We start from the raw sequence: 55,296 nt of genomic DNA, 5'->3' as shown, positions 1-55,296 counted from the left end.
CGGCTGGCCGGCAGCGTGGCTTCCGGGCGCCACGGCAGGTGCACGCGGAAGACGCAGCCCAGGCCCAGTCCGTCACTCTCCACCTCGACGCGCCCCTGGTGCATCTCGGTGATCTTCTGTACCAGGGTCAGGCCGATGCCCAGGCCACCGTGCGAGCGCTCGACCGTGGTGTCGACCTGGCGGAACACCTCGAAGATGTCCTCCAGCTGGTCGCTCTCCAGTCCGATGCCGGTGTCGCGGATGCTCACGGCCACCTCGCCGCGCGCCTCGTCCAGCGCGGCCTCGAGCTCGATGCGGCTGCCGGGGTCGGAGTACTTGGCGGCGTTGTTGAGCAGGTTGGCGAAGACCTGCGCCAGGCGCGCGTGGTCGGCCTGCAGGACCACGTCCTGTCCCGGCAGCTGCATCGCAAAGCGATGGCCGCCGGCATCGAGCCAGGGCCGGGCGATCTCGACCGCGCCGGAGAGCACGTCGGCGAGCGCGACAGGGTCCGGTCGAAGCGCGAGCTTGCCCTGGCTGACGCGGGCGATGTCCAGCAGGTCGTCGATCAGCCGGACCAGGAGATCCAGCTGCCGCTCCATGGTGTCCTGCAGCGCATCGGCCGCGCCGCCGCCCTGCAGGCGGCGGATGCCGAGCGCGTTCTGCAGCGGCGCCAGCGGGTTGCGCAGTTCGTGCGCGAGGGTGGCGAGGAACACGTTCTTGCGCTGGTCCACGCCGCGCAGGCGCTCCTCGGCGCGTGCGCGCTCGGCGACTTCCTTCTGCAGCTCCGAGTTGCGGCTGGCCAGCGCCTCGTTCGCCAGGCGCAGCGATTCGTTGAGGGCCTCGAGCTCGCGTGCCTTCTCTCGTTGCAGCTCCTGGTTGCGCGCGGCCAGGCTGGCGTTGAGCGCCTCGAGCTCTTGCCGCTTGCGGTAGAGCTCGACCAGCACCTCGACCTTGCTGCGCAGGATCTCGGGGATCACCGGCACCATGACGTAGTCGACCGCGCCCAGCTGGTAGCCCTGCAGCCGGTCCATCTCCGACAGGTTGACCGCGGTGACGAAGATGATCGGCGTCTTCTCGTAGCGCGGGTGCTGGTGCACCAGGGCCGCGGTCTCGAAGCCGTCCATGTCGGGCATGTTCACGTCGAGCAGGATCAGCGCGTAGTCGTCCTCCATCAGCCGCTTCAGTGCTTCGCGCCCTGACCTGGCCTGCACCAGGCATTCACCCAGCGGTTCGAGGATCGCCGTGTAGGTGAGCAGCCGCGCGGGCTGGTCGTCGACCAGCAGGATGCGCACCGGCTCGATCGCCGGGGCGGGCAGGCCGGTGCGCGCGGCGGCGACGTGGGCGTCGCGGCTCAACGACGCAGCCATTGCCGCAGCACCCCCAGGAGTTCGTCGGTGATCACCGGCTTGGCCAGGTAGCCGGATGCGCCGGCCTCCAGGCACTTCTCGCGGTCGCCCTTCATCGCCTTGGCGGTGATCGCGATGATCGGCAGCGTGCGCAGCGCCGGCACCTGGCGGATCGCGCGCATCGTTTCGTAGCCGTCCATGCCGGGCATCATGATGTCCATCAGCACCAGGTCGACCTCGGCGCCATTGGACACCCGGGCGATGGCGTCCTGGCCGTTTCCGGCGGTGACCACCTGCATGCCGTGGCGTTCGAGCACGCTGGACATGGCGAAGATGTTGCGCACGTCGTCGTCGACCACGAGCACGCGCCGGTCGACCAGGGTGTCGTCCAGCGGCGCGGCTTCGCCCCGCTGGGCGGCGCCCCGCTCGCGGTCGGCAGGCGCCAGCAGCGGCGGCTCGACGGCCGGGCGCTCGCGCCCGGGTGTCCGCGGCGCGCGCAGCGCCACGAGCTGGCCGCCCGCGGCGTAATGCAGCGGCAGGTAGAGCGTGAAGGTGCTGCCGCGGCCGGCCTCGCTGCGCAGCTGCAGTTCGCCGCCGAGCAGGCCGGCGATCTCGCGGCTGATCGCGAGCCCGAGCCCGGTGCCGCCGTATTGCCGCGAGGTGCCCGCGTCGGCCTGCTGGAAGGCTTCGAAGACGATCCGCTGCTTGTCCCCCGAGATGCCGATGCCGGTGTCGCTGACCTCGATGGCGACCACGGTGCCGGCCTCGCGCAGGGTGGCGTTGTCCGGCGACCACCCCGACGCCGCCTTGAACGCGCGCATCCGCACGCTGCCCTGCGGCGTGAACTTGAGCGCGTTCGACAGCAGGTTCTTCAGGATCTGCTGCAGGCGCTTGGGGTCGGTGCTCAGCGCCGGGCCAAGCTCGGGGTCGAGTTCGATGCTGAAGTCGAGCTCGCGGCGCTCGGCCTCGTGGCCGAAGGCGCGCAGGAGGTTGTCGCGCAGATGGGCGAACTGGACGGTCTCGCTTTCGACGGTCACCGTTCCCGACTCGATCTTGGACAGGTCGAGGATGTCGCTGATCAGGTTCAGCAGGTCGGTGCCGGCGGCGTGGATGGTCTTGGCGAACTCGACCTGGCGCCCGCTGAGGTTGTCGCCAGGATTTTCCGCCAGCTGCTGCCCCAGGATCAGGATCGAATTGAGCGGCGTGCGCAGCTCGTGCGACATGTTGGCCAGGAATTCGGACTTGTAGCGCGAGGTCAGCGCAAGCTCCGCGGCCTTTTCCTCCAGCTCGCGGCGCGCGTGCTCGATCTGGCGGTTCTTGGTCTCCACCTCGGCCTTCTGCTCGGCCAGCATGTGCGCCTTGAGCGCGATCTCCTCGTTGGTCTGCTGCAGCTCGTCCTGCTGCGCCTGCAGCTCGCCCGCGAGCTGCTGCGACTGCGAGAGCAGGCGCTCGGTGCGCATCGTCGACTCGATGGTGTTGAGCACGATGCCGATGCTGCCCGACAGCTGCTCGAGGAAGATCCGCTGCGACGGGGTGAAGCCGGCCAGCGTCGCCAGTTCCAGCACCGCCTTGACCTGGCGCTCGAACAGCACCGGCAGCACGATCACGTTGCGCGGCACGGCGTTGAGCAGCCCGGACTCGATCTGCACCGAGCCCGGCGGCACGTCGTCGATCAGGATCAGCCGGCCTTCGGCCGCGCACTGCCCGACCAGGCCTTCGCCGAACGCGAGGGTCCCCGGCTGCGGCGCGCCCGGCGCATCGGCATAGCGCGCCAGCTGGCGCAGCCGCGGCTGGCTGGCGTCGTCGGATTCGACGACGTAGATCAGCCCCTGCTGCGCGCCGACCAGGACCGCGAGCTCGGACAGCAGCATCTGGCCCAGGGTCTGCAGGTCGCGCTGGCCCTGCATCATGCCGCTGAACTTGGCCAGGTTGGTCTTCAGCCAGTCCTGCTCGCTGTTCGACTCGGTGGTCGCGCGCAGGGTGCCGATCATCAGGTTCATGTTGTCCTTGAGATCGGCGAGTTCGCCGCGGACATCGACCGTGATCGAGCGGGTGAGGTCGCCCTGGGTCACCGCGGTGGCGACCTCGGCGATCGCGCGCACCTGGGTGGTGAGGTTGGCCGCGAGCTGGTTGACGTTGGCGGTGAGGTCCTTCCAGATGCCGGCGGTGCCGGGCACCTTGGCCTGGCCGCCCAGCCGGCCTTCGACGCCGACCTCGCGCGCGACCGTCGTGACCTGGTCGGCGAAGATCGCCAGCGTGTCGGTCATGCCGTTGATGGTGTCGGCCAGCTCGGCAATCTCGCCCTTGGCTTCCACGGTCAGCTTCTGCTGCAGGTCGCCGGTGGCGACCGCGGTGACGACCTTGGCGATGCCGCGCACCTGCGCGGTGAGGTTGGTCGCCATCGAGTTGACGTTGTCGGTCAGGTCCTTCCAGGTGCCGGCCACGCCCGGCACCTGCGCCTGGCCACCGAGCTTGCCCTCGGTGCCGACCTCGCGCGCGACGCGGGTGACTTCGGCGGCGAAGCCGTTGAGCTGGTCCACCATCGTGTTGAGCGTGTCCTTCAGCTGCAGGATCTCGCCCTGCGCGTCGACCGCGATCTTGCGCGACAGGTCGCCGCGTGCAACCGACGTTGCCACTTCCGCGATGTTGCGCACCTGGGTGGTCAGGTTGGTCGCCATCGAGTTGACGTTGTCGGTGAGGTCCTTCCAGGTGCCGGCCACGCCCGGCACCTGCGCCTGGCCGCCGAGCTTGCCTTCGGTGCCGACCTCGCGCGCCACGCGCGTGACCTCGGCGGCGAAGCCGTTGAGCTGGTCGACCATCGTGTTGATGGTGTCCTTGAGCTGCAGGATCTCGCCCTGCGCATCGACCGCGATCTTGCGCGACAGGTCGCCGCGCGCCACCGCCGTGGTCACCTCGGCGATGTTGCGCACCTGGGTGGTCAGGTTGGTGGCCATCGAGTTGACGTTGTCGGTGAGGTCCTTCCAGGTGCCGGCGACGCCCGGAACCTGGGCCTGGCCGCCGAGTTCGCCCTCGGTGCCGACCTCGCGCGCCACGCGGGTCACCTCGGCGGCGAAGCCGTTGAGCTGGTCGACCATCGTGTTGATGGTCTCCTTGAGCTGCAGGATCTCGCCCTGCGCGTCGACCGCGATCTTGCGCGACAGGTCGCCCTTCGCCACCGCCGTGGTCACCTCGGCGATGTTGCGCACCTGGCTGGTGAGGTTGGACGCCATGGCGTTGACCGAGTCGGTCAGGTCGGCCCAGGTGCCGTCGACGCCGGGGACCTGCGCCTGGCCACCGAGCTTGCCTTCCGTGCCAACCTCGCGCGCCACGCGGGTGACCTCGGCGGCGAAGCTGTTGAGCTGGTCGACCATCGTGTTGATGGTGTCCTTCAGCTCGGCGATCTCGCCGCGCACGTCGACGGTGATCTTGCGCGACAGGTCGCCCTTGGCCACCGCGGTGGTGACCTCGGCGATGTTGCGCACCTGGCTGGTCAGGTTGGACGCCATCGAGTTGACGTGGTCGGTCAGGTCCTTCCAGGTACCGGCGACGTCGGGCACCTGGGCCTGGCCGCCGAGCTTGCCCTCGGTGCCGACCTCGCGCGCCACGCGGGTGACTTCCGCCGCGAAGCCGTTGAGCTGGTCGACCATCGTGTTGATGGTCTCCTTGAGCTGGGCGATCTCGCCGCGCACGTCGACGGTGATCTTGCGCGACAGGTCGCCGCGCGCCACCGCGGTGGTGACCTCGGCGATGTTGCGCACCTGGCTGGTCAGGTTCGACGCCATCGCGTTGACCGAATCGGTGAGGTCCTTCCAGGTGCCGGCGACGCCGGGCACGATCGCCTGGCCGCCGAGCTTGCCTTCGGTGCCGACCTCGCGCGCCACGCGCGTCACTTCCGAGGCGAAACCGCGCAGCTGGTCGACCATCGTGTTGATGGCTTCCTTCAGCTGCAGGATCTCGCCGCGCACGTCCACGGTGATCTTGCGCGAGAGGTCGCCGTTGGCGACCGCGATGGTCACCTCGGCGATGTTGCGCACCTGCGCGGTGAGGTTGGAGGCCATCTGGTTGACGGAGTCGGTGAGCTCCTTCCAGACGCCGGAGACGCCGGCCACCTTGGCCTGGCCGCCAAGCCGCCCGGCGGTTCCCACCTCGAGCGCGACGCGGGTGACCTCCGAGCTGAACTCGCCCATCTGCTCGATCATGCGGTTGACGATCGTCGCCGAGCGCATGAACTCGCCCTGCAGCGGGCGTCCGTCGGCCTCGAGCGGGACGCTGCGGGTCAGGTCGCCCTTGGCGACGCCGGCGATGGCCTCGGTGATCGTGGCCACCGGCCGCACCAGGTCGTCGACCAGCTCGTTGAACGAATCCTCCATGCCGCCCCAGGAGCCATGGCGGTTCGGCAGCCCGATGCGCTGCCGGGTCAGGCCTTCGCGGCCAACCTTCTCGCCGACGCGCGCCAGTTCGAGCGCGAGTCCGCGGTTGCTGCGCGCGACGGTGTTGAACGCGTCGGCGAGGCGCCCCTCGAGGCCCTCCCAGTGGCCCGGGAGCTCCACCGAGAAATCGCCCTGGGCCATCGCCTGCAGCGCCGAGAGCATCTGCTGCATGGCGCTGTCGGAGCCGCCCCGGGCGTCATCATGTTCCGGGGCGCTGCTGCGCTCCCGGGCCGTCGGTGTCCCCATCCTGTCTGCCCCCTGTGCGTGGATCGTCGATCCGACAGGGAACGATACGGGCGAGGCGTGAGCGCGCTGTTCACTCCGCCGTCACGGCGCCGCGGCGGGCGCCGGCCGCGCGGCCGCCTGCCAGCCACAGGTCTTGCCCTCGTTCTGCTCCACCAGCCACTCCTGCAGCGGCGCGAAGTATTCCAGCACCGCGGAGGCGTCCATCGTCTCGCCGCCGGTGAGCTCCTTCATCGTCTGCTGCCAGGGCTGGCTGTTGCCCTTGGACAGCATCGCCTGGAACTTCTCGCCCGCCGCCTTGTTGCCGGCGAAGCTGCACTCGTTCAGCGGACCGGCGTGGCCGGCGGAATCGCACAGCGCCTTGTAGAACTGGAACTGCAGCACGTGCGAGAGGAAGTAGCGCGTGTACGGCGTATTGCCCGGCACGTGGTATTTCGCGCCCGGATCGAAGAACTCCTCGCCGCGCGCGGTGACCGGCGCCACGCCCTGGTAGCGCGCCTTGAGGTCCCACCAGGCCTTGTTGTAGCTGTCCGGGGTGATCGAGCCGTCGAACACGCCCCAGCGCCAGCGGTCGATCATCAGGCCGAAGGGCAGGAAGGCCACCTTCGACAGCGCCATGCGCATCTGCGCGTTGATCAGCGCTTCCTGGCCGGGCGCGGCGCCTTCGACCAGTCCGATCGACTGCAGGTACTGCGGGGTCATCGACAGCACGATGGTGTCGCCGATCGCCTCGTGGAAGCCGTCGTGCGCGCCGTTCTGGAACAGCGGCGGCTGCTTGCCGTAGGCCAGGTAGTAATACACGTGGCCCAGCTCGTGGTAGATCGTGGTGAAGTCTTCCTCGTTGGGCTTGATGCACATCTTGGTGCGCACGTCGGTCGCGTCGGCGTTCATCTGCCAGGCGCTGGCGTGGCAGACCACGTCGCGGTCGCGCGGCTTGATGAACTGGGTCTTCCCCCAGTAGGACTCCGGCAGCGCCGGCATGCCGAGCGAGGTGTAGAAGCCCTCGGCCTGGCGCGTCATCGCCTTCGCGTGCTCGAGCTGCGCCCCGCGCGCGATCTCGACCCGGCCGTCGGTCGGCAGCAGCGCGTTCTCGCGGGTCATGCGTTCGTTGAGGCCGGCCTGGTACTGGCGCTCCAGCGCGCCGCTGACGTCGAGCTGGCCCGCGTCGGGGTAGGGCGCAAGCAGCGACCAGAGGTTGCTCCAGTCCTGCTGCCACATGTTGCCCATCAGGTGCGCGGGCAGCATGCCGTTGACCGAACCCTTGCCGGGATACTCGGCCTCGAGGCGGGTGCGGGTATAGCAGTGCAGCTGCTCGTACAGCGGCTCGACCTGGTTCCACAGGCGGTCGGTCTCGGTGGAAAGCTCGGCCGGGGTCATGTCGTAGCCGGCGCGCCACAGCTCGCCGGCATCGGCGAAGCCGAGGTCGCGCGCGCCCTCGTTGACCAGGGCGGCGAAGCGCACGTAGTCCTCGCGCATCGGCTGGGCGATCGTGTGCCAGCCCTGCCAGGCTTCGAGCTGGGCGTCGTAGTCGCGGTCGTTGCGCAGCACGTCCTCGAGCTGGCCGAGCTGGCGGCAGCGGCGCGCCTCGCCTTCGCCGGTGCAGTATTCGCCGCGGCCGTAGGTGCCCTCCATCCTGCTGGCCAGCGTGGTCAGCTCGGACAGCCTGGCCGGGTCGCGCGGCGGCGGCATCGCGGTGCCGAGCTTGAGCAGGGCGATCGCGCGCTCGGTGGCCGGCGACATCTCCTTGCCCTCGAAGCGGCGCGACTGCTCGACCCACTGCTGCGTGCGGGCCAGGTAGCGCTCGTTGCCCTTGGCGGCCACCAGTTCGCTGTCACCGTTGCTGTAGGTCGCGGCGATCCACTGCGAGGCCGTGTACTCCGGCATCAGCTGCGCCATCTCCTCGTTGACGCGGGCGACGAACTCGTCCGCGGTCTCCTTCTCCAGCTGGGCCTGCGAGGGACCGCCATCCGGACCGGGCGTGGTGGACGGGCCGCGGGAGCAGGCGGCGAGGACCAGGCCGACGGCGACGGCGAGGGCAAGGCGGGTGCGTGGCTTCACTGTGGATCTCCGGTGGCGCCTTTGGCGCGAAACCCACGCAGGCTAGTAGGCGGGTGGCGACCCCGCAAGTGACGCGGGCTCAGCCGGTGGGCAGGCCGCGCGCGGCGAGCCAGGCGCGCGCATCCTCCGCGTCGCGCTCGAACCAGGCGCGGGTGGAGCCCAGGCGGAAGCTGTAGCCCCAGGCATCCATGTCGGCCATCAGGCGCGGGCGGCCGACGCCCGGCAGCGCGTCGGCGAGCACGATCTGCAGGTAGCAGGTGGCGTCTTCCTCGGGCACCGAGTCGGTGGCGTCGGTGTGCACGAGCGCCCGGCGCTCGGGCGGCAGCACGATCAGGTGGCAGGCCTCGTGCAGCAGCGAATGCACCGGCGTGTCGCCGCGTGCGTACACGCGCGAGCCGATGATGCCGGCCTCGGGCGCACCCCAGTAGCTGCCGGGGATCGGCGCGCCGTCGTCGACGGCCACGAGCTCGAGGCCATGGGCCGCGAGCAGGGCGGCGGCATCGCGGAGCGCGATGTCGCCAAGCACGAGGACGCTCGCAGGATCGCTCAAGGCACGCCGCTCAGCCCGCGGCGCGCTCGTCGGTCAGGGCCACGGTGATGTCGAGCACGTCGTGCTCGCCGTCCTTGGTCAGGTCCACCTTCACCGCGTCGACGTCGACGCTGACGTACTTGCGGATCACTTCCAGCAGCTCGCGCTGCAGCAGCGGCAGGTAGTCCGGGGCCCCACGGTTGGAGCGCTCCTGCGCGACGATGATGCGCAGGCGCTCCTTGGCGATCGACGCGGTGTTTTTCTTCGCCTTGAGGAAATCGAACATGCCCATGACTCAACCCCCGAACAGCTTGCTGAAGAAACCCTTCTTCTCCAGCTGTGTGAACCGCATCGGGCGCTCTTCGCCGATGATGCGCGAGACGGCGTCGTCATAGGCCTGTCCGGCGTGCGACTCCATGTCCAGGATCACCGGCTCGCCCTTGTTGGACGCGTTGAGCACGTCGCCCGATTCCGGGATCACGCCGATGGTCTTCAGGCCCAGCACGTCCTCGACGTCGGTGATCGACAGCATCTCGCCGGTCTCGACGCGGGCCGGGTTGTAGCGGGTCAGCAACAGGTGCGACTTCACCGGCTCGCCGTTCTCGGCGCGGCGGGTCTTGGAGTCGAGCAGGCCGATGATGCGGTCGGAGTCGCGCACCGAGGACACCTCGGGGTTGACCACCACCACCGCCTGGTCGGCGAAATACATCGCCAGGAACGCGCCCTTCTCGATGCCGGCGGGGGAGTCGCAGACGATGTACTCGAAGCCCTCGTCGGCCAGCTCCTTGAGCACGCGCTCGACGCCTTCGCGGGTCAGCGCATCCTTGTCGCGGGTCTGCGACGCCGCGAGCACGAACAGGTTGTCGAAGCGCTTGTCCTTGATCATGGCCTGCTTGAGCGTGGCCTCGCCCTGGACGACGTTGACGAAGTCGTACACCACGCGGCGCTCGCAGCCCATGATCAGGTCGAGGTTGCGCAACCCGACATCGAAGTCGATGACGGCGATCTTCTTGCCGCGGCGCGCCAGCCCGCAGGCCAGGCTCGCGCTGGTGGTGGTCTTGCCGACGCCGCCCTTGCCGGACGTGACTACGATGATCTCGGCCAAAGTCTGTCTCCTGTATGCGCGCTTCAGTCGAGCGCTGCGATTTTCAGCTGGTCGCCATCCAGCCAGACCTGCACGGCCTTGCCGCGCAGGTCGGCGGGAATGTCTTCCAGCACCTTGTAGTGTCCCGCGATCGCCACGAGTTCGGCTTGGAACTCGCGGCAGAAGATGCGCGCCCTGGTGTTGCCCTGCGCGCCGGCGAGCGCGCGCCCGCGCAGCGTGCCGTAGATGTGGATCGAGCCGTCGGCGATCACCTCGGCGCCGGCGCCGACCGCGGCCAGCACGGTGAGGTCGCGGTTGTCGGCATAGACCTGCTGGCCGGAGCGCACCGCGCTGGCCTGCATCAGACCGGGCTCGCCGCCGCGGGCTGCCGGGACGTCCGCCACCGGCGCCTTCGCGGCCGCGCGCGCGCGCTCGGCGGCTGCAGGCGGTGGGGCCGGGTTCGCCTCCGGGGCCGGGCTGCCGCCCGCCGGCTCGTACTGGGCGCGGAACTTGGCCAGCAGCGGCAGGCCCAGTTCGACGGCCAGCTGTTCGTTCTCGCTGCTGCCCCAGGCCAGCGCGACGGGCAGGGCGCCGGCCTCGCGCAGGGCGTCGAGCAGCGCCCGCGCGGTGGCCACGTCGGGCAGCGCGGACAGGCCGCCGAAGTCGACGACAACCGCGCCGCGCGCGAACAGCTTGGGCGCGCGCTGGACCCGGTCGCGCATTTCCGCGGCCAGGCGTTCGATGTCGAGGGTGCGGATGCGCAGGTTGGCGATGCCGACCTGGCCGATGCGGAGTTCGCCCGCGGGTTCGAAGCTGGCGGCCGTCGCGCCCGGTGCCGTCGCCATCACCGGGTGCCCGTCGCCAGGCGCGCTTCGCCCAGCGGCCGCGGCTGGGCCAGCCAGGTGACGTCCGGCAGGTCCTCGCCCCAGGTGTCGTGCACCCAGGCGTAGCTGCACAGCTCCTTGGTCAGCATCGAGGCGCGGATGCCGGTGTCGGGCATGACGTGCTGGCCGACCTCGCGGAAGCCGAAGCTGCCGTGGAAGATGCGCGCGGTGTCGCTGTCGTGCTCGACGAAGACCTCGCAGGCCAGCACCGGATAGCGCAGTTCCGCATAGCTCTGGACGTCGGCGTACATGGTGCGGCCGACGCCGCCGCCGCGGCGGCGGCTGGCGACGACCACGCGGTCGATGTACATGAAGTCGGGGTGGCGCTCGGCGAACCAGCGGAAGTTGCTGCCGTCGTGGCCGCGGCGCGAGCCGAAGCCGACCAGGAAGCCGGCCAGGGTGCCGTCGCGCAGGGCGACGCGGAAATAGTCGGCGTGGTCGTAGAAGTGGCGCAGGCGGGCCGCGTCGAGCGGCAGGATCGAGGGACCGGCGGCGTTGTTCAGGGCAAGGACGGAATCCAGCTCGTGCTCAAGCACGTCGCGGACGACAATCGACATTCCAGACTCCGGGATGTGGCCAAAGACGCCAACGTCGCGCGCGGTGGGGCGGGGCCAGCCATCGCGCGGCGGTCGACGGCGGCGATTATCGCATGGGGGTCGACCGGGCGGGGACCGCGGCCATGACTTCCGGACCGTCGCCCGGGCCGCGCTTGCGCCTACCATGCGGCCATGCTCCAGCGTTTCGACCACAACCGGCTGCTGCGCTACGCGGGACTGTTCACCTGGGCGGTGATCGGCCTGCCCTTGCTGCTGGTCACCCTGCCGCAGGCGGACCGGGACGGCGCCGCGGCCGCGGGTGCGCCCGGTGCCCTGCAGGCCTGGATCGCCTGGGCGGTCTTCGGTGCCAGCTACGCCTGGCTGACCCGCGGCCTGGGGCGGCAGCGGGTCCGGACCGTGGACGGGGTGCTGCTGGCCGGACTGGCCGGCGGCGCGATCGCGATCAGCTACTACAGCCAGAGCGGGCTGGGCAGCATCCTGCTGATGGTGGTGGCCAGCGTGCTGCCCTGGCTGCTGCCGGTCTGGCAGGGCGTGGCGCTGCTGGTGCTGTGCGAGTTCGTGATCGTGCCGGTCTACGTGCGCGGCTACGACTTCTCCTGGATCGAGGCGGTGCTGCAGGCCAGCCTGTACGTCGGTTTCACCGGGTTCGCCTTCGTCACCGGGCTGGTCGCCCGCCAGCAGGCCCAGGCCCGCGACGAGCAGCGCCGCCTGAATGCGGAGCTGCGGGCCACCCGGGCCCTGCTCGCCGAAAGCGTGCGGGTCAACGAGCGCACGCGGATCTCGCGCGAGCTGCATGACCTGCTCGGCCACCACCTGACCGCGCTCAGCCTGAACCTGGAGGTGGCCAACCACCTGACCGAAGGCAAGGCCCAGGAGCATGTCGGCCAGGCCCACACCCTGGCGCGGCTGCTGCTGTCCGACGTGCGCGAGGCGGTCAGCCAGATCCGCGGCAACGAGACCATCGACATGGCCGCGACCCTGGAACCGCTGGCCGGCAACGTGCCGGGGCTGAAGGTCGACATGCGCCTGCCGCGGCCGTTCCCGATGGAAGACCCCGAGCGCGCGCACGTGCTGCTGCGCTGCACCCAGGAAATCATCACCAACGCCGTGCGCCACGCCCAGGCCAGCGTGCTCCAGCTGCAGTACGCGCTGGAGCGCGGCGCGGTGCGCCTGGTGGCGCGCGACGACGGCCGCGGCGCGGACGGCTTCACCGCCGGCAACGGCCTGCGCGGCATGCGCGAGCGGCTGGCGGCGTATGGTGGCGAGGTCGACGCGGACACGGCGCCGGGGCAGGGCTTCACCCTGCGCCTGCGGCTGCCGCTCGACGACGTCGCCGACATCGCGGTATCCACGGCGGAGCCAGCAGGCCCGCCGGCACCCACCAGGGAGACGACATGAGTACCGACGCACCCCGCGAGGCCGGCGCGCCGGCGATCCGCGTATGCCTGGTCGACGACCAGACCCTGGTGCGGCAGGGGATCCGCTCCCTGCTGGCGCTGGACGGCGGCATCGAGGTCGTCGCCGAGGCGGTCGACGGCCGGCAGGCGGTCGAGCTGATCCCGACGGTCGCGCCGGACGTGGTGCTGATGGACATGCGCATGCCGGCGATGTCCGGGCTCGAGGCCCTGCAGGCCCTGTCCGCGGCCGGCACCCTGCCGCCGACCATCATCCTCACCACGTTCGACGACGACCAGCTGGTGCTGGCCGGCCTCAAGGCCGGCGCCAAGGGCTACCTGCTCAAGGACGTGTCGCTGGAGCAGCTGGTCGGCGCGATCCGCACCGTCGCCGGCGGCGGATCGCTGGTGCAGCCGGCGGTCACCCAGCGCCTGCTGTCGGGCCTGGAGCACATGCGCAACGACTTCGTCAGTCTCGACCGCCCCGATCCGCTGACCGACCGCGAGACCGAGATCCTGCGCCTGATGGCCTCGGGCTTCTCCAACAAGGAGATCGCCAATTCGCTGGGCGTGGCCGAGGGCACGATCAAGAACCACGTCTCGAACATCCTGTCGAAGCTCGGGGTCCGCGACCGGACCCGCGCGGTCCTCAAGGCCTTCGAGCTGCAGCTGGTATGAAAAAGCGGCCGCCGAAGGTCGCGACGACGCAGGCAATCTTGCTAGGATTGCCGGTCTGCGCCCCGGCCTCGGCCGGTCCTGGTCCCGGAGAACCCTGAATGACCCGTTTGCTCGAGCTCCTGATTTCCATGGCGATCGTCGCCGTGCTGTTCCTGATCGTCGGCGTGGTGCTGCCGTCCAGCCGCTCCCTGAGCGAAAGCGTCGAGACCAACCGCCGCATGTCGATCGTCTTCGACACGGTGAACAGCTTCAAGCGCTTCGACGACTGGCATCCCTTCGCGCTGGGCCAGGTCAAGCTCAACCGTTCGGGTCCGGACGAGGGCGTCGGTGCCCGCATCGAGTACGACTCGGAAGTCTCGGGCGTGGGCAAGGGCAGCTGGGAGATCGTCGAGTCCGAGCAGGATTCGCGCGTGGTCTACCGCATCGACGACGAGAACCGCGGCTCGAACAAGCAGTCCACGATCACCCTGAAGCCGACCGGCCGCGGTGGCCGCAACGTCGAGATCACCCAGGACTACAGCATCGACTACGGCTGGGACCTGCTGGGCCGCTACGCCGGCCTGTACGTCAGCCGCAACGTGGGCGACACGATGAAGTTCGGCCTCGGCCGCCTGACCAACATGCTGGCCGCGGTGCCGAACTTCGACTACCGCGTCGACGGCTCCAACCTCGCCAACCTCGAGATCGCGCAGATCCCGGCCGAGAACCTGCTGGTGGTCAACGCCGGCGCGATCGAGCGCAACAACGAGGTCGTCAAGAAGGCGATGAAGGACAACGCCGAGTGGATCAAGCGCACGATGGACGAGAGCGGCCTCGAGCCGATCGGTCCGCTGCGCATCGTGACCACCGAGTTCGCGCGTGACACCTACACCTTCGACGTGGTCCAGGCCGTGCGCCGCAAGGGCGGTGCCGCTGCCCCCGCCGCGGATGCCCCGGCCGCCGACGCCGATGCCGACGAGAGCGCCGAAGCGCCTGCCGCGCGGCCGGCCTTCGCGGTCACCGAGTCCGAGCCGATGGACGCCGAGGGCGTGAAGCTGCTGGGCCCGGTCACCTTCGTGCGCAGCGAGCCGACCCGCGTCGCCCGCGCCGATTACACCGGCTACATGGCCGAGCTCGACGTGGCCCGCAACGCCACCCGCGCCTGGGCCCTGACCCAGGGTGAAGAGGCCATCGGCCGCCCGTACGAGTACTACGTCAACGGCATCGATGCGGCCTTCACCGCCGACGGCCAGTTCAAGGTCTTCTGGAACCTGAAGGGCTGATCGACCCGTTCGCCTGCAGTACCCTCGGAACGCCGCATCACACGATGCGGCGTTCCGCGTTTCAGGAGCACGTTCCCGCCATGACCGCCGCCATGTTCACCGCGCCGGGCGCCGCTGCGCGCGCCGGCAAGGGCTTTGCCGCCGCGGGCGCGGTGCTGGCCGCGTTCGCCGTCGGGCTGGCCGCGTATGCCTCGCACGCCGCGGGGCCCGACGCCGGCGCCCGCCTGGGCCTGGCGGCGGCGTTCGCGTTCGGACATGGACTGGCGCTGGCGGCACTGGCCCCGCGCGCCGCCGGTCGCCTGGGCCTCGCGGCGATGGCCGGCCTGCTGCTGGGCGTGCTGCTGTTTTCCGGATCCCTGGCGGGGGCGCACTTCCTGGGCCTGCCGACGGCGCTGGCGCCGCTGGGTGGCGGACTGATGATGCTCGGCTGGCTGGGCCACGCCGCGGCGGTCCTGGGGCGCTGAGCCATGCCCCGCTACCGGCGCGGCTATGACACCGTCGAGGCCGACGCCTGGCTGGCCCGCCGCGACCGCCGGCTAGGCGCCTGGATCCGTCGCCTGGGTCCGATCGGGTCGGATCCGCGCTGGCGCCGGAGCTTCGACCCGGTCGACGCGCTCGCGCGCGCGATCCTGTTCCAGCAGCTGAGTGGCAAGGCCGCCTCCACGATCGTCGGCCGGGTGGAGACCGCCATCGGCGGCACCCGCCTGCACGCGGACACGCTGGGCCGCATCGACGACGCCGCGCTGCGCGCCTGCGGGGTCTCGGGCAACAAGGCGCTCGCGCTGCGCGATCTTTCCGCCCGCGAGGCACGCGAGGAGATTCCCGACCTGCGGCGGATGTCGGTGATGGACGCGGACGCGATCGTGGCTGCGCTGGTGCCGATCCGCGGCATCGGCCGCTGGACCGTGGAGATGATGCTGATGTTCCGCCTCGGCCGTCCGGACGTGCTGCCGGTCGACGACCTCGGCGTGCGCAAGGGCGCGCAACTGCTGGACTCGGCGGAGGCGATGCCGACGCCGCGCGAACTGGCCACCCGCGGAGAAGCCTGGGGCCCGTTCCGGACCCACGCCGCCCTGTACCTGTGGCGCATCGCCGACTCCGTCACCGCGGCCTCTCCAACCAATCGTTCGCAGGAGTGAAGCGAAGAGCTTTGCCGCGGATTTGCGCGGACGGGAGCGGATTTGCACGGATAGAGCAAAAAGCTTTTGATAGCCGCGCAGGTCACCGTCCAGGGGCGAGCAGGGCCAGCAGCCCGCGCGCGGCCTGCAGGCGCTCGAGCGGGGTCGGCAGCTCCAGCGTCAGGCGCAGGGTGTCGGGCCCGTCCATGCGGTACTGCTTCGGCTGGCCCTGCACCAGGCGGATGATGGCCATCGGATCGACCGAGGGCTTCTCGACGAACCTGACCCGCCCGCCGCCGGTGCCGATGTCGATCTTGGCGATGCCCAGCGCGCTGGCCTGCAGCTTGAGCTCGGCGGTGGCGAACAGCAGCTTGGCCGGGTCCGGCAGCAGGCCGAAGCGGTCGATCATCTCCACCTGCAGCTCGCGCAGGGCCTCGGCATCGCGCGCGGAGCTGATGCGCTTGTACAGCGTCAGGCGCGTGTGCACGTCGGGGAGGTAGTCCTCGGGAATCAGCGCCGGCGCGTGCAGCTCGACTTCGGCGCCGCGGGCGGCGGTGCCGTCGACGTCGGGCAGCTCGCCGCGCTTGATCGAACGCACCGCGCGCTCCAGCAGCTCGGTGTACAGGCTGAAGCCGACCTCCGCCATCTGTCCGCTCTGGTCTTCGCCCAGCAGCTCGCCGGCGCCGCGGATCTCGAGGTCGTGGGTGGCCAGGGTGAAGCCGGCACCCAGTTCGTCCATCGAGGCGATCACGTCCAGGCGCTTGCGCGCATCGGCGGTGATCGAGCGCTTGTCCGGGATCACCAGGTAGGCATAGGCGCGATGGTGCGAGCGGCCGACGCGGCCGCGCAGCTGGTGCAGCTGGGCCAGGCCGAACTTGTCGGCGCGGTTGATGATGATGGTGTTGGCGTTGGGAATGTCGATGCCGGATTCGATGATGGTCGAGGCCAGCAGCACGTTGAAGCGCTGCTTCTGGAAGTCGAGCATCACCCGTTCCAGCTCGCGCTCGGGCATCTGGCCGTGGGCCACGCCGATGCGCGCCTCGGGCACCAGCTCCTGCAGCTCGCGCTGCATGCGGCCGATCGACTCGACGTCGTTGTGCAGGAAGAACAGCTGGCCGCCGCGGGCAAGCTCGCGCTCGAAGGCCTCGCGCAGCTGGGCATCGTCCCAGGGCACGACGAAGGTCTGGACCGCGAGCCGGTTGGCCGGCGGGGTCGCGATCAGCGACAGGTCGCGCAGCCCGGCCATCGCCATGTTGAGCGTGCGCGGGATCGGCGTGGCGGTCAGCGTCAGCAGGTGGACGTTGGCGCGCAGCGCCTTCAGCGCCTCCTTCTGGCGCACGCCGAAGCGCTGCTCCTCGTCCACGATCACCAGGCCCAGGTCCTTGAAACGCACGTCCTTCTGCAGCAGGCGGTGGGTGCCGACGATGACGTCGATCGTGCCTTCCGCCACTTTCTCCAGCTCGGCCTTGATCTCCTTGGTCGACTTGAAGCGCGACAGCACCTCGACGCGGATCGGCCAGTCGGCGAAGCGGTCGCGGAAGTTGGCGTAGTGCTGCTCGGCCAGCAGCGTCGTCGGGACCAGCACCGCGACCTGCTTGCCGGCGGCCGCGGTGGCGAAGGCCGCGCGCACCGCGACCTCGGTCTTGCCGAAGCCGACGTCGCCGCAGACCACGCGGTCCATCGGCTGCGAGGACTGCAGGTCGCGCAGCACGGCCTCGATGGCCGAGTGCTGGTCCGGCGTCTCCTCGAACGGGAAGGTGGCGGCGAAGGGCTCGTACATGCCGCGGTCGACGTCGATCGCCAGCCCCGCGCGCGCCTGGCGCCGTGCCTGGATCTCGAGCAGCTCGGCGGCCACGTCGCGCACCTTCTCGGCGGCCTTGCGCCTGGCCCTGGTCCACTGCTCGCCGCCCAGCGAATGCAGCGGCGCGGTCTCGGGCGACGCGCCGGAATAGCGGTTGATCAGGTGCAGCTGCGCGACCGGCACGTACAGCCGGTCGCCCTTGGCGTACTCGATCTCGACGTATTCCGACGGCATGCCGCCGGCTTCCAGCGTCACCAGGCCGCGGTAGCGGCCGACGCCGTGGTCCTCGTGCACGATCGGCGAGCCGTCCGACAGCTCGCCGAGGTCGCGGATGATCGCCTCCGGCTCGCGGCCGGCGCGCTTGCGGCGGCGCGGGGCCGCGGCGCGCTCGGGGAACAGCTGGCGCTCGGTGAGCACCGCGATCGGCCCGGCGTCGGCGACGCCCGGGTCGAGCGCGAAGCCGTCCTCGAGCGGGGCGACCGAGATCGCGAAGCGCGCGTCGCCGGCGGCGAAGCTGCGGAAGTCGGCCAGCACCCGCGGCTGCAGGGAGGCGGCGTCCAGCACCTCCAGCAGCGCCTCGCGGCGGCCGGCCGTGTCGGCCGACACCAGCACGCGGCCCGGGTAGCTGGCGAGGAACTCCTTCAGCGGGACCGCGGCGGCGTCGTGGCGCGCGGCCACGGGCAGCGATGGCGCGGGCTGCTCGCCGAGCGTGGCGGCCTCGTCGCGGCGCGGATGGCCCTCGCCCGCGACTTCGATCCGTGGCACGTCGTTGAAGCGCGCGCGCAGCTCGTCAGGCGCCAGCCACAGCGCGCCCGGCGCGAGCACCGGATGCTCGACGTCGTGCCGGCGCTGCTCGTGGCGCTGCCCGGCCTGCATCCAGAAGTGGTCGGCGGCGGCGCCGACGCCGTCGTCGACCAGCGGCAGGGCACCCTTGCCCAGGTAGTCGAAGAGGGTCGCGGTGGCGGCGCGCTCGAAGAACAGCGGCAGGTAGTACTCGATGCCGGCGGGCGCCGCGCCGGCCTTGAGGTCCTGGAACAGCGCGCTGCGCCGGGTGTCGATGTCGAACTGCTCGCGCAGCGCGTCGAGCGCGCGGGTGCGCGAGGTCTCGTCGAGCGGGACTTCGCGGCCGGGCATCAGCTGCAGCGCCGAGACCCGGTCCAGCGAACGCTGGCTCTCCGGATCGAACACCCGGATGGTGTCGATCTCGTCGTCGAGGAGCTCGATGCGGAAGGGCGCGGCCTCGCCCATGGGATAGACGTCGAGCAGGGCGCCGCGCACGGCGAAATCACCCGGGTCGTACACCTGCGGCACGTTGCGGTAGCCGGCGGCCTGCAGGCGGCGCTTCTCGGCGTCGAGGTCCAGGCGCTGTCCGACGCGCAGGTCGAAGCTGTTGCCGACCACGTAGGACAGGGGCGGCAGGCGCTGCATCAGCGTCTGCACCGGCACCACCAGGATCCCGCGGGTCATCGTCGGCAGGCGGCGCAGCGTGGCCAGGCGCTGGGAGACGATCTCCGGATGGGGACTGAAGCGGTCGTAGGGCAGGGTCTCCCAGTCCGGGAACGCCAGCACCGGCAGGCCGCGCTCGTCGCCGACCAGGGTGTGCAGGTCGGCTTCGAGCTGGGTGGCGGCGTGGTTGTCGCGGGCGACGGCCAGCAGCACGCCGTCATGGGCACGCGCGGCCGCGGCCACGAACCAGGCCAGCGCCGAGCGCGAGGCCGGGGCGCGCCACCAGGCGCGCGGGCGTCCGGGGCCGGGAAGCGGGGGAATGGAGGCCGGGGCGGAAGAGGGGCGAAGCGGGGTCTGGTCGGTCATCGGCACGCAAATAGGGGCAGCGCAGGATGCGTGCGACGCAGCCTGCGCGGGACCGCACAGTCTAACGGGCGGGGCGGTGAAGCCGGCCTAGGGCGAGGTGGACGGGCCTTCGTCGCCGATGCCGGCCGACGGGGTGGCCTGCCCGAGCGGCAGGCGGATGCGCACGAAGCCGGGATCCGCGCCTTCGTCGCTCTGGCTGAAGCCCATCGACTGCGCCAGGTCGAGCAGGGGTCCATTCGCCTCGGGCACGTCGCCGGTCAGCGCATCCAGGCGCTTGCCGCGCGCCCAGCGCGCCAGGCGGCGCATCAGGTGCCGGCCCAGGCCCATGCCCTCGACGTTGCGGCCGACCAGGATGGTGAAGGTGGCTTCCCGCGTTCCCGCCAGGATGGCCGCACGCGCGAGACCCAGGATCATCGCGTCACCGGGCGCCAGCTGCTGCTCGGTGACGACGAGGGTGAACTCGCTGCGGGTGTCGGGCTGGGACAGCTGGCGCGAGCGTTCGACGCCGATCTCCGGGGCCCCGGACAGCAGGTGCCCGCGGATGTCGCCCGGCTCGAGCAGTTCGAAGCTGGCGCGCAGGACGGGGGCGTCCTCGGGGCGGATGGGGCGGATCAGCACATCGTGGCCGTTGCGGAGACGGAGCTCCTCGTGCCACGGCGGAAGGCGGTTTCTGGCGACCATGTGGGCGATGCTGGCACGACGCGGGTGAAGCCCGCCTCCACACCCGGCGTCACGCTCAGGCCGGTTTGCGCAGCCAGTGCGCGCGCGCATCGCCGCCGCGCTCGCCCAGTGCGCGGGCCAGCGACTTCAGCGCCGGCGCCAGCGCCACGTCGAGTTGCCAGGGCGGATTGACGATGAGCATGCCGCTGCCGTTCATGCGCAGCGGCGAGTCGTCGGGCCGCACCATGAGCTCGGCGAGCAGCACCGACTTGCCCGGCAGGTCCGCGGCGCGCCGCTGGAACGGCATCAGCGTGCGCCGCAGCTTGATCGGGTACCAGAGCGCGAACACCCCCTGCGGGAAGCGGCGCAATCCTTCGCGGATCGCACCCAGGGCATCGTCGAATTCCGCCAGCTGGGTTTCATAGGGGGGATCGATCAGCACCAGTCCACGGCCGATCCGCGTCTCGCCGTCGCGCGGCGGCAGGGTGGCGCGCACGGCGGCGTAGCCGTCGCCCTCGTGCACGCGCACGCGGCGGTCGCCGGCGAGGTGGCTGGCCAGGGCCTTCGCCTCTTCCGGCTGGGTCTCGCAGCAGACGATGCGGTCGGCCTCGCGCAGCGCATGCGCCAGCAACCATGGCGAGCCCGGGTAGGCGTCGGCGCCATGCGCCTTGCGGCAGGCGGCGACCGCGTCCAGGTAGCGGCGCAGCAGCGGATCGCGCGGCGTCTCGGCGATCAGCCGGGCGATCCCGTCGTCGGCCTCGCCGGTCGCCTGCGCGCTGGCACCCGACAGCCGGTAGAGCCCGCGGCCGGCATGGGTGTCGAGCGCGAACAGCGGTGCGGGCTTGGCCACCAGCGCATCGCACAGGGCGAGCACGACGACGTGCTTGAGGACGTCGGCGTGGTTGCCGGCATGGAACGCGTGGCGGTAGTTCATCGCTGCAGGATACCGGGCCGCCGGCCGCCGCGGCGCCCGGTATGCTGCGCGCCATGTCCGCCGACACCGCGCCCGCGCCGTCCACCGTGCTCCTGGTCGAGGACGATCCGGCGATCGCCGACACCGTGGCCTACGCCCTGCGCGCCGAGGGCTTCACCGTCGAACACCGGATGCTCGGCCGCGGCGTGGCCGAGCGCGTGCGTGCAGGCGGGATCGACCTGGTGCTGCTCGACGTCGGCCTGCCGGATATCGGCGGCTTCGAGGTCTGCCGCCAGCTGCGTGCCTTCAGCGCGCTGCCGCTGGTGTTCCTGACCGCGCGCAGCGACGAGGTGGACCGCGTGCTGGGCCTGGAGCTGGGCGCCGACGACTACGTGGCCAAGCCCTTCTCCCCGCGCGAGCTGGTGGCGCGGGTGCGCGCACGGCTGCGCCGGCACCACGCCGCGGGTGCCGGTGGCCCGCAGCGCGCGGGGCGCTTCGAGCACGATCCCGAGGCGCGCCGGATCCGCTTCGACGGCCATGCCCTCGACCTCACCCGGCACGAGTACGCGCTGCTGGCCGAACTGCTGCGCCGCCCCGGCGCGATCCTGGCCCGCGCGCAGCTGCTTGACCGCGCCTGGCCCGACGCGCCCGAAAGCGGCGAGCGGACCGTCGACACCCACGTCAAGACGCTGCGCGCCAAGCTGCGCGAGCGCGACGCCGGCGCCGACCCGATCCGCACCCACCGCGGCATCGGCTATTCGATCGACGCGGGCTGAGCATGCGCATCGGCCTGCGCATCCTGCTCGGCTACTTTGTGATCGTGGCGCTGGCCGCGCTGCTGCTGGGCCAGGTGTTCCTGCGCGAGGTCAAGCCGGGGGTGCGCCAGGCGATGGAGGACACGCTGGTGGATACCGCCAACGTGCTGGCCGAGCTGGCCACCGACGACTTCCTCGCGGGCCGGATCAACGAGGGCGCCTTCGCCAGCCGCGTGCGCGCGCTGGCCGGACGCGACATCGGTGCCGGCATCTGGGGCTTCGAGAAGCGCGAGTCGAGCTACCGCATCACCATCGCCGACGCGCGCGGCATCGTGGTCTTCGACTCCGCCGGACGCGAACTGGGCGCCGACCATTCGCGCTGGAACGACGTCCACCTGACCCTGCGCGGACGCTACGGCGCGCGTTCCACGCGCGGCGACCCGGACGACGACGCCAGCTCGGTCATGCACGTGGCGGCGCCGATCCGCGACGGCGCACGCATCGTCGGCGCGCTGACCGTGTCCAAGCCCAACCGCGCGATGGCGCCGTTCATCGCGCGCAGCGAGGGCGTGATCCTGCGCTGGGGCCTGGTGCTGCTCGGCACCGCGCTGCTGGTGGGGCTGTCGGCCGCGTGGTGGCTGTCGCGCCAGCTCGGCGCGCTGCGCCGCTACGCCGACGCGGTGACCGCCGGCGAACGCGCGTCGCCGCCCGACGCCGCCGGCGAGTTCGGCGACCTGGGCCGGGCACTGGAAACCATGCGCGAACGCCTCGAGGATCGGCGCTACGTCGAACGCTACGTGCACACGCTGACCCATGAGCTGAAGTCGCCGCTGGCGGCGATCCGCGGCTCGGCCGAGCTGCTCGAATCGCCGCTGCCCGAGGCCGACCGCCGACGTTTCGCCAGCCACATCGGCACGCAGAGCGAACGCATGGCGGGGATGATCGACAAGCTGCTGGCGCTGGCGGCGGTCGAGCACCGCCAGCGGCTGGAGCACGCCGCGCCGGTGGATCTCGCCGCGGTGGCGCGCGAGGTCGCGGACGCGGTGATGCCGCGACTGCGCGCCGCGGGCGTCGACCTGGCGCTGGACGCGGACGAACCGCTGCCCAGCCCTGATGGTGACGCCTTCCTGCTGCGCCAGGCGCTGGAGAACCTGGTGGACAACGCGATCGCCTTCTCGCCGCGCGGCGGCACCGTCGCGGTGGCGCTGCGGGTCGACGCCGCGGGCGTGCGCATCGAGGTGGCCGACGACGGCCCCGGGGTCCCGGACTTCGCGCTCGAGCAGGTCTTCGCCCGCTTCTACTCGCTGCCGCGCCCGGGCGAGGGCGGCCGCAGCAGCGGCATCGGCCTGACCTTCGTCGCCGAGGTGGCCCAGCTGCACGGGGGCCACGCGGCGCTGCACAACCGCGCGGGCGGTGGCGCGCTCGCCTCGCTGGTGCTGCCCGTCGGCTGATCGCGGCGCTTCACCCCCGCCTCACCGTCGCGCCGCGCTGCGCACATCCCGCAGCGGCAGCCTGTGCTTGGTTTCCAACGGGAGTGGGACATGCGCTTGTGGGTGAAGATCCTGATGGTGGCGGCGATGACGGTTGCGATCCTGGTGCCGCTGTCGATGGTGCGCGGCGTGGTCCAGGAGCGGCAGGCGCGGCGCGCGGAGGCGGTGACCGGCATCGCGGCCAGCCACGGCGGCCGCCAGGTGCTGTCCGGTCCGGTGCTGGTGGTCCCCTACAGCGAGGAGGTGCGCGAGCAGGTCGCCGATCCGGCCGGGGTCATGCGCACGACGCTGCGCCGGCGCACGCGGCACTGGACCTTCTTCCCGGAAGCCCTGGTCGTGGACGGTGCGCTGGCGCCGGAGGTCCGCCGGCGCGGGCTGCACGAGGTCCGGGTGTACCAGTGGCAGGGCACGCTGCAGGCACGCTTCGACGCCAGCATCCCCGACGACGCGCCCGAGGGCAGCGACCGCCGCATCGGCGAGCCCTGGCTGGCCTTCGGGATCGCCGACGTGCGTGGCCTGCGCGACCTGCCGCGGCTGCAGGTCGACGGGCGCCCGCTCGCCCTGGTCGAGGGCATCGGCCACGAGGACGGGCCCGGCGTGCATGCGCGGCTGGACACGCCGGTGCCCGGTGCGCGCCTCGCCTTCGGCAGCCGGCTCGAGCTCGAGGTGCGCGGCACCGAATCGTTCGCGATGCTGCCGCTGGCGCGCGACAACGACCTGCGGCTGCGCTCGAGCTGGCGGCACCCGCGCTTCGAGGGACTGTCGCCGGTGCACGACATCGGCCAGGCGGGCTTCGAGGCGCGCTGGAAGCTGGCCTCGCTCGCCACCGAAGCCCAGGCCCGCTACCGCCGCCATGCGTCGCTGGCGCACACCGCCGGCACCGGCGATCCGGACGCCGCCGGCGTGACCCTGGTCGATCCGGTGAACGCCTACCTGCAGGCGGAGCGCGCCACCAAGTACGGCCTGCTGTTCGTGCTGCTGACCTTCATCGCCTTCTTCATGTTCGAACTGATCCGGCAGCAGCCGATCCACCCGATCCAGTACGCCCTGGTCGGACTCGCGATCGCGGTGTTCTTCCTGCTGCTGGTCAGCCTGGGCGAACACATCGCCTTCGGCCTGGCCTACCTGGCGGCGGCGGTGGCCTGCATCGGCCTGATCGGGTTCTACCTGTCGGCGGTGCTGGGCGGCGCGGCGCGCGGCGCCGGTTTCGCCGCGATGCTGGCGACCCTGTACGCCGCGCTCTACGGCCTGCTGGTGTCCGAGGACAACGCCCTGGTGCTGGGCGCGGGGCTGCTGTTCGTGGTCCTGGCCGCGATCATGGTGGTGACCCGCAGGATCGACTGGTACCGCGTCGGCGCGGGCATGCCGGCGACGGCGCGCTGAGCCGTGGCGTGCTCAGTTGCCGACGGTCGTCGCCCGGCGCATGAACAGCAGCAGGAAGTGGAAGAATTCGGCGCGCGGTGCCAGCGCGTGTCCGACCACCTCCCAGCCCTCCTTCTTCGCCTCGCGCGCGTAGGCCGCCGCACCCGTGGCGGGCGTGATCCGGCGCTCGGTGGTCTGGTAGAAGTCCGCCCGTCGCGCCATCTGCTGCTCGAAGCTGGGCGTGGCGAAGCGCGGGTCGGCGTTCATCTGCTCGGGATCGGTGATGAAGTTCAGCGCCAGCACCACGTGCGGCGCCTCCGGGTCGAAGTAGCGGAAGACCGCGGGCATCGCGTCGAAGTGCTCGCAGTAGTCGTAGTAGACGCCGCCGAGGTTGTTGTCGAGCACGATCAGGTCGTAGACGCCGAGCCGCGGATCGCCCTCGTTGAGCATGCGGAAGCTGTCGCCGTGGATCGCGGTGACGTTGGGCGCGAGCTTGCCGGCGAGCTTGGCGTAGTCCTGGTCGATGTCGCACAGGTGCGCGGTCCCGGCCCGGTCGACGTAGCTGTGCGACATGTTGATGCCCGAGCCCGAGAACGGATCGAGGATGCGCGGCCGGTGCAGCGGGAAGCCGTGCGCGGCGCAGTGCCAGAACACGGTGTCCATGTGGAACTGGACCCGCGGGTAGTTGCGCATCGGCGGCAGCATGGTCTGGAGGGTGTTGATGCCGGCGATCGCGGCGCGCCGGGTCCAGAAGTGGAAGTCCTTCGAACTCAGTCCCATGGGGCTCCCCTGCGGTGGGCTGCGGCCGATGGGCATCGGCTGCTACCCGGTTCTACGCGGCGGGGCGCCGGGACCGGCCAGCGCGCCGCGGAGCTCAGCCCGGCAGCAGCGGCAGGCCGAGGCGCAGCGACAGGGCACCCAGGCCTCCGCCGATGAGGAGCGCCGCCAGCACGTCGCTGGGCCAGTGCAGGCCCAGCACCACGCGCGACAGCGCCACCAGGGCCGTGAACGGCAGCAGCAGCCAGGCCAGCTGCGGATAGTGGGCCAGGGCGACGATGCTGAAGGACACCGCATGCAGCGTGTGTCCCGAGGGAAAGCTGAACTCGTCCAGCGGCGCGATCCAGGCGCGGATCCGCACGTCGGCGGCGAACGGCCGCGGACGGCGCGTCCGGCGCTTGAGCGTCGTGTACAGCAGCAGGGCCAGCGCGCCGGTCGCGGCCATGTGTGCCGAGGCGCGCAGGCCGTCGACGCCGTCGGCCAGCACCATCGCCGCCATCAGCAGGTACCAGCCGATCCCGTCGCCCAGCCGGCTGACGGTGGCGAAGACCTGCAGCACGCCGGTCCGTGCGCACCAGGCGTTGGTGCGCAGGCACAGCAGGCGGTCGCCGGCGAGGCGGTCAGGCGAGGGCGGCGTGGGCATCGGCAGGGCTCCCGCGGCGGGCGATGCCGTGCAGCACCGCGTCGAAGTCCGCGGCGACCTGCGCCGGGCGCAGCGACTGCACGGCGGTGCGGGCCGCCGCGCCCATCGCGCGGCGCGACGCGTCCTCGAGCGACAGGCGGCAGGCGGCGGCGATGAAGCCGGCCTCGTCGTGCGGGTCGATGGCGGCGCCGTGCGCGCCATGGCGCAGGTGCTCGGCAGCGGCGCCGTAGCGGAAGGCCACCGTCGCCAGCCCGCTGGCCATGGCCTCGATGGTCACGTTGCCGAAGGTCTCCGAGAGGCTCGGGAACAGGAACAGGTCGGCGCTGGCGAAGTGGCGGGCCAGCGCTTCGCCGCGCTGCAGGCCGCAGTGGATGAAGTCGGGGTTGGCCTCGCGGATGGCGGCCATGCCGGGGCCGTCGCCGACCCAGACGAATCGCGCGTCCGGACGCAGGGCCTGCAGCGCGCGGAAGGCGCGGATCGCCAGCTCGAGGTTCTTTTCCGCGGCGATGCGGCCGACGTGGATCACGGCGAGGTCGTCGGGGCCCAGGCCCCAGCGTGCACGCAGCGCCTCGTCGCGGTGGGCGGGATCGAAGCGCCGGGTGTCGACGGCGCGCGCCAGGTGCACGACCCGGCTGAAGGCGAGCGTCTCCAGTTCGGTGCGCAGCTTCCGGGTCGGGACCAGGGTGGCCGCGGAGCGGTTGTGGAAGCGCCGCATCCACGCCAACGCCACCGGCTGCAGCAGGGGCAGGCCGTAGTCGCGCATGTAGTGGTCGAAGCGGGTGTGGAAGCCCGAGGAGACCGGGATGCCGAGGGCGCGTGCGGCGCGCATCGCCGACCAGCCCAGGGGGCCTTCGGTGGCGATGTAGACCGCGTCGGGGCGGTTCCGGCGCCAGCGCCGGCGCAGCCGCGCCGCCGCCGGCAGGCCGAACCGCAGGCCGGCGTACAGCGGCAGCCGCAGTCCGGCGGTCAGCAGCTGGCCATCGCCGCCCGGGTCCTGCCGGTGCTGGCGCGGGCGCACCAGCTCCACCTCGTGGCCGCGGCCGCGCAGGCCCCGCTCCAGCTCGCGCACGGTCAGGGCGACGCCGTTGACTTCGGGCGGATAGGTCTCGGTGACGATGGCGTAGCGCATGGAGGGCTCCGGTTTGACCGAAGCCTGGCGCGCCAGGGTGTCGTCCGTGTGGCGGTTTGACGACGCCCGTGTGACGCGATTACCAGTGCAGCTGGACGCGCGCCTCGAGGATCGACGGATCGTCGTCGATGCGGGCTCCGGTCGCCGGGTCGGTGCGCCGGCTGGCGACGTCGACGTAGTTCAGCATCAGCTTGGTGTTGTTGCGCCAGTACCAGTTGACGCCGACCGTCCAGGCTTCCATGCGGCCCCCGCGCACCGCGCCGTCGTCGAGGTCGAGCTGGTCGTAGCGCAGGCCGAACTGCCACAGGCCGGCGTCGGCGACGCTGGTGCGCGGCAGGCCGCCGCGGTAGCCCCAGGTGCCACCGCCGGGCGTCCACAGGGCGCTGGCGTAGCCGCCGCTGGCGTCATAGCCGGGATTGCCGATGCGGTCGGCGCTGGCCAGGAAGTACTCGCCCTGCAGCTTGAGCGGACCGCTGATCCACATCGCCTCCACGCCGGTGGTCGCCAGGCGGTCGACGTCGGCCAGGGCACCGCTGTCGACCATGCGCACGGCCGCCATGTCGGCGTTCGGGCGCGCGCGCAGGCGCAGCGCATCGGCCTCGGTGTCGCGGTCGACGTGGCTCAGGCCCAGGTGCAGCACGCGGCCGTCCTCACGCACCGGTGCCCACCAGCCGCGCGCGCCATAGCCGGCGCCGCCCGCGTCGTCGTCGAGGTTGCGGCCAAACCAGCTGACGGTGGCGCCGTGGTCCTCGGCGTCATAGCCCCACGAGGCGCCGAGGCGGCGGCCGGTGGCGAAGGTGCTGGTGGCCGCGGCCTTGGCGATGAAGTCGTTGTTGCGCGACGAGGACAGCTCCTCGAGGCTGTTGGGCTGCTTGGACTGGCCGAACAGCAGGGTGTGCTTCGGCGCACCGTCGCCGCCGAACGACCAGGTCAGGTTGTTGTCGAGGTAGGTCTCGTTGTAGACGTCGTAGCCGAGCACCCAGCCGAGGCCGCCGGGGCCGCTGCCCTTGAGCGCCAGCTCGAAACGGCGCACGCCGGTGGCGCGGTCACGGCCGTCCGGGCGCGCGTCGAGGTCAAGCACGTCGTTGTCGAACCAGTAGCCGTCGACCTGGAACATGCCCTCGAACGCCACGTCGGAGCCCGCGACCGTGCCCAGCGGCACCTCGGCGTGGGCGGGCACCAGGCAGGCGGCGGCAAGGAGGACGATGGGCGGCAACAGGAATTTCATGGGATCGTCGCGGGACTGTCATGCGGGGGACCGTGAAGTCTAGCGTGCGCGCCGGTGACGGCCCGGGGACGGTGCGTCCCATCGCGGGGCGCCTTGCAGCGCGTTCAGTGGGATCCGGGGGCCTCGATGAGCCGGCTGAGCCCGCCCGGCGCGTCCTGGAAGCCATGGGCCACCAGCGCTGCCCGCAGCACTGGATCGTCGCTCCGCGCCAGCGCCTGCAGCGAGCGGCGGCCGTCCGCCTCCACGGTCAGGGTGGCTTCGAGCCACAGCGGGCCGGCCGCGTCCTCGGGCAGGAGTGCGAGCCGGCCGACGGCGCCATCGCAGGCCGGCGTTCCCGCCAGCCGCAGCGGCGGCAGCACATCGCCCGGCACCGCCACGTCCACCCGCACCCGGCCGCCGGCCTCGCGGCAGCCGCCGGCGTCGAACAGCAGGCGCGCATCCTCCAGCGAGGCGCGCAGCCCAAGACCCGACACCGCGGGCAGCGGCAGCAGGCCGCTGGCGCCGGACATGCCGCGCACCGGGCCGGCATGCAGCGACAGCGACGCCTGCGGGGTCCGCAGCCGGATGCGCTGGCGCCCCGCCAGCAGCGGCAGCGGCGCCAGGCCTGCGCGCACGTCGCCCAGCGCGACGCCATGCCACCGCGCCTGGCGCAGGCGCCCCCGCCACACGCTCCCGTCGACGCCGGCAGCGGACAAGCCGGGCGGCAGCCCGAGCTGCGTCACCGCAAGCTGCAGCGGCGCAGCGAGCAGCATCGCGACGGAAAAGGCGCCGGCGAACCACAGGGCCAGGCCGCGCGCGCTCACCGCGCAGCCCCGCCGCCGAATCCGACCTCGGCGCGCAGCTGGCCGTCCGCGCGTTCCACGCGCAGCGTCGAAGGCGCCACACCCCGCGCCTCGACCAGCCCACCGAGCCAGCCGAACAGCGCCGGCGACGCCGCGCGGTCGAATTCGACGACGAAGGCGCCCTCGGCGTTGGTGCGCTGGCGGCCGGGCGCCAGGCCGGCGTCACGCGCGCTGTCGAGGACCAGGCGCTGCAGCGCTTCCCCGCCGGGGGCCGCGCTGCGCGCGCCGCCGTGCCCGCCAAGGGCCGCGACGTCCGCCTCGACGGCCTGCAGCGCCGCCGCGGCGTGGTCATGGCGTGCCTCGGCCGCGTCGTACAGGCTGCGCAGCGGCCACAGCAGGCCGTACCACCAGGCGAAGCAGGCCAGCAGCGCCGCCATGAGCGCGAGCATGGCGCGCTCGCGCGGTTCGCGGGCCTGCCACCAGCGGCGCAGGCGGACCACGGTGTCGTTCATGCCGCAGGCTCCAGGACCAGGCCGGTGTGCAGGCCGCCGGCGACGTCGACGCTGCCGCCTTCCACCAGCTCCCAGCCGTCGCCACGCAGGAAGCCGCGCAGGGCTTCGAGGTCCCTGGCATCGCGATGGAACAGCAGGGCACGCAGGCGGTCGCCGCGCGCGTACTCGAGCTCGACGAGGTGCGTGCCGGGGCGCGCCGCCACCGCCGCGAACAGCGCACCGGAGGCGGCGGCGAACGCACGCGGCTCGCGCAGGGCGCGCAGGCGCCCGGCCTGGCCGTCGGACGTGCCCGCCGTGGCCGCGCCGCCCTGGGCCGCCGGCAACGCGGCGTCCAGCACCGCGACGGCACGTGACTCCAGGGCGCGCGCGGCCAGCTCGAGCCGCAGCGCCTGGGCCGCGACCAGCAGCAGCGGCGAGGCGGCCAGGGCCACGGCCAGCCAGGCCAGCCGCCGCCCGGAGGGGCGGCGCCCGCCCGCCGCGGGTGCGAAGTCGCCCTGCAGCAGGTCCAACGGCGGCTGCAGGGCGCGGGCGGCGAGCCGTTCGAAGCCACCGTCGAAGCGCGACGGTTGGCGGTCGCCCAGCACCCGGCGGGCGAGCCCGGGCTCGGCGCTGAAGGCCATGCCGTCGCCGCGGACCAGCCAGCGGTCGCCGGCGTCGAACAGGTGCACGGCGCCTGCGTCCGGATCGGGCAGGAGCAGCGCTTCCGGCACCGCCGCGTCGGGCCGCAGGCCGAGGGCGGCCGCCTGCGCCAGCCAGCCGCGCAGGCTGTCGGCGTCGACGGCGGCGACGGTCCGCAGCGCGGCACCGTGGTCGGCATCCAGCACGACGTGCAGCGCGACGGGGCGCGCGAGCCTGCCCGCCAGCAGCGCACGGGCGGCGGCCAGGGCCTGCGCCTCGCTGTGCGCGGCCAGCGGCAGCTGCTCGATGCGCACCGGTCCGCCGGGCACGACCAGCACGGTGCGCCGCGCATCCGGCGCATCGGGCGCGGCCGTGCCCGGTGGCAGCGTCGCCTGCGCTCGCACGCGGCCGCCGTCGTCCAGGTCCAGCAGGCGGGCGTCGTCCGCGCCGTCGGGCGGGAGGAACAGGATGCGGGTGCTCATTCGTCGTGTGTCCAGCGGCGCGCCACCAGGCGCGCGGGGCCTTGGGAGTCGCGGTCGAACAGCGCGCTCAGCACCACTTCGGCGCCGGCATGCTCGACCCGGGTTTCGAGCGCGAACCAGCGAGTGCGCAGGCTGATCTGCTGTAGCGCATGGTCGGGCAGGCCGGCGGCGCGGATCGCGGGCTGCGCCGCGAAGGCCTGCAGGTCGGGCCAGCCCCCGGCCGGGCGCGCGGCCAGCACGCGCCGGGCCGCCGCCGTGTCCAGCCGGTTGTCGCCCAGCATCGCCAGCAGCACCGCGTCGCCGTCTTGCAGCGTATTGACGTTGATCGGCGACAGCGCGGCCTCGGGCTGGGCGCAGACGTGCGGGCGCAGCCGCGCATAGGCGGCGGCATCGTGGGCGGCGATGGCGCGCAGTTCGCTGGCCTCGGCCAGCAGGGCGCCCGACGTGCGGGCGCCCGGGCTGCGTGCGGCATAGGCCGGATCCTCGGCGCCGGCGGGGCCCGGGTGCGGGTCCTGGTCGATCCAGTCGACCAGCGCGTCGGCCATCGCGTTGGCCCTGGCGGTGTCGAATTCCAGCGCCTCCAGCAGGGCCAGGTATTGCTGCACGCCGGCCTCGCGCCGGCGCCACTGGCCCGGCGCGCCCTCGACCACGCTGTTGAGGTTGAAGCAGGCGCTGGCGTCGTCGAGCCGCACCTGCATCACGCCGCCGTCGATCGGGAACAGGAAGGGACGCCCGTTCCAGCCGCCAGCGAGGGTGGTCCGGCCGTCGCGGTCGAGCTGGTGGATGCGGGCGCGGGCGAGCTGCTCGCTGCCCAGCGCGTACCACTGCGCCTGCGCCAGCGCCTGCGCGTTGCCGGTGCGGCGCAGCGCGAAGCGGATGTCGTCCATGACCGCGACCAGCAGCACGGTCATCACCGCCACCAGCAGGAGCACGGTCAGCAGGGCCGCGCCGGACTGGGCCGCGCGACGCGGTGCGCGGCGGCGCGCAAGGCCTGGACGGTTGGATGGCCGCGGAACCGGGGTGCGAATCATGGCGCCATCCCCGGCAGCAGGAAGCGCTGGCGGACCCGGCCGACCGACTCGAGTTCGAGCTCCAGTTCCACCGCTTCGGGCAGCGTGGTCGCGCCGCCGCGCCAGCCGTCGTTCCAGGCCCGGTCGGTGAAGTACGCCACGCGCGCGGCGGTGATGCCGTCCAGCAGGACGCGCGCAGCCGGCGCGGTGGCACTGTCGAGCGATGCGCGCGCGCTCCGCTCCAGGCGGCCATCGGCGATGCGGTATTCGACGTATTCCAGCGAGGCGCGCGCCGCGCCGTCCGGGTTCTCGTGGCCGCGGCGTACGAAGGCGAACAGCGGTCCGGCCTCGCCGGGCCGTCCGCCGATGAAGGCATGGCGCCCGGCGCTGCCGTCCGCGCGGCGCACCAGGCGCACGGCGGCCTGCGAGAGGTCGGTGCGCAGGAGCGCGCGCGCGCGCTGCAGCTCGCCCAGCCGGTCCATGCGCTCGCGCAGCACGCCCTGGCTGTCGGCGGCGTAGGCCATCACGGCGACGCCGGCCGCGGCGATCAGGCCGAAGATCGCCAACGACGCCATGACCTCGAGCAGGGTGAAGCCGCCGGCCTGCCTCATTGCGGCATGCTCCGGAACAGCGACACCTCGGCCGCCACTCGTGACTCGCCGGGCGGCGACACGCGGATGTCGACGCGCAGCAGGTCCGGGTCGGCGGTCGCGGCGGTGGTGCGGGTCCAGCGCCAGTCGCGGCCGCCGGCGTCCTCGTGGCCTTCGGCATCCGGACCCAGTTCGCGCAGGTGGACCACGGCGGCTTCGACCGCGACGCTGTCGGCGACGATGGCGGCCAGCACGCGCTCCTCGATCGCCACCGCCGTGCGCGTGCTTTCGCCGGCCAGGTTGAGCAGGCCGAGCACGGCCAGCGCGAACACCACCAGGGCGACGAGCATCTCGATCAGGGAGAAGCCGGCGCCGTGGCGGCCGCCGCGCTCGGCGCACGAACGCCCGCCGGCGTCAGCGATGCTGGCCATCGACCTTCACCGCGCCGCCGCCGTCGACCGAGACCCGCACGCGCTCGCCGTCGCGCAGCAGCACCAGGGCGGCTGGCGTGGCCGCGCCGGTGGGATCGAAGCGGATCGCCAGCGGCGCATCGCGCCGGGCCAGCTGCGGCCGGGTGCCCGGCGTCCAGTCCACGGCGGCGAAGGCGCGGCCGTCGATGGGCTGCCAGCCCTCGAAGCGGCGGCGCGAGAAGCCGTAGCCGCGCGCGGTCACCGCCACCTCCACCGCGCGCATGCCGAGGATGGCTTCGTCGCGTGCGTGGCCCAGGCGGGCGGCGAACCTGTCGGCGTCCTTCCGCAGCATGTCGTCACCGGTGGGCAGGGTCAGCGCCACGGCCGCGCCGGCCAGGCCGATGACGACCAGGGTCACCATCAGCTCGACCAGGGTGAAGCCACGCGCGCGCCGCATGCTCCGGCCTCAGCGCCAGTTGCCGATGTCGGCGCCGTCGCCGTCGCCGCCCTCGGCCACGTCGGCGCCGAAGGAGTAGACATCGAAGCCGCCGCTGCGGCCGGGCTGGCGGTACTGGTAGGCCTGGCCCCACGGATCCTCCGGCAGGCGGCGGATGTAGCCGCCCTTGCGGTAGCGCTCCGGCCGCGCGAGGCCCGATGGCGCCGTCAGCAGTGCGTCCAGCCCCTGCGCGGTGGTCGGGTAGGCCATGTTGTCGAGCCGGTAGGTCTCCAGCGCCTGCTCGAGCACCGAGATGTCGGCGCGCGCCTTTTCGGCCATCGCGCGGTCCTGGCTGGGCATGACGTTGATCATCACCACCGTCGACAGCAGGCCGATGATCACGATCGCGACCATCAGTTCGACCAGGGTGAAGCCGGCACCGCGATGACGGCCCGCGCGCGTGGCGTGGTGGCGACGCAGGCGGGATGCAGGAAGGAAGGGGTGGGTGCGGTGGTGCATGTCGGCCTCCGGTCAGCCGGCCACGAGGGCGTTGAACTGCAGGATCGGCAGCAGGATGGCCAGCACGATCACCGCCACCATCGCGCCCAGCACGATGATGATCAGGGGTTCGAGCAGGCTCATCGCCGCCGTGGTGAAGGTGTTGAACTCGCGTTCGAGGTAGTCGGCGGCGCGGTCGAGCATCGGCGCCAGGCGCCCGCTGTCCTCGCCGCTGGTGGCCATGTACAGCAGCGTCGGCGGGAACACCGCGGCGCGCTTCATCGCGCCCGACAGGCTGCCGCCCTCGCGGATGACCTCGACCATCGACTCGGTGGCCTCGCGCAGCACGCTGTTGCCGACGGTGCGCGCGGTGATCGCCAGGCCCTCGATCAGCGGCAGGCCGCTGTCCGACATGGTGGCCAGCGTGCGTGCCATGCGCGCGGCGTGGACGTCGCGCAGCAGGCGGCCAATCAGCGGCAGGTGCAGCAGCGCGCCGTCGAAGCGGCGGCGCAGCGCGGGTCGGCGCAGCAGCCGCGTCGTGGCGAACGCGGCTGCCGCCAGCAGCACCAGCAGCGGCAGCCACCCGGCCACCAGCAGTTCGGACACGCCGATGACCAGGCGCGTGAGGAGCGGCAGCTCGCGGCCCATCGACTCGAACTGCTCGACGACTTTCGGCACCACGAAGACCATCAGTGCGATCACCACCAGCACCGCGGTCACCGCCAGCGCGGCCGGGTAGACCAGGGCCGAGACCAGCTTGCCGCGCACCTGCTGGTCGCGCTCGTGCAGGTCCGCCAGGCGCTCGAGGATCTGCGGCAGCGCGCCGGTGCCTTCGCCCGCCGCGACCATGGCGCGGTACAGCGGCGGGAACGCGCGCGGCTCGCGGCCCATCGCATCGGACAGCCGGAAGCCCTCGACCACGCGCGCATGCGTGGCCATGACCACGCGGCGCACCGGCGCGCGCTCGGACTGGCTGCCGATGGTGCGCAGCGCTTCCTCCAGCGGCGCCACGGCCACCAGGGTGGCGAGCTGGCGGGTGAGCAGGGTGAGGTCCTTGGCGCGGAACCGGCCGCCGCCGCGCGACGCCTGCTCCGCCCGCACGGTGGCGGCCTCGATGCGCACCGGCAGCAGGCGGCGGTCTTCCAGCAGGCGCCGCGCTTCGGCGGCATTGCCGGCGTCGACCACGCCCTCGCGGCTGCTGCCCTGGACGTCGAGCGCGGAATACTCAAACGCCGCCATGGTCCTGCAACTCCTGGCGGGTGACGCGCATGGCTTCCTCGAGCGTGGTCTCGCCACGCAGCACGGCGGCACGGGCCGCGTCGCCCAGGCGCTGGCCGCCGGCAAAGGCCGCGGCGGCAAGGGCATCCTCGTCGGCGTTGCCACCGATCAGCTGGCGCAGGCGCTCGTCGATCTCCAGCGCTTCGTGGATGCCCAGGCGGCCGGCGTAGCCGGTGTGGCTGCACAGGGCGCAGCCGGTTGCGCGGTAGAGCGTGGCGTCGATGTTTGTGTCGGCATCGACATCGGCGTTGACGTTGGCGTCGGCCACGGACCCAACGCGATGGGCGTCGCGGCCGGCAACCAGAAGTCGCAGCGCGCTGGTGCGGCCCTCGCCGGTGACGGGTTCGCGGCATGCCGTGCACAGCCGCCGCAGCAAGCGCTGGGCCAGCACCAGGCGCAGGCTCGAGGCCAGCAGGAAGGGTTCGATGCCCATGTCGCGCAATCGCGTGACCGCGCCCGGCGCGTCGTTGGTGTGCACGGTCGACAGCACCAGGTGGCCGGTGAGGCTCGCCTGCACCGCGATCTGTGCGGTCTCGGGATCGCGCACCTCGCCGACCATCACCACGTCCGGATCCTGGCGCAGGATGGCGCGCAGCCCGGTGGCGAAGCTCATGCCCACGCGCGCGTTGACCTGGGTCTGTCCGACGCCGTCGATGGCGTACTCGACCGGGTCCTCGACGGTCAGGATGTTGCGGCGGCCGTCGTTGAGCGAGGCCAGCGCGGAATACAGCGTGGTGGTCTTGCCGGCGCCGGTGGGGCCGGTCACCAGCACGATGCCGTTGGGCTGTCGAAGCGCGCGCCGGAGCGCTTCGAGCACGTGCGCCTGCATGCCCAGGCCCTCCAGCGTCAGCGTGCCCTGGTCCTTGTCGAGGATGCGCATCACCACACGCTCGCCGCCGCGCGCGGGCAGGGTGGACACGCGCACGTCCAGCGCCTTGCTGCCCATCGTCAGGCCGATGCGGCCGTCCTGCGGCAGGCGCTTCTCGGCGATGTCCAGGCGCGCCATCACCTTCACGCGCGACACCAGCAGCGGGGCGATGCGGCCGGGCAGGCGCAGCGCCTCGCGCATCACGCCGTCCACGCGCATGCGCACGACCAGGCCGGATTCGAAGGGTTCGATGTGGACGTCGGAGGCGCCGATGCGCGCGGCTTCGGCGATCAGGCCGTTGATCAGGCGGATCACCGGCGCGTCGTCCTGCGCGTCGAGCAGGTCGGCGGTGGCGGGGATGTCGCCGGCCAGCGCGTCGAGGTCGCCGGGGAGATCCAGTTCGCCGCCGGCGCCGGCCATGGCGGCGTCGGCATAGAGCTCGGACAGGCGGCAGTCGAAGACGCTGCGTGGCAGCACTTCGACGTCGAGCTCCACGCCCAGGCTGCGCCGCACTTCCAGCAGGACCACGGGATCGGCGTCCTCGCGCAGCCCCACGCGCGCGCGCGCGCCCAGCGCCAGCAGCACCACGCCCTGGTGCTTGGCGAAGGCGTAGGCGAGTGCGGGAAGAGGTTCGCTCATTCGGGATCGGCGGCGGGAGACGGCGACACCGGCGCGGCGACAGGCGCGGAGAGGGGCGCAGGTGCGGGCGCGGGCATCGCAGGGCCCGGCATCGACGGTGGCGTCGTTCGCAGGTAATCCCGCACCAGCTCGTCCAGCGCGGTCTCGCGCTCGCCCATCACCGGCAGCTGGCCGCGCATGTAGCCGTAGCGCCCGGCGCTCATCGCCTGCGCGTCGGCGGTGCTGCGCACGATGGTCGGGCGGATGAACACCATGAGGTTGGTCTTGTCGCGCGAACGCGAGCGGTGGCGGAACAGGTGGCCGACGATCGGGATGTCGCCCAGCAGCGGGACCTTCGACAGCGTGTTGCGGTCGCTCTGGTCGAGCAGCCCGCCCAGCGCGACGATCTCGCCGTCGTCGACCAGCACCCGCGTCTCGACCTCGCGCTTGTTGAGCACCAGCTCCGAGAAGTCGTCGCTGACCGGGCCGGCGATCGACGACACTTCCTGGCGCAGGGTCAGGGTGATGCCGCCGCCGGCGTTGATCTGCGGCGTGACCTCGAGCTGGATGCCCACGTCCTGGCGCTCGATGGTGCGGAAGGGGTTGGAGTTGTTGTCGCCCAGCACCTCGCCGCTGGTGGTCGGCACTTCCTGGCCGACGAGGATCCGCGCCTCCTCGTTGTCGAGGGTCAGGATCGAGGGCGTGGACAGCAGGTTGGACCCGGTGTCGCTGTTCACCGCGTCGATGATCAGGCCGAAGGTCGCGTTGTCGTTGCTGCCGGCGATGCCGCCGAGCGCACCGTTGATGCCCAGCAGCGACTGCACCGCCGCGCGGCGGGCGAGGTCGAGCACGCCGTCGTCGTCGCCGTTGCCTGCCCGGCGCTGCTGTTCGGCATACCAGCCGCCAGCCAGCGGCATGATCCCGGTGCCGGCGCCGGGGTGCTGGGTGGCGAGGAAGGGCACGTTGCTGCCTTCCTTGCCCGCCACCAGCAACTGGGCACCGAGTCGGCGCGCGGCGTTGTCGGAGATCTCGACCACGATCGCCTCCACCAGCACCTGTTCGCGGCGGGTGTCGAGCTGGGTGATGACATCGACCAGCAGCCGCTGGGTCTCGGGGTCGGCGTTGATGATCAGCGCGTTGGAGCCGGGATAGCGCACGATCGTCGGGCGCTTGCCGGGCATCGCGCTGATCACCTGGGCGCTGGTGGTGTCGCCCGCCGCCGCCGTGCCTGCGGCCGCGGAGCCGGCGGCGCCGTCGCCGTCGGGCGACTGGCCGACCAGCTGCTGCAGCACCGGCAGCAGTTGTTCGGCGCTGGCGTGCTGCAGGCGCACCACGCGCACGCCGCCGGTGCGCTCGGCGCGGCGGTCGAGCTCGAGGATGGTCTGCACCACGCGCTGCACGGCGCTCGGCGCGCCACGCACCACGATCGAATTGCTGCCCTCGACGGCCTGGATCGACAGCTGGCCGCCGCGGCCTTCGCCGCCGCCAAACAGCTGGGTGACGGTGGCCGCGACTTCGCGCGCCGAGCTGTTGCGCAGCGTCACGGTGTCGATGCCGGCGGTGTCGCTGTCGATCTGCGCGACCAGGCCGCGGATGCGTCGGATGTTGTCGGCGTAGTCGGCGATCAGCAGCGCGTTGCCCTGGGGCGTCGGCGCCACCACGCCGCCGCGGCCGATCAGCGGCTTGAGGGTCTCGGCGGCGATGCGCGCGTCGACGGTCGACAGCGGCAGCACCTGGGTGGTGAAGGCGGATGCGCCGTAGCCGCCGCCGGGAGACTGCAGCGCTTGGGCGTCGGGCACCACCCGGTACGCGCCGGGGCCGGCGCTCAGCGCGACCAGGCCATTGGCCCGCAGCACCGCGAGCAGCACCCCGAGCAGCTCCGACTCGTCCATGGCGACGTCGCGGGTGATGCTGACGCTGCCCTGCACGGCGGGATCGATGATGAAGGTGGTGCCGGTGGCGCGCGCCACGTCCTGGATGAAGGCGCGGATGTCGGCGTCCTGCGCGGTCACGCCAGCGCCCGACTGGGCGTAGGCCTGGGGGGCGGGATGCGCCGCCAGCGCGAGGACGAGGGCGGCGGCGAGGAATCGCGGGTTCACGGTGTCGGTGCCTGCAGGGTCGCGCTGCGGATCTGGCCGTCGCGGCGGTAGGTGAAGGTGATGGTGGAGGCGCGGCCCAGGGTCTCGGCCAGGGCCGCGTGGCGCTCGGCATCCAGCGCCTCGTTGTTGACCGACAGCAGCACGTCGCCGGCCTGCAGTCCGGCCTGGCGCAGGACGGCGTCGTTGCCGCGCGGAACCACGGTGTAGCCGGCGACGCGGCCGTCGGTCTCCTCCGGACGCAGCCCCATGGCACCCAGCAGTGCCGCCGGATCGACTTCGGGCACGGGCGCGACGGCGGCCGGTGCGGCCGACCGCAGCGCGGCGCTCGCTCCGGCGGTCGCCGGCGTGACCGGCGCCGGCACGCGCACCGGCGTTCCCTCCGGCAGCACGAAGTGCAGCGCATGCCGGCTGCCGCCGTCGTCGAGCAGCACGTGGTCGGCCTGCACCCCGGCCAGCACCACGCCCGGGGCGACTTCCTCGCCGACGGCATGGCTGCGCTGCGGACCGTCACGCAGCGCGAGGATGGCGCTGCCACCGGTCGCCGCGGGGCGGACCGCGAACAGGCGCAGGCCCGAGGTGTCGGCGGGCGTCGTGGCATCGCGCCGGGGATGGAAGGCGTCGATCGACAGGCGCGCGGGTTCGGCGTGCTGTCGGGGGATCAAGTCCGCCGCGGCGGACGTCGGGGGTGCAGGCGGCAGCAGCAGCCACGCCAGGCGCGCGGCCTGGCATGCCAGCAGGACCACGATGACGACTTCGATCGCGCGCACCAGCCTGTCCCGGCCGCCAAGCCTGGCCAGCACGACGTGGGGATCTCGAAGGGCGGAAAGCGTGGGCATGTCCGGTCGTCCTGGCGCGAGGGCCGCGCCGCTGCGACAGCATGCGAACGTTTCGTGACAGGCTGGTTTCAGGTGACACATTGCGGTCGCATGGGCGGCGGCCGCTCCGAGGTGGGGCGCGCGGCCCGCCGCCCGCCATCCGCTCAGAACCCGGTCGAGATGCTGAACGAGTACGAGACGCCCGGGTCGTAGCGCAGCACGTGGATCTTCTGGCCGCCGCCACCCTCGATGTACTCGTCGACCTCGTTGTCGAGGATGTTGCGGGCCGCGAAGCCCAGGGTCACCGGGGTCTCGCCGAAGCGCATGGTCCTGCGCAGCACGAAGTCCAGGGTCAGGCCCGGCTCTTCCATCAGGTCCTGGCGCAGGTTGTTGCCGCGCGCCGAGATGCGCTCGCTGACGTAGTTGGCGATCAGCGTGGCCTGAAGGTCCTTGGCCGTGTTCTCGATGCCGAGCTGGAGGTTGGCGATGTGCTCCGACTGGCCCTGCAGCGCGCTGCCGTCGAGGATCAGGCTGCGCGCCGGCTGGGTGATGCCGGTGCCGCTGTCGAGCGCCACGGTGTCGCCTTCGGCGGCGCTCACTTCGGACTGCGTCCAGGTGTAGTTGGTGGCGAGATACAGGCGGTTGCCGTCCCACCACTCCGCCGCGAACGCCGGGTCGAAGTACTTCCTGAACTCCAGCTCCGCGCCGTAGACCGTGGCCTCGGGCGCGTTGACGAAGGTCTGCCACAGGGCGTCGCCGCCACCGGTGAACATGATCGCCTCGATCGGCTTGTCGATCTGCTTGTGGAACAGGCCGGCGGTGAAGTACTCGCCCGAGCCGAAGAACCATTCGTAGCGGGCGTCGAGGTTGGTCAGCTCGCTGTCGACCAGCCAGGGGTTGCCGTACAGCTGGCGGTCCTTGTCCGGGTCGGTGTACAGCTGCGGCGACAGCTCGCGGAACTGCGGCCGGGCGATGGTCTGCGAGGCTCCGAAGCGGAGCTGGCGGTTGTCGGCGATGTTCCAGGTCAGGGTCAGCGCCGGCAGCACGTAGTCGTTCTCCAGTGGTGCGATTGCGCCGGCGCGGGCGCCGGTGTAGATGTCGTAGGGATGCACCGCCTGGGTGGCGTCCTCGTGGCGGATGCCGAAGGTGCCACGCAGGTTGGGGGTGATCTCGCCCTCCAGCTGCACATAGGTGCCCAGCACCTTGAGGGTCGCGTCGTAGGCGGCCTGGCCGCCCAGGCCCGTGGTCTCCTCGAGTCGCAGCCAGCCCTGGCTCAGGTTGTAGTCGGAGAACAGGTAGTCGGGGCGCTGGTACGGGAAGTGGACGGGCAGCTGGGCGCCGTTGCCGGGGCCGTCGCCGGCGAAGAAGCGGAACTCTCGCGACCAGGCGTTGCGGTCGTTGTCCATGTACGAGGCGCCGGCGGCAAGCGTAAGCTCGCGCTCGACCGGCAGGCGCCAGGTCAGGTCGACGCCGCCGCTGGCGACCTGGTCCTCCACCGCGCTGAAACGGGTGAAGTTCTCTTGGTTGCGCACCGAGTAGGCCCAGTAGCCGTCACCCTCGTCGCGGAAGCCGATCTGCTTCTCGTAGGGCACGTCGCGGGTCGCCCGCGCCCAGGCGCCGCGCCATTCCAGCTTGACGTCGCCGTACTCGCCGAACGCGTGGCTGCCGCTGAGCTGGTGGTTGATCATCTCGCGCTCGAACCAGCGCGTGTCGTCCTCGCGGTAGCCGTAGCCCGAGACGTAGTCCATGCCGGCGCGGCTGCGTGCTTCCTTGATCGTGTCGTGCACGTACAGCGTGGTCAGGTCGACCCGGTGGTTGCCCCGCGCGTAGCCGACGCCGAACAGGCCGTTGACGCGCGCGTTGTTGCGGGTGCTCAGGAACTCGTAGTCCTTGGCATAGGAGAGCGTCTCGGCGTTGTCGCCGAGGAACACGCCCTGCTCCTGGTCGCCGAAGATGGTGCGCCATTCGTTGTCGAAACCGGCCACGGCGATGAGGCCGAGACGCGCGTCGTCGCCCATGTCGCCGGACCAGCCGGCGCTGAAGCCGAAGTTGGCGTCGGGATCGATGCTGTCGTTTTCCTGCAGCAGGTTCAGGCTGGCGTTCTCGAAGCTGCGGCCGATGCGCGCCAGGTCCTCGTTGCCGAAGTTGGTGCGGTCGATGCGCTTGCCGGTGGCGATCGCATCCTGCAGGGCGCGCGGCGTCTTGCGCGTGCCGTCGTCGTAGCCCCAGTAGTCGTCGCCGCCGCCGCCGTAGTAGGTGAGACCCTTCTCGCCAGTGGTCACGCTGTTGCCGCCGCCGCCCACGCTGACCTTCAAGAAGGGCTCGTCGGGGATGTTGAGCGTCCTGAGGTCGACCACGCCGCCACCGAACTCGCCGGGATAGCGCGCCGAGTAGGTCTTCTGCACCGTCATCGACTGCAGGGCCTCGGCCGGGAACAGGTCCAGCGGCACCACGCGCTGCATCGGCTCCGGGCTGGGCAGGGGCGATCCGTTGAGCAGCGCCGAAGAATAGCGCTCGCCCAGGCCGCGCACGTAGACGAACCTGTCGCCGACGATGCTCACGCCCGACACGCGCTGCAGGGCATCCGCGGCGTCGGAGTCGCCGGTGCGGACGAAATCCTCGCGGGTGACGAACGAGGCGACCTCGGCGGTCTGCAGCATCGGCTCGGGGATGTACTCGCCACGCACCTCGACGGCGTCGAGTTGCACGGCCTGTCCGGCGCCGACCTGTCCTGGCGCCGACTGCCCGGACGTCGTCGCATCGCTCGCCTGCGCGGCGGCGCTGGCCGCCGACTGCGCGATCGTCGCGTGCACGATCGTGGCCTGGGACGGCACCGTGGCCTGGCCGCCGGGGGCTTCGGGCTGCTGGGCCCATGAGACCTGGCAGGCAAGGAGGGTGGTGATCGCGACGGACAGGCCGCTGCGTGACGGAGTGCGCTTCATAGTGGGACCTTGGGCTGTGCGGGATCGGGGCCGGCGTATACGGGAGGGGCGGCCACGAAGGCCGCCCCTTGCTGGAACATCCGGCCCGGTCAGCAGGGCTTGTCTGCGGTCAGGCCGCAGGTCCAGCCCTGCCACCAGGTGTCGTTCGCGTCCCTGACGCCGCCGATGTAGTCGACCTGCTGCAGGAAGGGGTGCTTGCCCGGCAGGTTGGCGGCCGCCGGCACGGCGCTTTCGTTGGCGCCGTTGACGAACACGTTGGTCAGGGTCGAGTTGCCGGCCACGGTGTTGACGCCCGCGGTGAAGGAGGCCTCGGCGGCGGCGTTGTTGAAGGTGTTCGGGCAGGCGAAGAACACCGACTCGAGCACCGCGGTGGTGCCGCGCTCCGGAGTCTCGATGCTGAGGCAGGTGAGGCCCTTGCCCGTGCCGCCCGGCTTGCGGGTGACCACCGTGTTGTAGATCTCCGCGCGCGCGCCGAGGTTCACGGTGAAGCCCGAGCCGTTGCCGCTGCTGCCGCCGGCGCGGCCGACGTAGGTGAAGTTGGCGACGTGCGGGTTGGAGTACTGGGCGGCGGTCAGCGGGATGGTGTTGCTGCTGTTGGTGCCCGACCACTCGTTGAGGTTGTCGCCGGTGCTGTCGCGCTGGACCACGATGCCGAACTGCACGGCGCCGTTCCAGGCCGAGTCGATGTCCAGGCTGTCGTCGCTGGCACCGGTGACCACGATGCGGCGGCCGTTGACCGAGCCGCCGAAGATCTCGATGCCGTCGTCGGAGCTGTTGTGCACCTGGACGTACTCGATCGTGGTGCCGCTGCCGACGCCGCCCATGGTCAGGCCCTGCAGCTCGTTGCCGCCCGAGAAGGCGAAGCCCGAGTAGCGGATCTGCATGTACTGCACCGTGCCCGAGTTGTCGGTGGTCGCGTTGCCGCCGTACATGCCCAGGTCGCCGCCTTCGATGCGGGTCTCGCACTGCGCGGTGCCGGGCTGGAAGTCGCCGATGCAGGTGTTCACCGGCGCTCGGCCGGCGAGCACCAGACCACCCCATTGGCCTTCGGTCTCGTCGCCGGCGCGGCCTTCGACGTCAATCTTCGCGGTCATGATGATCGGCTCGGCAGCGGTGCCCAGCGCGTAGATCTTCGAGCCGCGGTTGACGATCAGCGCGTCGGGGCCGGCCGAGGCGTACAGGGTCACGCCCGGCTCGATGTTGAGGATGCCTTCGCGGGCACCGGCGCGCGGCGTCGCGACGTCACCGCCCATGTCCTCGCCGACGTGGACCGCGCCGTTGATGGCGTAGACGGTGCCGGCCGCCTTGCGCACGGTGAGCTCGCCGATGATGCGCTCGGGCAGTTCGCAGGCGCGGGACTCGGCGATGGTGCCGATGTTGCGGAAGCCGTCGGGGCAGGACGCGGCCGGGCCGGTCGGCGGCGGCGTGGTCGGCGGCGGCTCGGTCGGGGGCGGGTTGCTCGGCGGCGGCGCGGTCGGCGGCGGGAATGCGCCTTCGCCCGGCGAGGCGACGCGGTCGGCACCGCCGCCACAGGCGCTCAGCGCGATCGCCGCGCCGAAGGTCATGACAAGGGTCCTGGAACTGTGGCGCATGGACATCGGTAGGTCTCCGGGAGAAATGGACTGCGGACGCAGCGGTGGAACCGCGGCCGGCGCGCGCCCTGCTGGGCAGCGACCGCTGCGTTCCGGATGAATCGCCGATGGAGACTAGGGGCGGTGCGTGACAGCTTTCTTGCACGCGGATGGCAGCTGCTTTCCGGGCGTCACATGCGACAGGCGCAAGACCGCTGGATGTCGCATGACCGGGAGCCTGCACGCGGGTGCGCCCGTGGTTGCCGGGGGAAAGTGGGTGGCGACGAAGTGGTTTTGCGTGTGTCAGGGCACGACTGGGCGGCCGCTTGTCGGCGCATCCGCGCCGTCCGTCATGAGGGCCGTCGTTTGTAATCGTGCTGTAACCCGCCAGGCGGCCACGCGTAGTGTGATCGGGGCATCACCCACCTGGCGCCTTGCGCGGGAGCTCCATCATGCAGCGGACCACCAATTTCCTTCTTCTCGGGCTTGCCTTGCCCTGTGCCGCGTTCGCATCCGGCGCAGACCTGGCGACGCAGCAGGTCTATACCTACGCGGTCGACCTTGGCGTCGACGGCCGCGTCGCCGAGGTCTCCCCGCACGGACCCGTGTCCGGCGCGGTGGGTGATGTCCTGGTCCGCGAGGCGCGCGGCTGGGTGTTCAACCCGGGCGCCTCGGGCGACGCCGCAGGCACGCGCACCTACCTGCGCGTGGTGGTCGACGAATCGGCGGATGGCAGCTGGCGCGTGGTCTCCGCCACCACCGGTCCGGCGCTGGCCGCGATGACGCCGCCGGCGTATCCGGTGCGCGACCAGCTCGCCGGCAACGAGGGCATGGTGGTGCTGCGCCTGGAGGTGGCCGCGGACGGCAGCGTGCGCGACGCGGGCGTGCACGCCGCAACCGGCACGGTCTCAAGGGCGATGGCGCGCGCGGCCGAGGCCGCCTCGCGCGCGTGGCGTTTCTCGCCGGAGCAGGTGGCCGGCAAGGCGGTTCCGTCGACCCTGCTGTGGCCGGTCTGCTACCTCGGCCCGGCCTCGTCGGTCTCGGCCTGCAGCTGGACCGGCCCCGACGCCCTGCGCTTCTCCAGCAAGACGGTATTGCCGCTGGACCCGACCGTCACCGTCACCTGGACCGCCGCGCGCTGAGCACGGCCGCCGGCGCGGCGCTCAGCGGGGTTCCGCGTCGCGCGTCTTGTCGGGGAAGGTGCAGAGGTCGCGGATCACGCAGGCCGGGCACTCCGGCCGGCGCGCCTTGCAGACATAGCGCCCGTGCAGGATCAGCCAGTGGTGCGCGTCGTGCAGCCAGCGCGCCGGCACGCGCCTGAGCAGCCGGTCCTCGACCGCGCGCACGTCCTTGCCGTGGGCCAGGCCGGTGCGGTTGGAGACGCGGAAGATGTGCGTGTCCACGGCCATGGTCGGCTGGCCGAATGCGGTGTTGAGCACGACGTTGGCGGTCTTGCGGCCGACGCCCGGCAGGGCCTCGAGCGCCTCGCGCGTGCGCGGCACCTCGCCGCCGTGGCGCTCGAGCAGCAGCCGGGCCATCGCCACCACGTTCGCGGCCTTGGCGTTGTACAGGCCGATGGTGCTGATGTAGGGCTTGAGGCCGTCCTCGCCGAGCGCGGCGATCGCCGCCGGCGTGTTGGCCACCGGGAACAGCCGGCGCGTCGCCTTGTTGACCCCCACGTCGGTGGACTGCGCCGACAGCGTCACCGCGACCAGCAGCTCGTAGGGCGTGCTGTATTCCAGCTCGGTCCTGGGGTTCGGGTTGAGCTCGGACAGCCGCACGAAGGTATCTTCGACGTGGGCCTTGGGCATCACCCGGCCGCGCCGCTCGCGCAGCAGGCTCATGCCTGGCCGCCCGCGACGCGCGCGCGGGCGCGGGCCAGCGCCGCCGCGGCGGCGGGGGGCAGGGAGGGTGCAGCGGGGCTCGCGACGCTTGCGCCATCCGGCGCCGCCACACCCGCGCCATCCGGCGCCGCCACATCCGCCGCCGGCGCCACCTGCCTGGTCTCGCGTGCGCGGGCCCGGGCCTGCGCGATGCGCTCCAGGCGCTCTGCGCGCGCGCGATGACGCTCGCGTGCCGCCCACGCCGCGAGCAGGCGCTCGCGGGCGTCGGCCAGCGCCCGGTTCTCGTCTGCTGTCAGCCCGGGCAGCGGCGCGAAGGCCGGCAGGCGCGCGGCGATCGCGGCGTCGACGTCGTCGGCGCGCAGAAGCGCCAGGATCCGCCGGGCCCGTGTCGCGTCCACGGCGGCCTCAGCGGTTGTTGAACGCCGGCTTGCGACGCTCGAGGAAGGCGCCCATGCCTTCGCGCGCATCCTCGGTCGAGAACGCCAGGCCGAACTGCGCGCTTTCGTATTCCAGGCCGTCATCGATCGCGCACTCGCCGCCGACATGGATCGCGTCGAGGATGCCGCGCATCGCCAGCGGCGCGTTGCCGGCGAGCTGCGTCGCCAGCGCCATGGTTTCGGTCTCCAGCTCCGCGGCCGGCACGACGCGGTTGACGAGGCCCAGCGCCCGCGCACGGTCGGCATCGACCGGCGCGCCGGTAAGCGTCATCTCCAGCGCGGCGGCGCGGCCGGCCAGGCGCAGCAGGCGCTGGCTGCCGCCGAAGCCCGGCAGCAGGCCCAGGGTCACCTCGGGCAGGCCGAGCTTCGCGGTGTCGGCGGCGATGCGCAGGTGGCAGCACATCGCCAGTTCCAGTCCGCCGCCCAGGGCGAAGCCGTTGACCATCGCCACCACCGGCTTGGGCATGCGCTCCATGCGCCGCATGAGGCGCTGGCCGACCAGCGAGAAGTCGCGCGCCTTCACTGCGCTGAGTCCCGACATCTCGGCGATGTCGGCGCCGGCCACGAAGGCACGGCTGCCGCTGCCGGTCAGCACCACGGCGCGCACCGCGTCGTCCGCGGCGGCTGCATCGAAGGCCACCTGCAGTGCCTCCAGGGTCGCCCGGTTCAGCGCATTCAGCTTGTCGGGGCGGTTGACGGTGAGGACGCGGACGGCGCCGTGGTCGGCGGCCAGGATCAGGTCGGACATGGGATCACTCGTGGTCGGGCGCGGCGCCGGGAACTCCGGGCGCCGCGCGGGGTCGGAGGCAGCGGTGTCAGTGGCGGTTAAGCACGGTCGCCAGTATCCTACCGTGTCCAGGCGGGGCGCCAAGCGCGCTCCTCCGAACTACCGGACACACCCAATCTGCAATCCCGGAGAGTCCCACGAATGAAGTTGCGCCTGCTTGCCGCCGCCCTTGCGGCCACCACCCTGGTTGCCGGCACGGCCGCCGCCCAGGACACCTCCTCCGAGAAGGGGAAGCTCAGCTACGCGATCGGTTACAACACCGGCGCCGAGCTTGCCGAGCTGACCGCGCGCGGTGAAGCCGTCGACGTCAACACCGTCATCAAGGCGCTGCAGGACGCGTACGGCAAGAAGGAGCCCACCGTTCCCGTCGACCAGCTGCGCACCGCGGTCGAGAACATGCAGAAGCGCCAGCAGGCCAAGATGGAGGCCGAGTTCCGCCAGCTCGCCGCCGCCAACAAGACCGCCAGCGACACCTTCCTCGCCCAGAACAAGGCCAAGGCGGGCGTGCAGAGCCTGCCGGGTGGCGTGCAGTACCGCGTCATCGAAACCGGCAACGGCGCCAAGCCGACCCAGGCCAGCGACGTGCAGCTGACCTACAAGGGTTCGCTGCCCGACGGCACCGTCCTGGTCGACACCAACCAGGTGCCGCAGGGCCAGACGCCCGGCCCGGTCGCGCTGAAGGTCAGCCAGGTGCCGCTCGAGGGCCTGCGCGAGGCGCTGCTGCAGATGCCGGCCGGCTCGCGCTGGGAAGTGGTCATGCCGGGCGAGAAGGCCTACGGCTCGGACATCCGCGCCGGCCGCATGGCCAACCAGGCCGTCGTGTTCGACGTCAAGCTGGTCAGCGTCAAGTGACCGCGGGGCGCCGCTGGCGCCCCTGCAGCGGTACGCGGCCCCGCGTCGCGCACCCCAACGCTCCAAGGACGCGCCGGCCCCGTGCCGGCGCGTTCGCGTCTGGACCCCTGGAACGCCGGGAGGCGGGATGAACACCCGAGTCCGCGCCGTGCAGAGTCCCTGCATCGGCGTCTGCACCCTCGACGACGAGGGCCTGTGCGACGGCTGCCTGCGCAGCGGCGACGAGATCGCGGCCTGGCTGTCGATGGACGACGCGCAGCGCGATCACATGATGGACACCGTGCTGCCGGCGCGCGAGGAGCGGCGCGGCCGGTGATGGCGCCGATGCCCGCCGATGCCGCGCTGCAGGCCGCGCTCGAGCCGCCCAACGCCGTGCCGGTGGGCCCGGCCTGGAACCTCGACGAACTGCGCGACCTGCTGCCCGCGCGCGCGGCGCTGGCCGACGCGGCGGTGCTGGTGCCGCTGCTCGGCGAGCGCGAGACGCGCGTCATCCTCACCCGCCGCCAAGATGGCCTGCGCCACCACGGCGGCCAGGTGAGCTTCCCCGGCGGACGGGTGGATCCCGGCGATGCCGGGCCGGTGGCCGCCGCGCTGCGCGAGGCCGAGGAGGAGATCGGCCTGCCGCGGCACGCGGCGCAGGTGCTCGGCTACCTCGATCCGCTGGCCACGATCTCCGGCTTCCGTGTGCTGCCGGTGGTGGCCCGCCTGCCGGCCGGCTTCGTGCCGCGGCCGCAGCCGGACGAGGTCGCCGAGGTCTTCAGCCTGCCGCTGTCCTGGCTGATGGCGCCGGAGAACCTCGACCGCATCGCGATCACCTTCGGCGGCTGCGAACGCCAGGTCTTCGAATACCAGCGCCACGCGGCGGCACCCGAGCAGCGGGTCTGGGGCGCGACCGCCTCGATCCTGTACAACCTGCGCCAGCGCCTGCTGGCCGCTGGAGGACTGCCATGAACGGATCGACCGGATGGACCACCCTGGTGCAGGCCGAGGTGCTTGCGCCGACCCTGGGCGACCCGCTGCTCGTGGTGCTCGACGCGCGCTTCTCGCTGGCCGATGCGTCGGCCGGCGAGAACGCCTGGAACCAGGCGCACATCCCCGGCGCGCGCTACGTGCACCTGGACCGCGACCTGTCGGGCACCCATGCAGCGGGCGCCGGGCGGCACCCCTGGCCTGGCGCGGCGGAGTTCGGACGCCTGCTCGCGGCCCGCGGGATCACGCCGGCGCACCAGGTGGTGGTCTACGACGCCGGCGACGGGGCCTTCGCCGCCCGTGCCTGGTGCCTGCTGCGGCTGGCCGGCCACGCGCGGGTGGCCGTGCTCGATGGAGGCTTCGAGGCCTGGAGCGCGCGCGGCCTGCCGCTCGAGGCGGAGCCGCCGCGCTTCGCGCCCGCGGCCACGCCGTATCCGGTCGACTTCGACCGCCGGGGCCTGTTCGACGCCGCGCGCGTGCACCGGCACCTGCAGGGCGGCGGCCTGCTGCTCGATGCGCGCGCCGGCGAGCGCTTCCGCGGCGAGGTCGAACCGATCGACAGGCGCGCCGGCCACGTGCCGGGCGCCACGTCGCGTCCCTACGCCTGCAACCTCGTCGACGGCCGCTTCAAGCCACGCGATGCGCTGGCCGCCGAATTCGCGGGACTGCTCGGAACGCGCGACGCGTCGGGGGTGGTGGTGATGTGCGGCTCCGGCGTCACCGCCTGCCACCACCTGCTGGCGATGGCGCATGCCGGGCTCGACGGCGCCGGCCTGTACACCGGCTCCTGGAGCGGCTGGATCGAGGATCCCGCGCGCCCCGTCTCCACCGGCGCGGCCTGAGCCGCGCTACTTGCCCAGGCGCGCCACCAGCGCGCGCAGCCCGGCCTGGGTGTCAGGGTCGTTCCAGGCATCCACGAAGGTCTCGATGTCGATGTTCTCGGGGGCCAGCGCGGCCAGCAGGTCGGCGCGCGCGATCGCGCGCGTGCGCAGCACCGGCTGGCGGGGCAGGGCGAGCAGGGCCTCCAGCCAGGCCACGGCGCGTGCCACCACCCCGGCCGGTGCGGCGAGTTCGTCCACCAGACCGATGTCCAGCGCACGTGCGCTGTCCACGAGTTCGCCGGTCACCAGCAGCAGCTCCGCGCGGTGGGCACCGATCGCGCGGCGCATCAGGTGCTGGATGCCGTCGGGCGCGACCAGGCCCACCCGGGTCTCGTTGAGGCCGATCCGGAACGGCCCTTCGGCCATGACCCGGTAGTCGCAGCACAGCGCCAGCACGCAGCCGCCGGCGGGCGAGTGGCCGGTGATCGCGGCCACCACCGGCACCGGCGAGGCGGCGATCGCGCGCGCGGCGTCGAGGAAGCCGGTCCAGGCCGCGCCGACGGCGTCGCGCGAGCCCAGGCCCATCAGGTGCGGCACGTCGAGACCGGCCGAGAACACCGTGTCGCCGCCCGACAGCACGATGCCCTGCGCGCCGGCCTCGACGGCTCGCTGAAGCGCCACGGTAATGCCTTCGCAGAGCGCGGGGTCGAGCGCGTTCACCGGCGGGCGTGCAAGCCGCAGTTCGACGATGGCGCCGTGACCGATGGTGTCGATGGATGCGCGCATGCAGCGGCCCTGGTTGGAAGTGGTGGCTATCATAGGCCCATGCACACCGCCCTCCGCCTCCTGCCGCACGCGCTGCTGTCGCTGGCGCTGACCCTCGTCGCTGCGCCGCATGTGCGGTCTGCCGAGCCCGCGCCGCCGACGGATGGAGCCGCCTGTACGCCGCGCATCGCCGAAGGATGGCTGCGCGCGCCGCCGATGCCGATGCCGATGATGGCCGGCTTCGCCCGCGTGCAGAACCCGTGCCCCGGGACGGTGGTGGTCACCGGTGCGCGCAGCGCCGCCTTCGCCAACGTGGAGCTGCACGAGACCCGCGTCGTCGACGGTGTCAGCCGCATGCGCGCAGTGCAGCGGATGCCGGTCCCGGCGGGCGATGAAACGGTCCTGCGCCCGGGCGGCCTGCACCTGATGCTGATGCGTCCGGTGGCGCCGCTGGCCGAAGGTGACGTCGCCCGCGTCGAGTTCCTGCTGTCGGACGGCCGCCGCATCGGCGCCGACTTCGTCGTCCGCGCGCCAGGGGCGCGCTGACCCGACCGCCCGCGGCCGGTGGCGTCCGCGGACGCCCGGGCGGTGGCAGGTTGCAGCAATGAAACACCCGCCCGGCGCCAGCGCGCCGGGCGCGATCGCGTTCGCCGGTGCGGCTCCGCTCGGGTCTCCGGCTTCGCGTGGGGGCTCCATGCGCCGCCTGGACGGCCCGCCGCGTTGCAGGCCTGAAACCTTCTCGGCGCGGAATGCGGCCTTCGCGGCGCGCCAGCGCCCGCCGACATCGATCGCAAGCCCGAAAACCCTTGCGGATCAGCTGCTTGCATATCGATGCAGGCGACTGGCACCAAACCTGCGGGAGTGGCTTGGCTCCGACCTGCATGACCTCCCCCATGCAGGCCGGCGCAACAATCCCCCTAGGAGAACGACGATGCGCATCCGCAAGAGCATGTTGGCCATGGCCGTGGTGCTGTGCCTTGGACTGTCCGCCCAGGCATGGGCGCAGGACAACACCCAGAACGAACGCGGCGCCGGCGACAACAACGCCAGTAATACCGAAGACAACAGCAGCGGCGACGGCCGCGACAACGCCGGCATGGCCGACGCCTCGGGCGCGTCCGCCGCGTCCGCGAACAACGGCAGTGCCGCCAGCACGAGCATCGCGAGCTCGTTCAACACCAGTACCGCGGTCGCGACCACCAACCTCAGCGCCACCGTGTCCGGAAACGGCGTGCAGGTGTTCGGCAACATCGCCACCAACAACGGCGGCGCCGACGGCGGAGCCGGCGGCGCGGCTCTCGGCGGCATGGCGCTGGCGGGAGGTGGATCCGCGGGTGACGGTGGCGACAGCGGCGATGCCGACGCGTCCAGCGACCGCGACGGTGACTCGTCGGCGTCCGGCTGGGCCGGAACGCAGGGTTCGTCGTCGGCCGGCTCCTCGGCCAGTGCCGGTGCCGACGGCGACGTCGGTGACGGCGACCTGGGCTGGGCCGACTCCGATGCCACGGCCACCGCGGGCGACGCCACGGCCTCGGCCGACGGCACCACCAGCGGCGGCGACACCACGGCCGACAACTCGGGCAGCAGCGGCGATGCCACGGCCAGCTCCGGAACCGGCGGTGCCGGCGGCGGCGCGGGCGGCGGCAGCGCGACCGGCGGGGAAGCCACCGGTGGAGCGGGCGGCGCAGGCGGCACCAGCTGGGCGCATGGCGGCACCTTCGACATGTCGAACTCGATGGACGGCTCGGCCAACGCCGCGGCCGGCATCATGGTGCTGGCGCAGAACAGCGGTGCGACCTCGCTCATCCAGCAGGGCGTGACCGTGCAGGCCAACCTCAACGTCGGTCCCTGACGGGTCCGGGTCCAGGCGCGCGCCGCGGGTCCACCCCCCGGCGCGCGTGGCCCCGGTGCAGGAGGAAGGGAAAGCCCCGCATCGTGGTTACCGTGAGAGGCGGCCCACCACACCGGCGGGCCCGGGCGGGGCCGGGGCCCGGGCGCCCGCGGGGGGCCCCCCCCGCGGCGCGCTTCGCCCCTGTCCAGGAGGACGGACATGCCCGTCATCGTGATTCCAGTCATCGTCGGCGCGCTGGCGCTGGCGTCGCCGCCGGGCGAGCCGGTCGCGGTCGAGGGCTTCGGCGAGGCGCTGGGCGGCCAGGCGCTCGAGGCCATGCGCGGCGGCGAGTCGTCGAGCGTGGTCGTGGTCGAGGCCAACAACACCGGCACCGTGGACGGCAACAGCGCCGTCGGCACGGTCGGTGGCCCCAACACGGTCACCGGTGGCGCCTTCGGCAACGCGGCCGGCATCAACACCGTGATCCAGAACAGCGGGGCCAACGTGCTGATCCAGAGCGGCACCGCGGTCAACGTGCAGTTCGGCGGGGGCGGTCCGTGAGGCAGCGGCCCGCCGCGGCGGCGTCGACGCTGCTGCTGGCCGCCGGCCTGGCCTGGCAGGTGGCCCTGCCGGCAGCGGCGCAGGCGTCGACCGCCGAGGTGCGCGTGCCCTACGGCGGCAGCTACGCGGTGCCCGTGACCAGCCTCAAGGCCGCGCGCTACCGCACCACCGTGCCGCAGCAGCACGACTTCAGCTGTGGCTCGGCCGCGATCGCGACCCTGCTGACCTTCCAGTACGGGCACCCGGTCGGCGAGGCCGAGGTGTTCCGCGAGATGTATGCCCGCGGCGACCAGGCACGGATCCGCCGCGAGGGGTTCTCGCTGCTCGACATGCGCGCCTATCTCGAGGCGCAGGGATACGCCGCCGACGGATTCGAGGTGCCGCTGGACCGCCTGCTCGAGGAAGGCCTGCCGGCGATCGTGCTGCTCAACGACCGCGGCTACCGCCACTTCGTGGTGGTCAAGGGAATGCGCGCCGGTCGCGTGCTGGTCGGCGATCCCGCGCGCGGGACGCGGCTGCTGCCCAGGCGCCAGTTCGAGCGCCTGTGGGACAACGGCGTGCTGTTCGTGGTCCACAACCGCCGCGAGCTCGCGGCCTTCAATGCCGCGCGCGACTGGCGCCTGGCGCCGATGGCGCCGCTGGCGAGCGCGGTACAGCGCACCGGCCTGCAGGACGTGGTCCTCAGCCGCCGCGGACCGGGGGACATCTGACATGAAGATTCGTGCCGCCAGACGCATTGGATGGCCGCTGCTGGTGACGGCGCTGCTGGCCCTGGCCGCGGTGGGGTGGCCGGCACCCTCGGAGGCCGCGGAGCCCGCCCTGCCGGACGGCTGGGTACCGGTGGCCCCGGAGCGGCTCGCGGCGATGCGCGGCGGCTATGCGCTGCCGTCGGGCCTGGTGGTCGTATTCGGCTTCGAGCGCCAGGCCTGGGTGAACGGCGCGCTGGTGGCGTCGCTCAGGGTCGACATCCCCGACGTCGGGCGCATGAGCCAAGCCCAGGCAGGCGAGCTCGCCCAATTGCAGCAGACGCAGGTGGTGCAGGTGGGACCCGGCAACCTCGACACCCTGGCGGGGGGCGCGGGCCTGGTCATCCAGAACACGCTGGACGCGACCCAGATCCGCGTCCAGACCACGGTCGATGCCGGCACCGGGGCGCTCGGCCTGCTGCAGGCGATGAATTTCAGCGAAGCCCTGGGCCGTGCCGGCCTGGGTCCGGCGGGAACGCCATGACCGCCACGCGTGGCCGCGGCCCGGCACTCGCCCTGCTGGCGGCGGCGCTGGCGATGCCGCTGCCGGCCTGGACCCAGGACGCCGGGGCGCCGGCGGCGGACGAGGCGCGCATCCGCACGCTGGAGGCGCGACTCGACGAACAGGCGCGCCAGATCCGCGAGCTGCGCGAGTACGTGCAGGGCCAGCGCACCGGCTGGGACGAGGGCGCCGGCGGCGGCGTCGACGCCTGGCGGCTGGACGACCTGCGCGCGCGCGGCGCGGCAGGAGCGGCGCTTCCGGCCGGACCGGCGATGGCCGCGGCGGTCGTGGCTGGCCAGTCCGGCGAAGACCATCCGGTGCCCGTGGGGCAGGCGCCGGAGGAGTCCACGCGGCCGCCCGAGGTCGCGCAGATCTTCGACCAGCCGGGCGTGCTCACGCCGCGCGGCACCCTGGTGCTCGAGCCCTCGCTGCAGACCGGCTATTACTCCAATGACCGCGTGGCGCTGATCGGCTACACGGTGATCCCGGCGATCCTGATCGGCCTCATCGACGTGCGCCAGGTCAAGACGACCAGCCTCTCGGTCGGCCTGGCGGCGCGCTATGGCCTCGCCAACCGCTTCGAGCTCGAGCTGAAGGTGCCGTACATGTACCTCCGCGGCGACACCGTCAGCCGCGAGATCTTCACCGGCTCCGCCCAGGACAGCGTCTTCAGCGCCGACGGCAGCGGGCTCGGCGACATCGAGATGACGGCGCGCTACCAGCTGCCCAACAAGGGCGCCGACCGGCCGTTCTACGTGCTCTGGCTGCGCTACAAGACCCGCACCGGCGAAGACCTGTTCGACGTCACCACCGACTGCGTCACCCGCTGCGTGGCCAACGCCACCGGCACCGGCCTGCCGCTGGAGTTGCCCACGGGCAGCGGCTTCGCTTCGGTGCAACCAGGCGTCACCTGGATGTACGCCTCCGACCCGGTGGTGTTCTTCGGCAGCCTGAGCTACCTGCACAACTTCGCGCGCAAGGACGTGTCCCGCACCACGCTGACCGGCGCGCCCGAAGGCTTCCCGCAGACCACGACCGAGTTCCTGGGCGAAGTGGATGCGGGCGACATCATCGGATTCAACGTGGGCGTCGGCCTGGCCCTGAACGAGCGCGCCGCGATCAGCATCGGCTACGACCACAACATCGTGCAGCGCTCGCAGCAGAACGGCAGTGACCTGCCCGGTTCGGTGCGGGTGGTGCTGGGCACGCTGATGCTGGGCACCACCTACCGGATCAGCGAGCGCACCAGCCTCAACATCGCGCTGGGCGCCGGCATGACCCGCGACACCCCCGACGTCACCCTGGTCGCGCGGCTGCCGATCCGCTTCTGACCGCGCCGCGGCGCGATCGTCGCCCCGGCGGCGCGTCGTGCTGTCCGCTTCGCGGAGGCAGGCGCGTTGGCTGGTGGACACGGAGACGGGAGGCCATCCGAAGGGGGCGGGTGCGGCGCAACGGCATGCCTGGACGCACTGGAGTGCGCGGATTCATCCATTGGGTCGTCGCGGGGAGCGGAGTCGTCG

Annotated in this window: 51 protein-coding genes and 1 pseudogene (2 of these 52 cut by a window edge); 19 read left to right on the top strand and 33 right to left on the bottom strand. The window is 72.3% G+C overall.

Annotated features, from left to right (window positions below):
- The 8 genes from JG616_RS03250 to JG616_RS03215 form a co-directional block, all read right to left on the bottom strand.
- Positions 1 to 1,346, bottom strand: the 5' portion of a protein-coding gene (locus tag JG616_RS03250) for a response regulator (RefSeq protein WP_199391665.1). The gene continues 424 nt to the left of window position 1, outside the view; only the first 1,346 of its 1,770 coding nucleotides appear in the window; the start codon lies at positions 1,344 to 1,346; the stop codon falls past the left edge of the window.
- Positions 1,331 to 5,926, bottom strand: a complete 4,596-nt coding sequence (locus tag JG616_RS03245; protein WP_235972858.1) for a HAMP domain-containing protein — start codon at positions 5,924 to 5,926, stop codon at positions 1,331 to 1,333. The genes JG616_RS03250 and JG616_RS03245 overlap by 16 nt, the downstream gene beginning before the upstream one ends.
- Positions 5,927 to 6,082: 156 nt before the next feature.
- A complete protein-coding gene (locus JG616_RS03240) occupies positions 6,083 to 8,056 on the bottom strand; it encodes a M2 family metallopeptidase (RefSeq protein WP_199391663.1) in 1,974 nt (657 codons plus the stop codon).
- A gap of 79 nt (positions 8,057 to 8,135) precedes the next feature.
- Complete coding sequence (locus JG616_RS03235; protein WP_199391662.1) at positions 8,136 to 8,606, bottom strand: hypothetical protein; 471 nt, start codon at positions 8,604 to 8,606, stop codon at positions 8,136 to 8,138.
- Positions 8,607 to 8,616: 10 nt separating this feature from the next.
- Entirely contained in the window at positions 8,617 to 8,877 is a 261-nt protein-coding gene (gene minE / locus JG616_RS03230) for a cell division topological specificity factor MinE (protein ID WP_199361141.1), read from the bottom strand.
- Between the two features lie 3 nt (positions 8,878 to 8,880).
- Complete coding sequence (minD, locus tag JG616_RS03225) at positions 8,881 to 9,690, bottom strand: septum site-determining protein MinD (RefSeq protein WP_199361143.1); 810 nt, start codon at positions 9,688 to 9,690, stop codon at positions 8,881 to 8,883.
- Between the two features lie 23 nt (positions 9,691 to 9,713).
- Positions 9,714 to 10,514, bottom strand: coding sequence for a septum site-determining protein MinC (minC, locus tag JG616_RS03220; protein WP_199361146.1), 801 nt, complete (start codon positions 10,512 to 10,514; stop codon positions 9,714 to 9,716).
- A complete protein-coding gene (locus JG616_RS03215; protein WP_199361149.1) occupies positions 10,514 to 11,110 on the bottom strand; it encodes a GNAT family N-acetyltransferase in 597 nt (198 codons plus the stop codon). The genes minC and JG616_RS03215 overlap by 1 nt, the downstream gene beginning before the upstream one ends.
- Before the next feature lie 171 nt (positions 11,111 to 11,281).
- On the opposite strand from JG616_RS03215, the gene JG616_RS03210 reads away from it, so the two are divergent.
- The 5 genes from JG616_RS03210 (at position 11,282) to JG616_RS03190 (ending at position 15,583) form a co-directional block, all read left to right on the top strand.
- Positions 11,282 to 12,508, top strand: coding sequence for a sensor histidine kinase (locus JG616_RS03210; RefSeq protein ID WP_199361151.1), 1,227 nt, complete (start codon positions 11,282 to 11,284; stop codon positions 12,506 to 12,508).
- A complete protein-coding gene (locus tag JG616_RS03205; protein ID WP_199361154.1) occupies positions 12,505 to 13,182 on the top strand; it encodes a response regulator transcription factor in 678 nt (225 codons plus the stop codon). The genes JG616_RS03210 and JG616_RS03205 overlap by 4 nt, the downstream gene beginning before the upstream one ends.
- Before the next feature lie 98 nt (positions 13,183 to 13,280).
- Positions 13,281 to 14,444 carry an SRPBCC family protein gene (locus JG616_RS03200; protein ID WP_199391661.1) on the top strand — a complete coding sequence of 388 codons (1,164 nt, stop codon included), beginning with the start codon at positions 13,281 to 13,283 and terminating at the stop codon, positions 14,442 to 14,444.
- Positions 14,445 to 14,536: 92 nt separating this feature from the next.
- Positions 14,537 to 14,908 carry a DUF423 domain-containing protein gene (locus JG616_RS03195; RefSeq protein WP_199391952.1) on the top strand — a complete coding sequence of 124 codons (372 nt, stop codon included), beginning with the start codon at positions 14,537 to 14,539 and terminating at the stop codon, positions 14,906 to 14,908.
- Positions 14,909 to 14,911: 3 nt separating this feature from the next.
- Positions 14,912 to 15,583, top strand: coding sequence for a DNA-3-methyladenine glycosylase 2 family protein (locus tag JG616_RS03190; RefSeq protein ID WP_199391660.1), 672 nt, complete (start codon positions 14,912 to 14,914; stop codon positions 15,581 to 15,583).
- 82 nt (positions 15,584 to 15,665) lie between these two features.
- On the opposite strand, the gene mfd is transcribed toward JG616_RS03190, so the two are convergent.
- From mfd to rlmJ, 3 genes are all read right to left on the bottom strand, one after another.
- The gene (mfd, locus tag JG616_RS03185) at positions 15,666 to 19,175 is read right to left on the bottom strand and encodes a transcription-repair coupling factor (RefSeq protein ID WP_199391659.1); all 3,510 of its coding nucleotides are present in this window, start codon (positions 19,173 to 19,175) and stop codon (positions 15,666 to 15,668) included.
- Between the two features lie 87 nt (positions 19,176 to 19,262).
- On the bottom strand, positions 19,263 to 19,856 hold the full coding sequence (locus tag JG616_RS03180) for a GNAT family N-acetyltransferase (protein WP_199391658.1): 594 nt from the start codon (positions 19,854 to 19,856) through the stop codon (positions 19,263 to 19,265).
- 55 nt (positions 19,857 to 19,911) lie between these two features.
- A complete protein-coding gene (gene rlmJ / locus JG616_RS03175; RefSeq protein ID WP_199391657.1) occupies positions 19,912 to 20,769 on the bottom strand; it encodes a 23S rRNA (adenine(2030)-N(6))-methyltransferase RlmJ in 858 nt (285 codons plus the stop codon).
- A 41-nt stretch (positions 20,770 to 20,810) separates the two neighbouring features.
- On the opposite strand from rlmJ, the gene creB reads away from it, so the two are divergent.
- From creB to creD, 3 genes are all read left to right on the top strand, one after another.
- Entirely contained in the window at positions 20,811 to 21,524 is a 714-nt protein-coding gene (creB, locus tag JG616_RS03170; RefSeq protein ID WP_199391656.1) for a two-component system response regulator CreB, read from the top strand.
- A 2-nt stretch (positions 21,525 to 21,526) separates the two neighbouring features.
- Entirely contained in the window at positions 21,527 to 22,954 is a 1,428-nt protein-coding gene (gene creC / locus JG616_RS03165) for a two-component system sensor histidine kinase CreC (RefSeq protein ID WP_199391655.1), read from the top strand.
- A 90-nt stretch (positions 22,955 to 23,044) separates the two neighbouring features.
- Complete coding sequence (creD, locus tag JG616_RS03160) at positions 23,045 to 24,376, top strand: cell envelope integrity protein CreD (RefSeq protein WP_199361173.1); 1,332 nt, start codon at positions 23,045 to 23,047, stop codon at positions 24,374 to 24,376.
- Between the two features lie 12 nt (positions 24,377 to 24,388).
- On the opposite strand, the gene JG616_RS03155 is transcribed toward creD, so the two are convergent.
- The 18 genes from JG616_RS03155 to JG616_RS03070 all read right to left on the bottom strand — a co-directional run bounded on the left by JG616_RS03155 (position 24,389) and on the right by JG616_RS03070 (position 43,688).
- On the bottom strand, positions 24,389 to 25,135 hold the full coding sequence (locus JG616_RS03155; RefSeq protein ID WP_199361175.1) for a class I SAM-dependent methyltransferase: 747 nt from the start codon (positions 25,133 to 25,135) through the stop codon (positions 24,389 to 24,391).
- A gap of 94 nt (positions 25,136 to 25,229) precedes the next feature.
- Entirely contained in the window at positions 25,230 to 25,775 is a 546-nt protein-coding gene (locus JG616_RS03150; RefSeq protein WP_199361177.1) for a phosphatase PAP2 family protein, read from the bottom strand.
- Positions 25,753 to 26,904, bottom strand: coding sequence for a glycosyltransferase family 1 protein (locus JG616_RS03145; protein ID WP_199391654.1), 1,152 nt, complete (start codon positions 26,902 to 26,904; stop codon positions 25,753 to 25,755). Before JG616_RS03145 ends, JG616_RS03150 begins: the two co-directional genes overlap by 23 nt.
- A 79-nt stretch (positions 26,905 to 26,983) precedes the next feature.
- Positions 26,984 to 28,132, bottom strand: coding sequence for a porin (locus JG616_RS03140; protein ID WP_199391653.1), 1,149 nt, complete (start codon positions 28,130 to 28,132; stop codon positions 26,984 to 26,986).
- 104 nt (positions 28,133 to 28,236) lie between these two features.
- A complete protein-coding gene (gspN, locus tag JG616_RS03135) occupies positions 28,237 to 28,935 on the bottom strand; it encodes a type II secretion system protein N (protein WP_199391652.1) in 699 nt (232 codons plus the stop codon).
- Entirely contained in the window at positions 28,932 to 29,426 is a 495-nt protein-coding gene (gene gspM, locus JG616_RS03130) for a type II secretion system protein GspM (RefSeq protein WP_199391651.1), read from the bottom strand. Before gspM ends, gspN begins: the two co-directional genes overlap by 4 nt.
- Positions 29,423 to 30,526 carry a type II secretion system protein GspL gene (gene gspL, locus JG616_RS03125; RefSeq protein ID WP_199391650.1) on the bottom strand — a complete coding sequence of 368 codons (1,104 nt, stop codon included), beginning with the start codon at positions 30,524 to 30,526 and terminating at the stop codon, positions 29,423 to 29,425. Before gspL ends, gspM begins: the two co-directional genes overlap by 4 nt.
- Positions 30,523 to 31,557 carry a type II secretion system minor pseudopilin GspK gene (gspK, locus tag JG616_RS03120; RefSeq protein ID WP_199391649.1) on the bottom strand — a complete coding sequence of 345 codons (1,035 nt, stop codon included), beginning with the start codon at positions 31,555 to 31,557 and terminating at the stop codon, positions 30,523 to 30,525. Before gspK ends, gspL begins: the two co-directional genes overlap by 4 nt.
- A complete protein-coding gene (gene gspJ, locus JG616_RS03115) occupies positions 31,554 to 32,147 on the bottom strand; it encodes a type II secretion system minor pseudopilin GspJ (RefSeq protein WP_199391648.1) in 594 nt (197 codons plus the stop codon). Before gspJ ends, gspK begins: the two co-directional genes overlap by 4 nt.
- Positions 32,144 to 32,557: a type II secretion system minor pseudopilin GspI gene (gene gspI / locus JG616_RS03110; protein ID WP_199391647.1), complete on the bottom strand. Its 414-nt coding sequence runs from the start codon at positions 32,555 to 32,557 to the stop codon at positions 32,144 to 32,146. Before gspI ends, gspJ begins: the two co-directional genes overlap by 4 nt.
- Positions 32,541 to 32,993 (bottom strand): GspH/FimT family pseudopilin, encoded by a 453-nt coding sequence (locus JG616_RS03105; protein ID WP_199391646.1) that lies wholly within the window; start codon positions 32,991 to 32,993, stop codon positions 32,541 to 32,543. The genes gspI and JG616_RS03105 overlap by 17 nt, the downstream gene beginning before the upstream one ends.
- 9 nt (positions 32,994 to 33,002) lie before the next feature.
- Positions 33,003 to 33,491 carry a type II secretion system major pseudopilin GspG gene (gene gspG / locus JG616_RS03100; RefSeq protein WP_199391645.1) on the bottom strand — a complete coding sequence of 163 codons (489 nt, stop codon included), beginning with the start codon at positions 33,489 to 33,491 and terminating at the stop codon, positions 33,003 to 33,005.
- A gap of 12 nt (positions 33,492 to 33,503) precedes the next feature.
- A complete protein-coding gene (gspF, locus tag JG616_RS03095) occupies positions 33,504 to 34,709 on the bottom strand; it encodes a type II secretion system inner membrane protein GspF (protein ID WP_199391644.1) in 1,206 nt (401 codons plus the stop codon).
- Positions 34,696 to 36,255, bottom strand: a complete 1,560-nt coding sequence (locus JG616_RS03090; RefSeq protein WP_199391643.1) for an ATPase, T2SS/T4P/T4SS family — start codon at positions 36,253 to 36,255, stop codon at positions 34,696 to 34,698. The genes gspF and JG616_RS03090 overlap by 14 nt, the downstream gene beginning before the upstream one ends.
- Positions 36,252 to 38,333, bottom strand: a complete 2,082-nt coding sequence (gene gspD, locus JG616_RS03085) for a type II secretion system secretin GspD (protein ID WP_199391642.1) — start codon at positions 38,331 to 38,333, stop codon at positions 36,252 to 36,254. Before gspD ends, JG616_RS03090 begins: the two co-directional genes overlap by 4 nt.
- Complete coding sequence (locus JG616_RS03080) at positions 38,330 to 39,169, bottom strand: type II secretion system protein N (protein ID WP_199391641.1); 840 nt, start codon at positions 39,167 to 39,169, stop codon at positions 38,330 to 38,332. Before JG616_RS03080 ends, gspD begins: the two co-directional genes overlap by 4 nt.
- A gap of 143 nt (positions 39,170 to 39,312) precedes the next feature.
- The gene (locus tag JG616_RS03075; RefSeq protein WP_199361208.1) at positions 39,313 to 42,090 is read right to left on the bottom strand and encodes a TonB-dependent receptor; all 2,778 of its coding nucleotides are present in this window, start codon (positions 42,088 to 42,090) and stop codon (positions 39,313 to 39,315) included.
- Between the two features lie 89 nt (positions 42,091 to 42,179).
- Complete coding sequence (locus JG616_RS03070) at positions 42,180 to 43,688, bottom strand: hypothetical protein (RefSeq protein WP_199361210.1); 1,509 nt, start codon at positions 43,686 to 43,688, stop codon at positions 42,180 to 42,182.
- Positions 43,689 to 44,113: 425 nt separating this feature from the next.
- Here JG616_RS03070 and JG616_RS03065 point away from each other — a divergent pair, with 425 nt between their 5' ends.
- On the top strand, positions 44,114 to 44,803 hold the full coding sequence (locus tag JG616_RS03065; RefSeq protein WP_199391640.1) for a TonB family protein: 690 nt from the start codon (positions 44,114 to 44,116) through the stop codon (positions 44,801 to 44,803).
- Between the two features lie 21 nt (positions 44,804 to 44,824).
- On the opposite strand, the gene nth is transcribed toward JG616_RS03065, so the two are convergent.
- From nth to JG616_RS03050, 3 genes are read right to left on the bottom strand one after another with little or no spacing between them, the layout of a single operon-like run.
- Positions 44,825 to 45,505 (bottom strand): endonuclease III, encoded by a 681-nt coding sequence (nth, locus tag JG616_RS03060; protein ID WP_199391639.1) that lies wholly within the window; start codon positions 45,503 to 45,505, stop codon positions 44,825 to 44,827.
- Positions 45,502 to 45,903, bottom strand: coding sequence for a hypothetical protein (locus JG616_RS03055; protein ID WP_199391638.1), 402 nt, complete (start codon positions 45,901 to 45,903; stop codon positions 45,502 to 45,504). Before JG616_RS03055 ends, nth begins: the two co-directional genes overlap by 4 nt.
- 7 nt (positions 45,904 to 45,910) lie before the next feature.
- Positions 45,911 to 46,690 carry an enoyl-CoA hydratase-related protein gene (locus JG616_RS03050; protein WP_199391637.1) on the bottom strand — a complete coding sequence of 260 codons (780 nt, stop codon included), beginning with the start codon at positions 46,688 to 46,690 and terminating at the stop codon, positions 45,911 to 45,913.
- Between the two features lie 180 nt (positions 46,691 to 46,870).
- Between JG616_RS03050 and JG616_RS03045 the strand changes: the two genes are divergently transcribed.
- The 3 genes and pseudogenes from JG616_RS03045 to JG616_RS03035 all read left to right on the top strand — a co-directional run bounded on the left by JG616_RS03045 (position 46,871) and on the right by JG616_RS03035 (position 49,392).
- Positions 46,871 to 47,581: an FKBP-type peptidyl-prolyl cis-trans isomerase N-terminal domain-containing protein gene (locus JG616_RS03045; protein WP_199361221.1), complete on the top strand. Its 711-nt coding sequence runs from the start codon at positions 46,871 to 46,873 to the stop codon at positions 47,579 to 47,581.
- 127 nt (positions 47,582 to 47,708) lie between these two features.
- Positions 47,709 to 48,532, top strand: a pseudogene (locus tag JG616_RS03040) (CoA pyrophosphatase).
- Positions 48,529 to 49,392: a sulfurtransferase gene (locus tag JG616_RS03035; protein WP_199391636.1), complete on the top strand. Its 864-nt coding sequence runs from the start codon at positions 48,529 to 48,531 to the stop codon at positions 49,390 to 49,392. The pseudogene JG616_RS03040 and the gene JG616_RS03035 overlap by 4 nt, the downstream one beginning before the upstream one ends.
- 6 nt (positions 49,393 to 49,398) lie before the next feature.
- Here JG616_RS03035 and JG616_RS03030 read toward each other — a convergent pair whose 3' ends face one another.
- Positions 49,399 to 50,157, bottom strand: coding sequence for an enoyl-CoA hydratase/isomerase family protein (locus tag JG616_RS03030; RefSeq protein ID WP_199391635.1), 759 nt, complete (start codon positions 50,155 to 50,157; stop codon positions 49,399 to 49,401).
- Between the two features lie 39 nt (positions 50,158 to 50,196).
- On the opposite strand from JG616_RS03030, the gene JG616_RS03025 reads away from it, so the two are divergent.
- The 7 genes from JG616_RS03025 to JG616_RS02995 all read left to right on the top strand — a co-directional run.
- Positions 50,197 to 50,682 carry a copper chaperone PCu(A)C gene (locus JG616_RS03025; RefSeq protein WP_199391634.1) on the top strand — a complete coding sequence of 162 codons (486 nt, stop codon included), beginning with the start codon at positions 50,197 to 50,199 and terminating at the stop codon, positions 50,680 to 50,682.
- 385 nt (positions 50,683 to 51,067) lie between these two features.
- Positions 51,068 to 51,988 (top strand): hypothetical protein, encoded by a 921-nt coding sequence (locus tag JG616_RS03020; RefSeq protein WP_199391633.1) that lies wholly within the window; start codon positions 51,068 to 51,070, stop codon positions 51,986 to 51,988.
- A gap of 198 nt (positions 51,989 to 52,186) precedes the next feature.
- Positions 52,187 to 52,528 carry a hypothetical protein gene (locus JG616_RS03015; RefSeq protein WP_199391632.1) on the top strand — a complete coding sequence of 114 codons (342 nt, stop codon included), beginning with the start codon at positions 52,187 to 52,189 and terminating at the stop codon, positions 52,526 to 52,528.
- The gene (locus JG616_RS03010; protein WP_234446597.1) at positions 52,525 to 53,238 is read left to right on the top strand and encodes a C39 family peptidase; all 714 of its coding nucleotides are present in this window, start codon (positions 52,525 to 52,527) and stop codon (positions 53,236 to 53,238) included. Before JG616_RS03015 ends, JG616_RS03010 begins: the two co-directional genes overlap by 4 nt.
- Position 53,239: 1 nt before the next feature.
- Entirely contained in the window at positions 53,240 to 53,758 is a 519-nt protein-coding gene (locus JG616_RS03005) for a hypothetical protein (RefSeq protein WP_199361238.1), read from the top strand.
- Entirely contained in the window at positions 53,755 to 55,107 is a 1,353-nt protein-coding gene (locus JG616_RS03000) for an autotransporter outer membrane beta-barrel domain-containing protein (RefSeq protein ID WP_199361240.1), read from the top strand. Before JG616_RS03005 ends, JG616_RS03000 begins: the two co-directional genes overlap by 4 nt.
- Before the next feature lie 143 nt (positions 55,108 to 55,250).
- Positions 55,251 to 55,296 carry the 5' end (the start) of a sigma-54 dependent transcriptional regulator gene (locus JG616_RS02995; RefSeq protein WP_199391631.1) on the top strand. Its footprint extends 1,319 nt past the window's final position, so the window shows 46 of its 1,365 coding nt (coding positions 1–46); the start codon lies at positions 55,251 to 55,253; its stop codon lies beyond the right edge, outside the window.

Origin of the sequence: Luteimonas sp. MC1895 (assembly GCF_016457215.1) — a bacterium.
Classification (GTDB): domain Bacteria; phylum Pseudomonadota; class Gammaproteobacteria; order Xanthomonadales; family Xanthomonadaceae; genus Luteimonas.
Note: the sequence above shows the minus strand (reverse complement) of the source record. Positions and strands in the feature narration are given on the sequence as shown.

What these genes read in the sequence shown, in the direction of transcription:
- creD (WP_199361173.1), top strand. Translation starts at nt 23,045, where the DNA reads ATGCGCTTGTGGGTGAAGATCCTGATGGTGGCGGCGATGACGGTTGCG.
- nth (WP_199391639.1), bottom strand. Translation starts at nt 45,505, where the DNA reads ATGAGCCTGCTGCGCGAGCGGCGCGGCCGGGTGATGCCCAAGGCCCAC.
- minC (WP_199361146.1), bottom strand. Translation starts at nt 10,514, where the DNA reads ATGGCGACGGCACCGGGCGCGACGGCCGCCAGCTTCGAACCCGCGGGC.
- JG616_RS03045 (WP_199361221.1), top strand. Translation starts at nt 46,871, where the DNA reads ATGAAGTTGCGCCTGCTTGCCGCCGCCCTTGCGGCCACCACCCTGGTT.
- JG616_RS03150 (WP_199361177.1), bottom strand. Translation starts at nt 25,775, where the DNA reads ATGCCCACGCCGCCCTCGCCTGACCGCCTCGCCGGCGACCGCCTGCTG.
- JG616_RS03200 (WP_199391661.1), top strand. Translation starts at nt 13,281, where the DNA reads ATGACCCGTTTGCTCGAGCTCCTGATTTCCATGGCGATCGTCGCCGTG.
- JG616_RS03020 (WP_199391633.1), top strand. Translation starts at nt 51,068, where the DNA reads ATGCGCATCCGCAAGAGCATGTTGGCCATGGCCGTGGTGCTGTGCCTT.
- mfd (WP_199391659.1), bottom strand. Translation starts at nt 19,175, where the DNA reads ATGACCGACCAGACCCCGCTTCGCCCCTCTTCCGCCCCGGCCTCCATT.
- gspM (WP_199391651.1), bottom strand. Translation starts at nt 29,426, where the DNA reads ATGAACGACACCGTGGTCCGCCTGCGCCGCTGGTGGCAGGCCCGCGAA.
- JG616_RS03245 (WP_235972858.1), bottom strand. Translation starts at nt 5,926, where the DNA reads ATGCAGCAGATGCTCTCGGCGCTGCAGGCGATGGCCCAGGGCGATTTC.
- JG616_RS03075 (WP_199361208.1), bottom strand. Translation starts at nt 42,090, where the DNA reads ATGAAGCGCACTCCGTCACGCAGCGGCCTGTCCGTCGCGATCACCACC.
- JG616_RS03025 (WP_199391634.1), top strand. Translation starts at nt 50,197, where the DNA reads ATGCACACCGCCCTCCGCCTCCTGCCGCACGCGCTGCTGTCGCTGGCG.
- JG616_RS03050 (WP_199391637.1), bottom strand. Translation starts at nt 46,690, where the DNA reads ATGTCCGACCTGATCCTGGCCGCCGACCACGGCGCCGTCCGCGTCCTC.
- creB (WP_199391656.1), top strand. Translation starts at nt 20,811, where the DNA reads ATGCTGCGCGCCATGTCCGCCGACACCGCGCCCGCGCCGTCCACCGTG.
- gspL (WP_199391650.1), bottom strand. Translation starts at nt 30,526, where the DNA reads ATGAGCACCCGCATCCTGTTCCTCCCGCCCGACGGCGCGGACGACGCC.
- gspJ (WP_199391648.1), bottom strand. Translation starts at nt 32,147, where the DNA reads ATGAGGCAGGCCGGCGGCTTCACCCTGCTCGAGGTCATGGCGTCGTTG.
- JG616_RS03210 (WP_199361151.1), top strand. Translation starts at nt 11,282, where the DNA reads ATGCTCCAGCGTTTCGACCACAACCGGCTGCTGCGCTACGCGGGACTG.
- JG616_RS03090 (WP_199391643.1), bottom strand. Translation starts at nt 36,255, where the DNA reads ATGAGCGAACCTCTTCCCGCACTCGCCTACGCCTTCGCCAAGCACCAG.
- JG616_RS03070 (WP_199361210.1), bottom strand. Translation starts at nt 43,688, where the DNA reads ATGTCCATGCGCCACAGTTCCAGGACCCTTGTCATGACCTTCGGCGCG.
- JG616_RS03145 (WP_199391654.1), bottom strand. Translation starts at nt 26,904, where the DNA reads ATGCGCTACGCCATCGTCACCGAGACCTATCCGCCCGAAGTCAACGGC.
- JG616_RS03105 (WP_199391646.1), bottom strand. Translation starts at nt 32,993, where the DNA reads ATGCGGCGCGCGCGTGGCTTCACCCTGGTCGAGCTGATGGTGACCCTG.
- JG616_RS03140 (WP_199391653.1), bottom strand. Translation starts at nt 28,132, where the DNA reads ATGAAATTCCTGTTGCCGCCCATCGTCCTCCTTGCCGCCGCCTGCCTG.
- JG616_RS03180 (WP_199391658.1), bottom strand. Translation starts at nt 19,856, where the DNA reads ATGGTCGCCAGAAACCGCCTTCCGCCGTGGCACGAGGAGCTCCGTCTC.
- JG616_RS03035 (WP_199391636.1), top strand. Translation starts at nt 48,529, where the DNA reads ATGAACGGATCGACCGGATGGACCACCCTGGTGCAGGCCGAGGTGCTT.
- JG616_RS03205 (WP_199361154.1), top strand. Translation starts at nt 12,505, where the DNA reads ATGAGTACCGACGCACCCCGCGAGGCCGGCGCGCCGGCGATCCGCGTA.
- JG616_RS03155 (WP_199361175.1), bottom strand. Translation starts at nt 25,135, where the DNA reads ATGGGACTGAGTTCGAAGGACTTCCACTTCTGGACCCGGCGCGCCGCG.
- JG616_RS03030 (WP_199391635.1), bottom strand. Translation starts at nt 50,157, where the DNA reads ATGCGCGCATCCATCGACACCATCGGTCACGGCGCCATCGTCGAACTG.
- JG616_RS03215 (WP_199361149.1), bottom strand. Translation starts at nt 11,110, where the DNA reads ATGTCGATTGTCGTCCGCGACGTGCTTGAGCACGAGCTGGATTCCGTC.
- minE (WP_199361141.1), bottom strand. Translation starts at nt 8,877, where the DNA reads ATGGGCATGTTCGATTTCCTCAAGGCGAAGAAAAACACCGCGTCGATC.
- gspF (WP_199391644.1), bottom strand. Translation starts at nt 34,709, where the DNA reads ATGGCGGCGTTTGAGTATTCCGCGCTCGACGTCCAGGGCAGCAGCCGC.
- gspK (WP_199391649.1), bottom strand. Translation starts at nt 31,557, where the DNA reads ATGATTCGCACCCCGGTTCCGCGGCCATCCAACCGTCCAGGCCTTGCG.
- JG616_RS03195 (WP_199391952.1), top strand. Translation starts at nt 14,537, where the DNA reads ATGTTCACCGCGCCGGGCGCCGCTGCGCGCGCCGGCAAGGGCTTTGCC.
- JG616_RS03015 (WP_199391632.1), top strand. Translation starts at nt 52,187, where the DNA reads ATGCCCGTCATCGTGATTCCAGTCATCGTCGGCGCGCTGGCGCTGGCG.
- gspI (WP_199391647.1), bottom strand. Translation starts at nt 32,557, where the DNA reads ATGGCCAGCATCGCTGACGCCGGCGGGCGTTCGTGCGCCGAGCGCGGC.
- gspG (WP_199391645.1), bottom strand. Translation starts at nt 33,491, where the DNA reads ATGCACCACCGCACCCACCCCTTCCTTCCTGCATCCCGCCTGCGTCGC.
- JG616_RS03065 (WP_199391640.1), top strand. Translation starts at nt 44,114, where the DNA reads ATGCAGCGGACCACCAATTTCCTTCTTCTCGGGCTTGCCTTGCCCTGT.
- JG616_RS03080 (WP_199391641.1), bottom strand. Translation starts at nt 39,169, where the DNA reads ATGCCCACGCTTTCCGCCCTTCGAGATCCCCACGTCGTGCTGGCCAGG.
- JG616_RS03000 (WP_199361240.1), top strand. Translation starts at nt 53,755, where the DNA reads ATGACCGCCACGCGTGGCCGCGGCCCGGCACTCGCCCTGCTGGCGGCG.
- rlmJ (WP_199391657.1), bottom strand. Translation starts at nt 20,769, where the DNA reads ATGAACTACCGCCACGCGTTCCATGCCGGCAACCACGCCGACGTCCTC.
- creC (WP_199391655.1), top strand. Translation starts at nt 21,527, where the DNA reads ATGCGCATCGGCCTGCGCATCCTGCTCGGCTACTTTGTGATCGTGGCG.
- JG616_RS03005 (WP_199361238.1), top strand. Translation starts at nt 53,240, where the DNA reads ATGAAGATTCGTGCCGCCAGACGCATTGGATGGCCGCTGCTGGTGACG.
- JG616_RS03190 (WP_199391660.1), top strand. Translation starts at nt 14,912, where the DNA reads ATGCCCCGCTACCGGCGCGGCTATGACACCGTCGAGGCCGACGCCTGG.